Consider the following 50,465-nt stretch of genomic DNA (forward strand, 5'->3'; position numbering starts at 1 on the left):
CGCGTGACGGTGCGGGACCGTACGAACGTCCGGGAGCTGACGCCGGATCAGGTGGGGGAACCGGCGGGGCTGGTGGTCGGCGACCTGTCGTTCATCTCGCTGGGCCTGGTGCTGCCGGCGCTGGTGCGCTGCTCGGCGCCGGACGCGGACCTGGTGCTGATGGTCAAGCCGCAGTTCGAGGTCGGCCGGGAGCGGCTCGGCGCGGGCGGGGTGGTCCGTGACCCCGCGTTGCGCGCGGAGGCGGTGCGCACGGTCGCCGCACAGGCCGCGGCCCTGGGCCTGGGCGCGCTCGGCGTGGTCGCCAGCCCCCTGCCTGGCCCCTCGGGCAACGTCGAGTACTTCCTGTGGATGCGCCGGGGCGCGCCGGACCTGGACCCGGCGGAAGTCGACCGCGCCGTCGCCGAGGGCCCCCGGTAGCCCCGATGCCCCGACCGCGCCGTCTCTCGCAGCCCGCGTCGGCAGAGCCCGACGCCGGCCGACCCTCTGGACCCCACCCTGCGCGCCCCGCCCCGGGCGGTGCGCCGCGCCTCGTGCGCCGGAGTGCGTCCCAGGGCGCCCGGCCGCCGCGGGATGACGGGGGTACGCGATACGGTCGGCCGATGCGGGTGTTCAGGGCAGCCGGGCCTCGACGGCCCTCCCAAACTCCTGGGGCGTGCCTGGTGGCGCTTCGGGAGGCCGTTCATATTGGGGTAGACGACATTCGGGAACACGGGCACGCGGGCGGTCGGAGAGCCGGTCGGCGGGACGGGCGGGCGATGGCATGACCGGGCGTACTGTCCTTGTGGTCGCGCATACCGGGCGGCCCGCCGCGCTCCGCAGCGCGCGCCTGGTGGTCGACCGGCTGGTCGACGCCGGGGTCGTCGTGCGCGTGCTGGAGTCCGAGGCCGAGGAGCTGGCGCTGCCCGGCATCGAGGTGGTGCCCGCGGAGCCGGGCGCCGCGAAGGGCTGCGAGCTGGCGATCGTGCTGGGCGGCGACGGGACTCTGCTGCGCGGCGCCGAGCTGGTGCGGGACGCGGGTGTGCCGATGCTCGGGGTGAACCTGGGCCGGGTCGGCTTCCTGGCGGAGGCGGAGCGCGAGGACCTGGGCGAGGTGGTCGAGCGGGTGGTGCGCCAGGACTACGACGTCGAGGAGCGCATGACGCTGGACGTCGTGGTGCGCACCAACGGCGATGTGGTGCACACGAACTGGGCGCTGAACGAGGCCGCGGTGGAGAAGGCCTCGCGGGAGCGCATGCTGGAACTGGTCACCGAGGTCGACGGGCGTCCGCTGTCCCGGTGGGGCGGCGACGGGGTGGTGTACGCGACGCCGACCGGTTCGACGGCGTACGCGTTCTCGGCCGGCGGCCCCGTGGTGTGGCCGGAGGTCGAGGCGCTGCTGATGGTGCCGATCAGCGCGCACGCGCTGTTCGCGAAGCCGCTGGTGGTGTCGCCGCGGTCGGTGCTCGCGGTGGAGGTGCTGCCGGAGACGCCGAACGGCGTGCTGTGGTGCGACGGGCGCCGCACGGTGGACCTGCCGCCGGGGGCGCGTGTTGAGGTGCGCAGGGGCGCGGTGCCGGTGCGGTTGGCGCGCCTGCACGAGGCGCCGTTCACGAACCGGCTGGTGGCGAAGTTCGCGCTGCCGGTGCGCGGGTGGCGCGGGGGGCCGCACGATACCCCCGACGCCGCGGATGTGTCGGAGAGCCCGGATGTTTCCCCGGACGTCGCCGTCCGGGGGGCCGAGAACCCGTAGGGTCGTCGCCGTGCTGGAAGAGATGCGCATACAGGGCCTCGGCGTGATCGAGGACGCCGTCGTCGAACTGGCCTCGGGTTTCACTGTCGTGACCGGTGAGACCGGGGCCGGCAAGACCATGGTCGTCACCGGTCTCGGGCTGCTGTTCGGCGGCCGCGCCGACGCGGGGCTGGTCCGTACCGGCCGGGGGCGTGCCGTGGTGGAGGGCCGGGTGCGGCTGGCGCCGGACGCGCCCGCCGCGGTGCGGGCCGCCGATGCCGGGGCGGAGCTGGACGAGGACGCGCTGCTGCTGAGCCGCACGGTCTCGGCCGAGGGCCGCAGCAGGGCGCACGTGGGCGGCCGTTCGGCCCCGGTGGGGCTGTTGTCCGACCTGGCCGAGGAACTGATCGCGGTGCACGGCCAGACCGATCAGCAGCGGCTGCTGCGCCCGTCCCGGCAGCGCGCGTCGCTGGACCGGTACGCGGGGGAGTCGGTGGCGAAGCCGCTGGCGTCGTATGCCCGGGTGCACAAGCGGCTGCGGGCGGTCGGCGCCGAGTTGGAGACGATCACGACGCGGGCGCGCGAGCGGGCGCAGGAGGCGGACCTGCTGCGGTTCGGCCTGGGCGAGATCGAGCAGTTGGCGCCGCAGCCGGGTGAGGACGCGGCGCTGGCGGCCGAGACGGAGCGTCTGGGGCACGCGGACGCGCTGCGTACCGCGGCGACGACGGCGCACCAGGCGTTGCTGGGCGATCCGGAGTCGGTGGTCGAGGGCGCCGACGCGGGTGCCCTGATCGGTGCGGCGCGCCGCGCGGTCGAGGCGGTCGCGGAGCACGATCCGGCGCTGGCGGCGCTCGCGGAGCGGTTGAACGAGGTCGGCTACCTGGTGGCGGACGTCGCGACCGAGCTGGCGTCGTATGCGGCCGGGGTGGACGCCGACCCGGTGCGCCTGGCGGTGGCCGAGGAGCGGCGGGCCGCGCTGACCGGGCTGACCCGCAAGTACGGTGCGGACGTCGCCGAGGTGCTGGCGTGGGCCGAGCGGTCCGCGGTGCGGCTCGCGGAGCTGGACGGCGACGACGACCGGGTGGACGAGCTGGCGGCCGAGCGGGACGCGCTGCGCGCCGAGCTGGCCGAGTTGGCGGCGGAGGTGTCGCAGGCCCGCACGGCGGCCGCGGACCGGTTCGCGGAGGCGGTGACGGGCGAGCTGGCGGCGCTGGCGATGCCGCACGCGCGGGTGACGGTCGCGGTCACCGGGGTCGACGACCCGGAGGGGCTGCCGGTGGGCGGGCGGACGCTCGCGTACGGGCCGACCGGCGTGGACGAGGTGGAGTTGCAGTTGGCCCCGCACCCGGGGGCGCCGCCGCGGGCGCTGAACAAGGGCGCGTCGGGCGGTGAGCTGAGCCGCGTGATGCTGGCGGTCGAGGTGGTGTTCGCGGGGGCCGACCCGGTGCCGACGTTCGTCTTCGACGAGGTGGACGCGGGGGTCGGCGGCAAGGCGGCGGTCGAGGTCGGTCGGCGCCTGGCGATGCTGGCGCGCAATGCGCAGGTGATCGTGGTGACGCACCTGCCGCAGGTGGCGGCGTTCGCGGACCGGCACCTGGTGGTGGAGAAGTCGAACGACGGCACCGTGACGCGGTCGGGTGTGGTGGCGTTGGACGACGAGGCGCGCGTCCGCGAGCTGTCGCGGATGCTGGCCGGCCTGGAGGACTCCGAGCTGGGCCGGGCGCACGCCGAGGAGTTGTTGGAGACCGCCGAGTCGGCGAAGCGGCGGCCGGCGAAGCAGGCGGGCGGCAAGGGGCGGCGCGCGTAGCGCGGGCGTCCCGCGGATTCCGGCGTGCCTCCCGGCTTTTTCCCGGGCCCTGGTGGGTCGGGCGTTTTGTCGGGGTTGCCGCACTCGGGGTCGGCGGTTCCCTCCGGGCGGTCACGAGGCCATAACGGCTTGGGTACGGCCGTGCACCGGGCGTTCGCGCACCGTGTGAAGGCCGCCATAGGTGCGGTCGGTACCCGCCTGACCAGGACACTTCGCATGGCAGGATGACCGCGATGAGGATTCCCGTGCTGCGCCGACGCCGCGAGCCCGATTACGAGGGCATCGCGGGTCCCGCACGGCTGGACCGCCGTACCAAGAACCTCACCAAGCGGCTGCACCCGGGCGACATCGCGGTCATCGACCACGTGGACCTGGACCGGGTGGCGGCGGAGGCGCTGATCGCCTGCCGCCCGTCGGCGGTGGTGAACGCGTCGGCGTCCATCAGCGGGCGCTACCCCAACCTCGGCCCCGAGCTGATCGTCGAGGCGGGCATCCCGCTGTTGGACGCGGTCGGGACCGGCGTCATCGGGCGGCTGCCCGAGGGCGAGTGGGTGCACATCGAGGACGACATCCTCTACCGCGGCGACAAGCCGATAGCGGTCGGCACGATGCTCGACAAGGAGTCGGTGCGCGCCGCGATGGAGGAGGCCCGGGCCGGGCTGTCCGAGCAGATCGAGGCGTTCGCGGCGAACACGCTGGAGTACATCCGCGAGGAGCGCGACCTGCTGCTCGACGGCGTGGGCGTGCCGCCGATCCGGACGCGGATGGACGGGCGGCAGGTCCTGATCGTGGTGCGCGGCTACCACTACCGCGAGGACATCGCGGCGCTGCGGCCGTACATCCGCGAGTACCGGCCGGTGATGATAGGCGTCGACGGCGGCGCGGACGCGCTGCTGGAGGCGGGGTACCGGCCGCACATCATCATCGGCGACCTGGACTCGGTGTCCGACGAGGCGCTGCGGTCGGGGGCGGAGATCGTGGTGCACGCGTACCGCGACGGGCGCGCCCCGGGCATGGAGCGGCTGCGCGAACTGGGGCTGGACGGCGTGCCGTTCCCGGCGACCGGCACGAGCGAGGACATCGCGATGCTGCTCGCCGACGACAAGGGGGCCAACCTGATCGTCGCGGTCGGCACGCACGCGACACTGGTGGAGTTCCTGGACAAGGGCCGTGCGGGCATGGCCAGTACGTTCCTGACCCGCCTGCGGGTCGGCGGCAAGCTCGTGGACGCCAAGGGCGTCAGCCGTCTGTACCGCAGCCGCATCTCGACGACGTCCCTGCTCCTGATGACGCTCGCCGCGTTGACCACGATCGCGGTGACCATCCGGGTCAGTCCGCTGGGACAGGCGTACTACCACGTCTACCAGGCGTACTGGGACTCGTTTGTCTTCTGGCTGCAAGGAATCTTCGGTTGATCGACTTTCGGTACCACGTCGTTTCCATCATCGCGGTGTTCCTGGCGCTGTCGGTGGGCCTCGTGCTGGGCAGTTCGTTCCTCGCGGACTTCGCGAAGGAGGACCTGAACAGCAAGATCGACGGCATCGCGGACGAGCGGGACGCGGAACGCGCGGAGAACAAGGCGCTGGCCGCGGAGATCGGCAAGCTCGACTCCTACATCGCCACGACCAAGCCCGAGCTGGTCGCCGACAAGCTCAAGGGCCGGTCGGTCGTGCTGGTGAACCTGCCGGACGCGGACACCGACGTCACCAGCGCGACCGCGAAGACGCTGGAGGAGTCCGGCGCGACGGTCACCGGCACGGTGTCGCTCAGGTCGAACTGGGTCGACCCGACCAAGGAGGCCGCGCTCGGCGACGCGGTCGACTCGGCCGTCACCGGCGCCACGGCCCACGACCGCGCGGCGGCGGCGCTGGCGTCCGCGCTGGTGAAGAAGACGAACGGGTCCACCTCGCCGACGAATCCGGGCGGCGCGACGCCGACCCCCGGGGCGACCGCCACGCCTCCCGCCGACCCGGGGTCGAGCCCGCCGCCGTCCGGCAGCGCGCCGACCGACGGGGCCACGACGCCGAACCCGGGCGCGACCTCGTCCCCGTCGCCGTCCGGCGGCGCCACCACCACGCCCGGCACCTCCGGCTCGTCCGGCGGCCGGGAGTCCGCGCTGGCCACGCTGAACCGCCTCAAGAGCGCCGGGTTCATCGAGATCAAGGGCAACCCCGAGAAGGGCGCCACGCTCGCGGTGGTGGTGGCGGCGTCCGGCCCGGTCAAGGCGACCGATCCGGCGCGCGCCAACTCCGTGTACCTCGGACTGTCGCGCACCCTGGACGCCGCCGACGACGGTACGGTCTTGGCCGGGGACGCCGCGTCCGCGCAGGACGGCGGCACCGTCTTCGCCCTGCGTCGTGACGAGCGGGCGATCAAGTCGGTGTCGACGGTCGACGCCGCCGACACGAACGCGGGCCAGGTCTCTGTCGACTGGGCCCTCGTGATGGAGGCGGAGACCGGGCGTGCCGGGCAGTACGGCCTGACCGGCCCGGACGGCTGGCTCCCCGAACTGCCGGAGAAGAAGCCCGAGAAGACCGGGGACCCGGGGAAGACGGAGAACACGTCGTGAGTTCGGCTCGGCGCGCGGTGCGGACCGCGCTGGTCGCGGGTACCGCGGCCCGCTTCGCGTACACCATGCTCAACCGCTTCACGCCCGGCGAGGCCGCGCTGTGGGAGCGGCGCAACCACCGCGGCGAGGTCGTGACGCTGGTCGAGGGCCCGGCGTGCGCACTGGGTGCCGCGCTGGCCGCGGCGACCGCGCCGGGGGTGCCGTCGCGGCACCGTGCGGCGGCCGCGCTGGCGACGGTGGGCGCGGCCGGTTTCGGGACGTACGACGACATGCTCGGCGCGACGGACAAGCGCGGCTTCAAGGGGCACATCGGTGCACTCGCCAAGGGCGAGGTCACCAGCGGCATGGTCAAGGTGCTGGGTATCGGCGCGACCGGCCTGGCGGCCGGGGCGCTGGTGCAGCGCAAACCGGTCGACAAAGTGCTGGCCGGGCTGGTGATCGCGGGCGGGGCGAACGTCGTCAACCTGTTCGACCTGCGGCCGGGCCGGGCCGCGAAGGTGACGCTGATGGCGGGTGCGCTCCCGGTGCTGCGCGGGTCGCGGCTGGCCGCGGCCCCGGTCGGGGCGGCAGCGGCGCTGCTGCCGGAGGACCTGGACGAGAAGGCGATGCTGGGCGACGCGGGCGCGAACGCGCTCGGCGCGGCCCTCGGCGTCGCCGCGGCGGCGGGCGCCTCGCGGCGCGGCCTGGTGGTGCGGGCCGCGGTGCTGGCCGGGCTGACGCTGGCGAGCGAGAAGGTCAGCTTCACCAAGGTCATCGCGAAGACGCCGTGGCTGCACAAGGTCGACATGCTGGGCCGCCGCCCGGTGGCGCCGCCGCGCCCGGCCCCGGTCGCCGCCGATCCGGCCGAACAGCCGGTGGCGTCGTAGGCCCCATGCCGGCAAGTCCGATCACCGGGCGGCACCTGCGGACGGCCGAGTCCACCGAACGCCCCTTGTGTGTCCCCGCGGTGGCCACGAACCCTCACCGGTTCCCACAGCCTGGCACCCCGCCTCGCGGCGTTGCAGGACCCCGCGAGTACGACCGGGTACGAGCTCGCCGGGCGATGCATTGCAGCGAACGACGAGAACCGGCGAACCTCTGCGGCCAAGGCACCGAACCCCTGGACCCGGGGCCGCGTGCCTGCGATGAAAGTCGCGCCGTGGCGGTCACTTCGGACCGGGCACCATGCCGAGTGCGCGTGCCCGGCGGCTCCGCCGGGTGGCCCTGGTGACGCCGGGAACGGGGCGACCCGACTCGGACGGCCACGGCACCCCGTCCCTCTCCCACACGACCCCGGCACCGCACCCCCGCAAGCGGCGGCTCGCCCGCGGGCTCGCCGGGGCCGCCGTGCTCATCGCGGTCCTGACCGTGCTGGCCCGGCTGGCCGGGTTCGGGCGGCAGATCGTCTTCAACGCGGCTGTCGGGCAGACGGCCGTGGGCGACGCGTACACGACCGCCAACTACGTCCCGAACATCGTCTTCGACATCGTCGCGGGCGGCGCGCTCGCGAGCCTGGTCGTGCCGCTGCTCGCGGGGCCCATCGCGCGCGGGCACGCCGACGAGACGCGGCGCACCGCGTCCGCGCTGCTGACCTGGACCGTCCTGATCCTGGTCCCGGTCACGGCCGCCGGGATGGCGCTCGCCCGGCCGCTGATGGAACTCCTGCTGCGCGACAAGGCCGACGACCCCGGCACGCTCGACCTCGCGAGCGGGCTGCTGCTGGCGTTCATGCCGCAGATCCTGCTGTACGGCCTGGCAGTCGTGTCCGCGGGCATCCTCCAGGCGCACCGGCGCTTCACCGCCGCCGCCGTCGCCCCGCTCGTGTCGAGCCTCGTCGTGGCCGCCGCCTACGTCGTCTTCGCGGCCGGGTACGACGGCGACGGCCAGGACCCGGGCGGCGTCCCGCGCGGCAGCGAACTCGTCCTCGGGCTCGGCACCACCGCGGGCGTCCTCGCGCTGGCACTGTGCACACTGGTCCCGCTGCGCGGCACCGGCGTCCGGCTGCGGCCGACGCTGCGCTTCCCGGACGGCGTCGCGCGCCGTGCCCGGCTCCTCGCGCTCGCCGGGGTCGCGACGCTCGTCGCGCAGCAACTCGCCACCGTCACCGTGCTGATGCTCGTCAACGCGCACGGGCCGGACGGCGGCGCGGTGACGTACCAGAACGCGTGGATGCTCTACTCGCTGCCGTACGCGATCCTCGCCGTGCCGATCGCCACCAGCGCCTTCCCGCGCCTGAGCGCCGCCGCGCACTCCGGCGACCACGGCTCGTTCGCGGCCACCGCCGCCGCGACGACGCGCGCGGTGCTGCTCGTGTCGTTCGCAGGCGCGGCGGTGCTGGCCGCCGCGGCCTATCCGATCGGTGCGTTCTTCGCCCGGCTGGGCGACGGCGGGACGGACCCGGTCGTCCTGGCCCGCGCGCTGGTCGCGTTCGCGCCCGGGCTCGCGGGGTACGGCCTCGTCGCGCACCTCGGCCGCGCCCTGTACGCGCGCGGCCACGGACGCGCCTCTGCGGGAGCCGTGGTGCTGGGCTGGGCCGCGGTCATCGCCGCCGACCTGGCGCTCGTGCCCAACGTCCCCGCCGACTGGACGGTGGCGGCGCTGGGCCTGGGCAACACGGTCGGCATGACCGTGGCGGGCCTGCTGCTGGTGGCCGCGACCGCGCGCACCGCCGGACGCGCCGCCCTGCACGGCGTGCCGCGCGCCGCCTGCGCCGGACTGCTCGCGGCGGCCGCGGGCGGGGCCGCCGGGGCGGCGCTCGCGGCCGCGGCGGGAACGGGCGGTACCGCACGGACGTTGATCATGGGGACCGCGGCCGCAATAGTGGGCCTGGCGGTTTTCGCCGCGTCGGCGTACGCGTCGGCGGGGGAGGACTTCCGCGCGCTGCTCCGGCGCCGGGGCGGGCGCGCGGGCGCCTCCGGCACGGACGTCCGAGACACGAAGGAGAACCGTGGCTGACGGTACGCCGCAGGAACGCGCCAGCAAGCCCGCACGCCTGCGGGCCGTCCTGGTCCTGGCCACCGCCGTGGGCGGGGCGGGGGCGCACGTGCGTTCGCTGGCCGAGGGCCTCGTCGCGCGCGGCGTCGCGGTCACCGTCGCCGGGCCCGCCTCGGTCGAGGAGCACTTCGGCTTCACCGCGACCGGTGCGCGTTTCGCGGAGGTGGCGATCTCCACGGCGCCGCGGCCGGCCGACGTGGCCGCCGTGCGGGCGCTGCGTGAGGCGTGCGCGGGGGCGCACGTCGTGCACGCCCACGGGCTGCGCGCCGGGCTGGTCGCCGGTGCGGCGGTGGGGCGGCAGCGCCCGGGCCGCCGCCCGCTCGTCCTCACGCTGCACAACGCGGTCCTCGCGACGGGGCCCAAGGGGGCGCTGACCCGGATGATGGAGGGCCGCGCGGTGCGGGCCGCCGACGTCGTCCTCGGCGCGTCCGCGGACCTGGTCGACCGCGCCCGCAAGGTCGGTGCCGCGGACGCGCGCCTCGGCCCGGTCGGCGCGCCGCAGTTGCCGCCGCCGGGCCGCGAGCGTGCCGCCGTCCGGGCCGAACTCACCAGCGCCGACCGGCCGATCGTCCTCACCGTCGGCCGCCTCGCCCCGCAGAAGGCCTACCCGGTCCTCCTCGACGCCGCGCGGGACTGGAAGCGCCTCGACCCCGTGCCGCTGCTCGTGGTCGCGGGCGACGGCCCGCTGCTGGACGAGCTCCGGACGCGCATCGACGCCGACCACCTGCCGGTACGCCTGCTCGGCCACCGCTCCGACGTGGCCGACCTGTTCACCGCCGCGGACATCGCGGTGCTGGCCAGCGAGTGGGAGGCGCGCTCGCTCTTCGCCCAGGAGGCGCTGCGCGTCGGCGTCCCGCTCGTCGCCACCTCCGTCGGCGGCACCCCCGAACTCGTCGGCGACGCCGCGGTCCTGGTGCCGTACGGCGACGCTCCCGCACTCGCCGCCGCCGTCGCCGACCTCCTCGACGACCACCGCAAGCGCGAACTCCTCACCGAACTGGGCCGCCAGCAGGCCGAGACCTGGCCCGACGAACGCGCCACCGTCGAACAGGTCCTCAGCATCTACGAGGAACTCGGGCCCCTCTGACGGGTTTTGCGCCTGTTCCTGCCGCGTATTCGTGCCAGAGGGGCCCGATAAGCGAAACGATCTCCTACACCTGGCGCGGGCCCGCCGCCGACGCCGAGATGCCGGACCTGGTCCGGTCGCACGGCGGCAACGCCGTCCCCGGCTGGCGGGACCGGACCCGCCCCCACGGCCTCGGATGGGTGGCGGCCCGCGCGGCGGCATGGCTGCACGTCGAATTCGAGCCCGGACTACGCGACTTCCGCTTCGCGGCCTGCGGCCTCCGACGGACGCGGGCTGATCCGCCATCCACCGGAAGGGTGACGCCGCCACCGTGGTGTCCGCCGTCCGGCCGCCTGCCGTCGGGGACGCGTCCGGCCGCACCGCCAGTAGCATGCCGCGCCATGGACTCGCGTAATTCCGGGCGCTTCGTCGTCGCAGGTGTGGCGGCGGCCCTGCTGCTGGTCGTCGCCTTCGGCAACCAGTGGCTGTGGGAAGACCTGTTGGGCAAGGACCTCGCGGACGACGACTCCGCCTCGCACGTGCTCATGTGGCTGAACACGCCGCACTGGATCGTGGACCGGAGCGGCCCGTTCGCGAGGTTCGAGGCGGCGGACGTCACCGGCTGCCTGGTCGGCGTCGCGGCGCTGCTGGGCACCGTCGCCGTAGTCCTCCTCTCGGCCACGCGGCGTCGGGATTTCAACCCGCTGATCTCGGGGTGGTTCTCGCTCGTGGCGGGCGGCGCGGCGTACTGCGTGTCGAACTACCTGGTGTCCGGAATGCCCGGTGGTACAGGGGCCGGTGCGTCCTCGGACGACCGAACCCTCGCGGCGGGCCTGGACGTCATCGCCGCGGGCGCCGGATACGGCCTGCTCGCGGGCTGGTTCGTCGGCATCGTCGCCGCCTTCGCCGCGGCGGGCGGCGGCCTGCGCACCCTTTTCGCGGCCACCCCGGCCCCGGACGGGGCCGCCTGGGCGGCCGCGCAGCCGACGTACGCACCTGCGCAGCCGCCCCACACGCCCGCGCCCCACACGCCCGCGCCGTACGCCTCCCCTCGGCTGCCCGTCCAGGCACCCCCGCCCGCCGCCCAGCCCTCCGCGCCGCCTGCGGCGCCGCCGAGCCCGCCCGCGCCGCCTCGGGCCCCCTGACCGTCGGCCCGAACTCCTCCAACCCGGGACGTCGCCCTCAACCGATCCCCTGCCGGTCCGGCTGGAGTGCGAACGCGCGGTCCTCGGGCGCGTCCGGATACGCGGCCCCGACGGCCGCCCGCAGCTCCGCCCGCTGCCGTTCCAGGGGCGCCCTGCGGTGCTCCGGCGCGATCGCCAGAAGGTCGTCCAGCGACGCCGCCAGGCGCCGCGTCACCTGCGGCGACCCGGCGCCGAACAGCCGCGTCTCGGTGTATGCGAGGTCCACCACGTCCGACCACTCCGGCACCGCCTCGATCACCCGCACGGCCCCCTTCCGGTCGCAGTGCGCCCGTGTGCCCAGCGGCAGCCGCACCGCCGCGACCAACAGCATGTGGATGCGGTCGAACGCGTGCACCGCCGTCGTCGGGTCGTTCACCGCCGACGACAGGGCCCGCGCCGCGATGTCCGACAACTGCCGGAAGCCGAAGGCGAAGTCCTGGTGCATCGTGCGCTCGGTGCCCATGTGCAGCGTCCTGGCCAGCTCGTACGGCGGCGGAACGCGGCCGCCGCCGTACACCTCGACCAGCGGCGTGCCGTTCACGAGGAAGTCGCCCACCCGGGGGACGAGCTTGACGACGCAGTCGTGCCGCCGGGCGACCCGCGCGAGGCGGTCGACGTCCGCGTACCGCAGCACGCCGCCCGACCCCCAGTAGTCCACGACGGCGACCGGCGGGCCGTCCAGCCGGTACTCCGCGCCGCGTTCGAGGTACCAGAGCTCGCGCGAGGTCTCGCCGGCCACCGTGGCGATCACGTGCGTGACGCGCATCATGCGCAGCGTCGAGTCGACGTACACGACGAACAGCACCAGGCACGCGATGACCAGCCCCATGGCGATGAACGACGAGATGAACGGCTTGGCCTCCTCCGCCGTGAAGCGGCCCTTCTGCACCCGCAGCGCGAACAGGAAGGTGCACAGGAACAGCGCGAAGGTGGTCTTGGTGACGCGGTTGCGCACGTACAGCCGGATGACGCGCGGCGTGAAGCCGGACGCCATCTGGAGCGCCACCAGCGTGATCGAGAAGACGACGCCGATGAACGTCAGCATCGCCGAACTGATCGTGCCGATCACCGTCGCGCCCGCGCCGCCGACGTTGTCGATGTACTCCAGCAGGCTGCTGTCGTCGGAGTCCACGGCATGGTCGTGGATCTCCGCGTCGATCGTCAGCGTGACGGTGGCCAGGAAGAACCCGCACACCAGCCCGACCACCGGGCCGAGCAGGAACGAGTCCCGCAGCCGCTCCCGCAACGTCGGAAACGCCATCCGCCGCGGCGCCCGGGGCATCACCCCCCACTGCGGCGCCGGCACCCGGACAACCCCCGCCCCACCCGCCGCCCCGTCACCCACCCCGTCGCCGACCCCGTCACCCATGCCCCCATTAGGACACGCCCCGCCCGCCCGAGCCCCACGCAACTACTCCACCGGAGCCCCCACCTACGACAAATGAGTGAGAGGGCCGGCACGGCCGCCGCGCGGGCGGGTGCTCGCGTCCGCCGCCGGGTGTTCCGACGCCAACCCGTTCACCGCGGGGTGGTTCTCGCTGCTTGCCGGCGGCGCTCCGCACAGCCTCACGAGCCACCTGATCTCGGGCATGCCCGGCGGACCCGAGCCCGGTTCGGCGACCGACGAGCGGTCTCCGGCCCGGGCACCGGACGTTCCCGCGGCCGGTGGCGGATACGGCCTGCCGGCAGGGTGGTTCGCCGGCATCGTCGGCGCCCGCGTGGAGATGGCGGCGGCGCGGGCGGTGGAGTCCCGGTTATGACCGTTCGCGGGCTCGGGCCTCCGGGTGTTCGGTGCCCGCTGCCTCGGGTGCGGCCGTCGTGGTGGCCGCCGCCGGTGCGTGTTCGGTCTCTGCCTGCTTCTCGGCCGTCGCGCCCGGGGACTCCAGGTGGCGGCGGGTGTTGCGGTGGGTGTTGGGGATGTCGGGGTTCTGCTGGTCCTGCTGCCAAAGGGTGGTGAGGCGCAGGGCGGTGTCGATGAGGGGGACGTGGCTGAAGGCCTGGGGGAAGTTGCCGACCTGGCGCTGGAGGCGGGGGTCCCATTCCTCGGCGAGGAGGCCGAGGTCGTTGCGCAGGGCGAGGAGGCGTTCGAACAGTTCGCGGGCCTCGTCGACGCGGCCGATCATGGCCAGGTCGTCGGCGAGCCAGAAGGAGCAGGCCAGGAAGGCGCCCTCGTCGCCGGGGAGGCCGTCGAGGCCGATGCCGTCGCCGTGGGTGGGGTAGCGGCGGACGAAGCCGTCCTCGGTCAGTTCGTGCTGGATGGCCTCGATGGTGCCGACGACGCGCTTGTCGTCGGCGGGCAGGAAGCCGACCTGGGGTATGAGCAGGAGGGCCGCGTCCAGTTCGCGGGAGCCGTAGTACTGCGTGAAGGTGTTGCGCTCGGCGTCGTAGCCGTACTCGCACACCTCGTGGTGGATCTCGTCGCGGACGGTGCGCAGGTGGTCCAGGGTGGCCTCGGTGGCGCCGGTGCCGTCGAGGCTGTCGGTCTCCAGCATGCGGATGGTGCGGTCGACCGCGACCCAGGCCATGACCTTGGAGTGCACGAAGTGGCGGCGCGGGCCGCGGACTTCCCAGATGCCCTCGTCGGGGGTGCGCCAGTGGTCCTCGACGAAGTCCATCAGGCGCAACTGGAGCTGGTGCGCGTTGTCGTGGCCCTCCATGCCGGCCAGGCGGCCGTGGTGGAGGGCGTCGACCACCTCGCCGTAGACGTCGAGCTGGAACTGCTCGGCGGCGGCGTTGCCGATGCGGACCGGGCTGGAGTTCTCGTAGCCGGGCAGCCAGGTGGCCTCGTACTCGGTCAGGCGCCGTTCGCCGCCGACGCCGTACATGATCTGGAGGTTCTCCGGGTCGCCGGCGACCGCGCGCAGCAGCCACTCGCGCCAGGCCTTGGCCTCCTCCAGGAAGCCGGTGCGGACGAGGGCGGAGAGGGTCATGGCGGCGTCGCGCAGCCAGGTGTAGCGGTAGTCCCAGTTGCGGACGCCGCCCATGTCCTCGGGGAGGGAGGTGGTCGGGGCGGCGACGATGCCGCCGGTGGGGGCGTACGTGAGCGCCTTGAGGGTGATCAGCGACCGCACCACGGCGTCCCGCCAGGGGCCGCGGTAGGTGCAGCGGTCCACCCAGTCCTGCCAGAACCGCTCGGTGTCGTCGAGGACTTCCTCGGCGTCGGTGGTGAGCGGGGCGTCGACGTGCGAGGGCCACCAGTTGAGGATGAACGCGTGGCGCTCGCCAGGGCCGACGGTGACGTCCGCGTACGTGGTCATGCCGCGGCCGTACGCCTCGGCCTTGCTCTGGAGCCACACCGAGTCGGGGCCGGCGACGGCGACGGTTCGCCCGTCCGGGTGGCGCCGCACCCAGGGGACGACCTTGCCGTAGTGGAAACGCATGCGTATCTCGGAGCGGACCGGCACGTGCCCGGAGATGCCCTCGACGATCCGCACGATGGTGGGCGCGCCGATCAGCTCGTCGGAGGGCGGCATGAAGTCGATGACGCGGACGGAGCCGCGCGGGGTGTCCCACTCGGACTCCAGGATCAGCGAGTCGCCCCGGTAGCGGCGCCGGGTGGCCTGTCCGCCGGAGAGGGGCGCGATGCGCCAGTAGCCGTTCTCCTCGGTGCCCAGGAGGCCCGCGAAGACGGCGGGGGAGTCGAACCGGGGGAGGCAGAGCCAGTCCACGGAGCCGTCGCGGGCCACCAGGGCCGCGGTCTGCATGTCCCCGATGAGGGCGTAGTCCTCGATGCGATTGCTCACGCGGAATCCGTCCTGCCGACGTACGGCCGTCGCGCTGTTCAGAGGCGGGTGTGCTGTTCAGGAGGGGTGTTCGGCGGATGCCGCTCATATGACCTGGCGAACGGGTGCCGAAGAAGTGCCGAAGGGTGGTGAAGAAGCGGTGCCGGGGGTGTGTTGTTGCGTGGGGGTGCTGTTCACCGGGTGAAAAGCGAAAGGCCGTGCGTATGAGATATTTCGGGGTCGTCCGCCGGGCGCTCCGCCGGCCCCGGCGGTCGCTGCGGACCCTTGATCAGGGTAGTCCACGCGCGTCGGTGATGAGACCCGCTCCGTGACTCTGCGTGGCCTCCGTGAGGGACTTCACCCTCAACTGTCAGGTTTTCCCGCTATTTGTGAGTGCGTTGGGAGTGCTCCTGGGCTGCTCCGGTCACGCTCCGAATATGCCGGATCGTCCTGCGTGGTGGTGGCCTCGCCTACGGGACGTTGTCGCCGCTCGCTGTTACTCTGGTCTCCCGTGGACTTCTAGGGACTCTCCAAACCTCTTTGTCGAGGTGGCCTCGTTGTGTGGCCTCTTTGTGGAGGTGGAGCCTCCCCGTCGAATTCCCTCCTCGAATCACGACCCACGGGAGCCCCTCCTTGGCAGTGCCCCAGACGCCCGGCAGTCCGACGCACGGCGCGCGTTCGTCGATCCGCACCCGGCCGACCAAGCACCTTTTCGTCACCGGGGGTGTCGCCTCCTCGCTCGGCAAGGGGCTCACGGCATCCAGCCTCGGCTCGCTGCTGAAGGCCCGAGGCCTGCGGGTGACGATGCAGAAGCTCGACCCGTACCTGAACGTGGACCCGGGCACGATGAACCCGTTCCAGCACGGCGAGGTCTTCGTCACCAACGACGGCGCCGAGACCGACCTGGACATCGGCCACTACGAGCGCTTCCTCGACGAGGACCTGCACGGCTCCGCCAACGTGACCACCGGCCAGGTGTACTCCTCGGTGATCGCCAAGGAGCGCCGCGGCGAGTACCTCGGCGACACGGTGCAGGTCATCCCGCACATCACCAACGAGATCAAGTCGCGGATCCGGCAGATGGCGACCGAGGACGTCGACATCGTCATCACCGAGGTCGGCGGCACGGTCGGCGACATCGAGTCGCTGCCGTTCCTGGAGTCGGTGCGGCAGATCCGGCACGAGGTCGGCCGCGACAACGTGTTCTTCCTGCACGTCTCGCTGCTGCCGTACATCGGCCCGTCCGGCGAGCTCAAGACCAAGCCGACCCAGCACTCGGTGGCCGCGCTGCGCTCGATCGGCATCCAGCCGGACGCGATCGTGCTGCGCGCCGACCGCACGGTCCCGGCGGACATCAAGCGCAAGATCTCGCTGATGTGCGACGTCGACGAGGAGGCCGTGGCCACGGCGATCGACGCGCCGTCGATCTACGACATCCCCAAGGTGCTGCACGCCGAGGGGCTGGACGCGTACGTCGTGCGCCGGCTCGGGCTCAACTTCCGCGACGTCGACTGGTCCACGTGGGACGACCTGCTGCGCCGGGTGCACCAGCCGGAGCGCGAGGTCACGGTCGCGCTGGTCGGCAAGTACATCGACCTGCCGGACGCGTACCTCTCGGTCACCGAGGCGATCCGCGCGGGCGGGTTCGCGAACAACGTGCGCGCCAAGATCAAGTGGGTCACCTCGGACGACACCGCGACCCCCGAGGACGCGGCGCGCGAACTGGCCGACGCCGACGCGATCTTGGTCCCCGGCGGCTTCGGCGACCGCGGCGTCGAGGGCAAGGTGCAGGCGCTCAAGTACGCGCGCGAGCACCGCGTCCCGACGCTGGGCATCTGCCTCGGCCTCCAGTGCATGGTCATCGAGTCGGCCCGCTCGCTCGCGGGGCTCGACGGCGCCAACTCGCTGGAGTTCGACGAGAAGACCCCGCACCCGGTCGTGTCGACGATGGCCGACCAGCTCGACATCGTGGCGGGCCAGGGCGACCTGGGCGGCACGATGCGGCTCGGCGAGTACGAGGCGAAGTTCGCCGAGGGCTCGATCGCGGCCGAGGTGTACGGCGCGGACCACAGCTTCGAGCGGCACCGCCACCGCTACGAGGTGAACAACGCGTACCGCAAGCAGTTGGAGGCCACCGGCATGGTGTTCTCGGGGCTGTCGCCGGACGGGCGCCTGGTCGAGTACGTCGAGCTGCCGCGCGACGTGCACCCGTACTTCATCGCCACGCAGGCGCACCCGGAGCTCAAGTCGCGCCCGACGCGCGCGCACCCGCTGTTCGCGGGGCTGGTCGCGGCGGCGGTGCGCCGGGTCACCGGCGCGGACGGCGTCCTGGACGCGGACGGCGGCACGGGGCGCGAGGCGGCGGAGGTCGCGGGCTGACGCGGCGGGGCCCCTTACCGGGGCACCCCCTCGCGGAGGCACCCCCTAGCCGAGGCATCCCTCGCAGGGGCGCCCGAAGCGCTCGTGCGGATCCGATACCGGGCGCAATGTGCACCCGGAGCGGGGGGGGGGGGGGGGGGGGNCTGACGCGGCGGGGCCCCTTACCGGGGCACCCCCTCGCGGAGGCACCCCCTAGCCGAGGCATCCCTCGCAGGGGCGCCCGAAGCGCTCGTGCGGATCCGATACCGGGCGCAATGTGCACCCGGAGCGGGGCGGGACCGGAAAGCCGGTCCCGCCCCCGCTCCGCGTTCCACTACGTTGGGCGCCATGAACGCCGACGCACGCCCAGAGCCCGGATCCGCGGGCCGCTTCACGGACAGCCCCGAGGAATGGCCGGTCATCGAGGGGAAGACCCCGTACCAGGGCCGCATCACCGCGATGCGGAGCGACGTCGTCGCCATGCCGGACGGGACGACCGCGCGGCGCGACTACCTCGTACACCCCGGCGCCGTGGGCGTGTTGGCACTCGACGAGGACGACCGCGTGCTGGTGCTGCGGCAGTACCGGCACCCCGTGCGGCACAAGCTGTGGGAGGTGCCGGCGGGGCTGCTCGACGTTCCCGGCGAGCCGCCGCTGCTCGCGGCCCAGCGCGAGCTGTACGAGGAAGCGCACCACAAGGCGGACGACTGGCGCGTCCTCGTCGACTTCTACAACACCCCCGGCTCGTCGAGCGAGGCGATCCGGGTCTTCCTCGCCCGCGGCCTGAGCGAGGCCGTGGGTGACCGCTACGAAGCCCACGCGGAGGAGGCCGACCTGGAAATCGCCTGGGCCCCCTTGGAGGACCTGGTGGCCCTGGCCCTGTCCGGCGAACTCCACAACCCCACCCTGGTCACCGGCGCCCTCGCCACCGTCGCCGCCCGAGCAAGAGGCGGATTCGACGCCCTCCGCCCCGCCGAAACCCCCTGGCCGGCCCGCCCGTTCTGAGGGGGTGGACCGGGAGCGCCGCAGGAGGCTCCGGCCCGCAGCGTCGGTTCGCCTCCCTGTCGAGGCCCCCTCCGGCGCGCACGGCGGGCCGCGCCGTTTTGTCGGCTGAGCGCCGACGCCGGGAGCATGCGAGCGGGCGCCGACGGGTTGACGGGTGCCGCCGCCACGACGTCGCCTGCCCTTGCCGGTGCCCCGTGAGTTGGCGGGCGGCTGCGCGATGTCGCCGCAGGGCGGACGGGGCGTTGCGCCGGTTGCCACCTGACTCCGCGCGGCCTTCGGCGCGGCAGGCGCGGAAATGGGGGAGGCACCCGGTCGGCCGAACTCTCTCTGCGGCCAAGGCGCCTCCCATTCGGGCCCCAGCGCGTCGGGGCCCGGCTTCGGCTCCGGACGGCTCGGGGGTCTGTCCCCGGGGTCGGGGCCGCGTGCGATCAGGGTCCGCGCTGTCCTGGGGCGTGGCTCGGCCCTCGGGCGCCTCCGTCCCGCCGCCGATCCGCGGTCGGCATTCCTGCTCGGTGGTCCTGCCGGGTTCGGCGGATGCCGTGCCGTGCGTCGGCGGGCGTTGGGCGTGTGCCGTTCGCTACCCTGCGCAGCAGGACTGTCGGGGGGCTGGGAACAGGGGGTCGTCGGCGGTGTTCAAGGCTGGTGAGTCCGCGACCGCTACGGACGCGGTGGCCGCCGCCGTCCCCGCGCCCCGGGTCGCCGACGACGGGTCGGTGCCGACCGTCCGCCTCGGGCCCGCGCAACTGCCCGCCGCCCCGACGGAGTTCGTGGGGCGCGTCGACGAGTTGCAGACGCTGTACGGCTGGGTCACCGGTCCCGGAGCCGCCGTCCCCGCGCAGGGTGTCGCCGCGCGCGCCTCGCTGCTTCCGCCGGACCGGGTGGTGGCGATCTCCGGGCCGCCCGGCATCGGCCGCAGCAGCCTCGCGGTGATGCTCGCCCACCGCCTTGCCCCGCACTTCCCCGACGGTGTCCTGTACGCCCGCCTCACCGGCCCCCGCGGTGAGACCACCCCGCCCGCAGACGTCCTCGAATCGTTCCTGCACGTGCTGGGCGACCGCGACGTGCCCGCCGGGGCCGAGGACCGCTCCCGGCGCTTCCGCGAGCTGCTGGTCGACCGCCGCATACTCGTCCTGCTCGAAGACCTCGCCGGCACCCCGCAGTTGCGGCCCTTACTGCCGGAGAGCCCCACGGCGCTGCTCGTCGTCACCACGGTCGGCCCGCTGACCGGCCTCGGCCGCGCGGCCGTCGTCCGCGCGTGCGCGCTCGACGTGCTCGAACCGGCCGCCGCGTCGGAGCTGCTGGGGGACCTCGCCGGGCACACGCGCGTGGCCTGCGACCCGCGCGCCGCCGAGGAGTTGCTGTCGCTGTGCGACTTCCATCCGGCGGCGCTCAAGCTCGCCGGGGCCTGGCTGCGCGCCCGCCAGCGGTACGCGCTCGCCGACGTCGCCCGCCGCATCCGCGCCGAACGCCTCCGCCTCCAGGGCACCTGCGACGACGGCGAACTCGCGCTGCGCGCCTGCTTCACTCTCGTCCACCGCGAACTGGTGCCGTCCGCGGCGCGGCTGCTGCGCCTGCTCGCGCTGGTGCCCGGCCGCGAGTTCGGCCCCGACGCCGCGGCCGCGCTCGCCGACTGCGGCCCCGACGCCGCCGCGCGCTCGCTCGCCGAGCTGTGCGAGCTGCACCTGCTGGAGCCCGGCTCGACGCCCGGCCGGTTTCGCTTCCACGAGCTGCTGCGCGGCTACGTGCAGGAGTGCCTGGACGCCGAGGAGCGCCCCGGCGAACGGCGCACCGCACGCGTACGGCTGCTGGAGCGGTACGTCCGGCTCGCCCGCGCCGCCGAGCACACCATCACCGGCCGGGGCGACCGGGTGCCCGCCGACGTCCGCTTCGAGTCCCCGGCCCAGGCACGGGCGTGGCTGCGCGAGGAGCGGCCGGAACTGCTGGCCGCCGCCCGGGTGGCCGCCGCGGCGGGGCTGGACGGCCCGACGCGCCGCCTCGTCGCCGTACTGACGCGCCTGCTGGACCGCCGCGCGCACTGGCGCGACGTACGCGAGCTGCACGAGCTGGCGCTGTCGACCGCGCGGCGGCACGGCTCGGGGCGGCAGGAGGCGGTGGCGCTGCTGAACCTCGGCAACCTGCACGTCGCCCGTGCGGAGCTGGAACAGGCGCTGGCGTGCTACCGCGCGGCCCTGGAGGTGTCGAGGTCGATCGCGGACCCGGCGGGGGAGGGCCGCGCGATGGTCAACCTCGGGAACGCGTACGCCGACCTCGGCGACCTCCAGCGCGCCGCCGACTGGTACGACCGGGCGCTGCTGCTGCGCCGCACCACCGGCGACAACGTCGGGCAGGCGCGCGTCTTGTCGCATCTGGGACGTCTGCACGCGCGCATGGGCCGCTTCGAGCAGGCGCTGCGCGACCACCGCGCGGCGCTCGGGGTGCGGCGCAGGCTGGGCGACCACGCCGAGGTCGGCCGGGTGCTGGCGGACATCGGCGCGTGCCTCGGCGACGCGGGGCGCACGCGGGAGGCGCTGACGGTGTACCGGGACGCGATCGAGGCGTTCCGGGCCGCGGGGGACGAGCGCCTGGAGGCGCTGGCGCTGCTGCGTACCGCGGACCTGAACGAGGACACCGGGGACCTGCGCGAGGCCAGGTCGCGGCGCCGCCAGGCGCTCGCGCTGCTGGCGGACGTGCCGCAGGCGGAGGCGGTCCGGCGCATGCTCGACGACGGGCCCGCCGAGGGCGCCGCGGGGGCGTGACGCGGGACGGCGCGGACCGTCGCGTGGGACGGCACGGGCCGTCGCGTCGGGCGGTGGCGGGCCGTGTCGTGAGGCGTCGTTCAGGGCGCGACTCAGCGCGACTCAGCGCGGCTCAAGCGCGACCCGGGCTCGGCTCAAGGCGTGGCTCAAGTGCGGCTCAAGGCGTGGTTGAGGGCGTGGTTGAGGGCGTGAGGCGGGTGCCGCGCGGGCGCCGTGCCACCCGCGCGGGTGGACTGCCAGACGGCTCCGACGGGTATTTCTCAAGTACGGGTCCGGCAGTGCTGGCCTGGGAAAGCTAAACAACATGCTGGGGTCACTGGCACTTTGTAAGGTTGTCAGGGCGTTGGAGCCGCATTAACCTAGGTTTGCCGTGGAGGGCGCGGTGGAATGCGCCCGCCTGCCCGTTCCGGGTCCGCCGACGGCGTCTCAACCCTCTGTACGTAAGGACGTGGATAGCCGTGAAGGTCGGCATTCCCAGCGAGGTCAAGAACCACGAATACCGTGTGGCGATCACGCCCGCCGGCGTGCACGAGCTCGTGCGCAACGGCCACGAGGTCTTCATCCAGAAGGACGCCGGGCTCGGCTCCTCCATCCCCGACGAGGAGTACGTCGCCGCCGGTGCGGCCATCCTCGACACCGCCGACGCGGTGTGGGAGACGGGCGAGCTGATCCTCAAGGTCAAGGAGCCGATCGCCGAGGAGTACGGGCGCCTCCGCAAGGACCAGACCCTCTTCACCTACCTGCACCTCGCCGCGTCGCGCGAGTGCACCGACGCCCTGCTCGCCGCGGGGACCACGTCGATCGCGTACGAGACCGTCCAGCTCCCCAGCGGTGCGCTGCCCCTCCTCGCGCCGATGTCGGAGGTCGCGGGCCGTCTGGCGCCGCAGGTCGGCTCGTACCACCTGATGCGCCAGGGCGGCGGCCGCGGCACCCTCATGGGCGGGGTGTCGGGCGTGTACGCCGCCAAGGTCGTCGTCATCGGGGCGGGCGTCTCCGGCCTCAACTCGGCGGCGATCGCGCTCGGCATGCAGGCGGAGGTGCTGCTGCTCGACCGCAACATCGAGACGCTGCGCCAGGCCGACCGCATCTACCAGGGGCACCTTCAGACCGTCACCTCGAACGCGTACGAGATCGAGCGCGCGGTGCTGGACGCCGACCTCGTCATCGGCGCGGTGCTGGTGCCGGGCGCGAAGGCCCCGAAGCTCGTCACGAACGAGCTGGTGTCGCGCATGAAGCCCGGCTCGGTGCTGGTCGACATCGCGATCGATCAGGGCGGGTGCTTCGAGGACTCGCGTCCGACGACGCACGACAACCCGGTCTACAAGGTGCACGACTCGATCTTCTACTGCGTCGCCAACATGCCGGGCGCGGTGCCGCACACCTCGACGTTCGCGCTGACGAACGCGACGATGCCGTACATCGTCGCGCTCGCCAATAAGGGCTGGCGCAAGGCGTGCCAGGACGACGCGACCCTCGCGCTCGGCCTCAGCACGCACGAGGGCCACCTGACGAACGCCGCCGTCGCCGAGGCCCACGGCCTCGGCCACGTCGAGACCGCCCAGCTGCTCGCCTGAGCGGGGGCGTGACCACGGCCTGACCCCGTCGGTCCACAGGAACACCCGACGGGCCCCGACGGCCCCGTCCGACGCCGATGGCGCCGCCGGACGGGCACGCGGGCACCCGGGACCGTACGCAGGCCGCCCAGCGTGATGCCGGGCCCCACAACGCCGTGGGGCCCGGCATCACGCGTTTGCGGGCGCCGCGGCGGGGAGACTGGTGCGGTGAGCACCGATCCCGCCGACGTCTCCTCGCCCGCGTCCGCAGACGGGCTGCCCGATGCCGTGGCGCCCGATGCCGCGCCGGATGCCGCGTCTGACGCCGTGGCGCCCGAGGCGTCGGTGCGGGCGGTGCGGGCGTATCTGGACCACCTCTCCGTCGAACGCGGGCTGGCTGCCAATACTTTGGCGGCTTATCGGCGGGACCTGGGGCGATATCTGGCCGTTCTGGCGGATGCGGGGCGCGGCGGGGTCGGGGAGGTGTCGACCGCGGACGTCACGGCGTACGTGGGGTCGTTGCGGACCGGTGACGCGCACGGGCCCGCGTTGTCGGATGCCTCGGCGGCGCGGGCTGTCGTCGCGGTGCGGGGGTTTCACCGGTTCTGCCTGCGTGAGGGCCTGGTGGCGCACGATGTGGCGCGTGAAGTGGCGCCGCCGGCGCCCCCGATGCGGTTGCCGAAGGCCGTACCGCTGGACCGCGTCGAGGCGTTGCTCGCCGCGGCCGGCGGGGGAGACCCGCCGTACGGTCCGCGCGACCGTGCGCTGCTCGAAGTTCTCTACGGTACGGGCGCCCGTATTTCGGAGGCGTTGGGTCTGGATATCGACGATGTCGATCTCACCGCCCGTACGGTGGTGCTCGCGGGCAAGGGCGGCAAACAGCGTGTGGTGCCTCTCGGTTCGTACGCCGCGGAAGCGGTCGGCGCCTACCTCGCCGGACCCCGGTCGGAACTGATCGGAACCGGTCGCGGCGGGCCCGCGCTCTTCCTCAACGCGCGCGGCGGCCGGCTGTCCCGGCAGAGCGGTTGGACCGTGTTGCGTTCGGCCGCGCTGCGTGCCGGGCTGACGGAGGAGATGTCGCCGCACACGCTGCGGCACTCGTTCGCGACGCACCTTCTCGACGGCGGAGCGGATGTCCGAGTTGTCCAAGAACTGTTGGGACATGCGTCGGTGACGACCACTCAGGTCTACACGCTGGTCACCATTGATCGACTTCGTGAGGTCTACGCAGCTTCCCACCCCCGGGCTCTTGACTGAACCGGTGCGATGTTGCATGGGTCGGGCGGTTCGCCTTGCTGCGACCATGCGACACGCCATAGAGTCGCGAACCGTCAGTAAGGATCGTCACGCTGACGAAGCAAGAAATGGCCTGGTCGGCAAGGAGGTAAGACGACTTGTGAATGAGTCGACATTTGCTCCCGGGGGTGCCCAGCCAGCGTCGGCCCAGGCCCCCCGTGGGTCGGTTCAGGGCGGGGGGACGGGAATTCCCGCCCCGGGCCCTGCCGCGGAGCAGCAGGGGACGCGCGACGCCGCGCTCCCGTCGACGGCCGACCAAGCGGGTGCACCGGGTACTTCAGCGGGTTCAGCGGCGGAGGGGACCCCCACGGGGTCCGAGGCGGACGAGTACGCGTACGACATGTACTACTACGACGACGAGCTGCGCTACGCCGAGGAACTGCGCGGGGGCCCGTTCGATCCGGACGCCGATTACGAGCCGGATCCGGAGTACGCCGCGACCCTCGCCCCCGACGCCGCGACCCAGCGCCGCGAGCGCGTCGGCCCCACCGGCCGTCCCCTGCCCTATTTCCCGGTCCCCGGACCGGTGTCCGAGCACGGCCCCGCGAAGATCATCGCGATGTGCAACCAGAAGGGCGGCGTCGGCAAGACCACGTCGACCATCAACCTGGGTGCCGCCCTCGCGGAGTACGGACGCCGTGTGCTGCTCGTGGACTTCGACCCGCAGGGCGCCCTCTCGGTGGGCCTCGGGGTCAACCCCATGGAGCTCGAACTCACCGTCTACAACCTGCTGATGGAGTCGCACCTCAGCGCGGACGACGTCCTGCTGAAGACCATCATCCCGGGCATGGACCTGCTGCCGAGCAACATCGACCTGTCCGCGGCCGAGGTGCAGTTGGTCACCGAGGTGGCCCGCGAGACCACGCTCGCCCGCGCGATCCGGCCGCTGGTGCAGGACTACGACTACATCATCATCGACTGCCAGCCGTCCCTGGGCCTGCTGACGGTCAACGCCCTGACCGCCGCCGACAGCGTCATCGTGCCGCTGGAGTGCGAGTTCTTCGCGCTGCGCGGTGTCGCGCTGCTGACCGAGACCATCGAGAAGGTGCACGAGCGCCTCAATCCGAACCTGGTCCTGGACGGCATCCTCGCGACGATGTACGACGTACGCACCGTGCACGGCCGCGAGGTCCTGGCGCGCGTCGTCGAGGCGTTCGGGGAGCAGGTGTTCCACACGGTGATCGGGCGCACGGTCCGCTTCCCGGAGACCACGGTCGCGGGCGAACCCATCACCACGTACGCGTCGAACTCCGTCGGGGCCGCCGCGTATCGCCAGCTTGCGAGGGAGGTGCTCGCCCGGTGCCGCGCCGAGTGAGTCTGCCGGGCGCCGACGAGTTGTTCCGCACCACCGGGGGAGCCGCACTGACGACCCGTCAGTCCGCTGCCGACGCGGCGGGGACGACCGGTCAGGCGCCCACCGGTGCGGGGGCCTCGGGCCCGTCCGCGGCGGCGGCCGGGTCGGCCGCCGCCTCCGGCAACGGCCACGCCCGCGCCGTACCGGCGCCGTCCGCCGGGCAGGACGCCGAGCCGGAGCACGCCGGCGCGCAGAACTCCGCGTCCGGTCAGGGCGGTTCGCAGGGTGAACCGGGACCGGCGCAGCCGCACCAGGAGGCGCGGCCCGAGCAGCGGACCGTACCGCCGTCACGCGAACCCGCCCGCGAGGCACCGGCGCGCGAGGCCGGGCAGCCGCCCGCCCCGCGGGCCGCCGCGCCCCGGCGCGGACGCGTGCAGCGCCGCCCGAGCGGCCGGGAGCGGCACGACGAGAAGATCACGGTGTACGTCTCCGCCGAGGAGTTGATGGACCTCGAACACGCGCGACTCACACTGCGCGGCGACTTCGGGCTCGCGGTGGACCGCGGCCGGATAGTGCGCGAGGCCATCGCGGTCGTGCTGGCCGACCTGGAGGCACGCGGCGAAGCGAGCATCCTGGTACGGCGGTTGCGCGGCGGCCCGGGCCCGGGGCACTGACGCACCGCGGGAGCGGCGAGCCCGGAGCGGGGACGCGGTACGCCGGAACGCGCTGAGCCGAGGCGGCGCCGTGCAGGGCGTCGTGCCGACAATCGCATCATCGGTTCAGGTGGCGACTGTGCAGGAGTAGGCGTCGGCTTTTGGCCCCGGTGAATGCCGGTGACCGGGGGCGGAACACGGCCAAGTCCCGGGACTTGGCGGGTGATCCGCCCCCGAACGGCGTGTCGGGGGACGTCTCCGGCGGTACGGCGGGGATCCTGGCGGGCGGCCGATCGGGCACAGCCTCTTGCGCAACGACCGGTCAAACCGTGAAAATCCGGCATCTACCGGCGGGGCAACCCGCCGCCGTCGTCCCCGCCCAGCACCATGGAACCCGATGTCCACTGCCAGCCCGGTCCCCTCCGCCCGCCGCCCCCTCGGCCGCGGCGGTGCGGGCGCGTTGCCCGCGCAGGGGGGCGGGGACGACGGGGCGGTCCGGGAGTTGGGCGCGTCGGATGTGACGGACGCATCGGATGCGTTGAATGCGTCGGACACTTCGGATGCTTCGGACCTGTCGGATGCGCCGGACGCGTCGGACGCGTCGGAAATGCCGGAGGTACCGGACAGCGCGGTGGATGTGCCGGATGCGGAGGCGGACGGCCCGTCCGAGGTGGCCGGAAATGCCGTGTCGGGAGTGGCGGGGGACGGGTCCGGCGACGATGCCGAGGGCGGCGAGGACGCCGCCGACGCGCCCGGCGAGGGCGACCGGCCCGCCGAGGAGCACAAGGGATTCGCGGTCCACCTCGACAACTTCGAGGGGCCGTTCGACCTGCTGCTCGGACTGATCGCGAAGCACAAGCTCGACGTCACCGAGGTGGCGCTGTCGAAGGTCACCGACGAGTTCATCGCGTACATCCGTGCGCAGGGCCCCGATTGGGACCTCGGCGTCGCGACCGAGTTCCTGGTCGTCGCGGCGACATTGCTCGACCTCAAGGCCGCGCGGCTGCTGCCCGCCGCGGAGATCGAGGACGAAGAGGACCTGGCGCTGCTGGAGGCGCGCGACCTGCTGTTCGCGCGGCTGTTGCAGTACCGGGCGTACAAGCAGATCGCCGCGATCTTCGACGAACGCTGGGCGGTCGAGGCCCGCCGCTACCCGCGCGACGTTCCGCTTGAGGACCGCTACACGGGCATGTTGCCCGAGCTGGTCATCAAGATGGACCTGGAGAAGTTCGCGAGGCTGGCGGCGCGGGCGATGACCCCCAAGGGGCCCAAGGTCGTCTCGATCGAGCACATCCACGTCCAGCGGGTCAGCGTGCGGGAGCAGTCGGCGATTGTGGTCGAACGCCTGCGCAGGCACGGCGCGCTGACCTTCCGCGCGCTGACCGCCGACTGTCCGGACAACCTGCACGTCATCGCGCGCTTCCTGTGCCTGCTGGAGCTGTTCCGCGAGGCGGCGGTGGGGTTCGACCAGGTCGAGGCGCTGGGCGAGCTGCACGTCCGGTGGACCGGCGGCGACGAGGACGCGCCGCAGGTGGGCGCGCAGTTCGACGAGCAGGACGAGGACGAGGACGAGGGTGCGGTCGAGGACGCGGACGGCGCCGAGGCCGGGCGCGGGGACGCGGCGGTGCGGGAAGCGGAGCCGGAAGCGGTGGACGTGGAGGAACCGGCATGAGTGACGACGGGTTCTGGATCGAGCCGCCCGACGAGCCTTCGGGTACGCCCGACTCCGCCGCGACGGAGACCGCCGCACTGCCGATACAGCGCGAGTCGGCGCCGGAGATCGCTCCCGAGTCCGAGCTTGCGCAGGAACAGGAGCAGCAGCAGGAGCAGGCGCCCGCAGCGGCACCCGGGTCGCAGCCCGAGCCGGGGCCTGCGTCGGAACGTGCGCCGGAACCTGACCTGGAACGTGTGCCGGAGCCCGAGGCGCAGCGTGTGCCGGAGTTTGAGGCGCAGCGCGTGCCCGAGCACGCGCCCGAGCCCACCCCGGCGCCCGGGCCCACCCCGGCACCCGTGCCCGCATCCGACCCCGCGCTGCTCAAGCCGCAGCTTGAGGCCGTGTTGATGGTCGTCGAGAACCCCGTCCCCGACGTCGTTCTCGCGCAGGTCCTCGAACAGCCCACCGAGGCCGTGGTCACCGCGCTGCGCGAGCTCTCCGAGGAGTACACCGCGCAGAACCGCGGGTTCGACCTGCGCCAGGTGGCCGGCGGCTGGCGGTTCTACACGCGGCCGGAGCACGCCGAGGCGGTGGAGAAGTTCGTCCTCGACGGGCAGCAGTCCAAGCTCACCCAGGCGGCGCTGGAGACGCTGGCCGTGGTGGCGTACCGGCAGCCGGTCAGTCGCAGCCGCATTTCGGCGGTCCGGGGAGTGAACTGCGACGGCGTCATGCGCACGCTGCTCGCCCGCGGCCTGGTCGAGGAGTACGGCGTCGAGCCCGAGACCGGCGCGTTCCTCTACCGCACGACGGACTTCTTCATGGAGCGCATGGGCCTGGTGAGCCTGGACGAGCTGCCGGAACTGGCGCCGTTCCTGCCCGAGGTGGAGGCACTGGAGGCGGAGACCGAGGGCGGCCTGGAGGGCTTCCCGCTGGGCGCCGGGAAGCCCGGGGGCACCGCGGCGGGTGCTGCGTCGTCGGGCGAGCCCGGGAACGAGCCTGATGTCGCCCGTGAAGCCGAGGCGGACGCGGGGACGGAAGCCGAGCCTGAGGCGGAGGCCGACACGGGTGCCGAGGCGGGGGCGGAAGTCGACGCCAAGACCGAAGCCGAAGCCGACACCGACCCCGAAGCCGAAGGTGACACCGAGGCGGACTCCGACCCCGTCGACACGCACCCCGCGGAATCACCGGAACACCCCGTCCCCACCCCCTCCGACGCTCCCTCCGCCACCGACCCCGGCCCGGTGTCGTCCGAGCCCGGGGAAACCGGGGATACTGGTGGGGAAGACCCCGCGGCGGCGGATGCCGAGGACAGCGCACACGGCGCTCCCGCAGACCCCGTCCCCGCGGCCGACGACCCCACCGACACCGGGAGCGGGTCCGCGTCCGCCGTAGAGCCGGACGCGGCCGACGCGACCGACCCGACGACTACGGACGATTGATGGCTGGCACAGGCAGGCAGGGCTCCGGCCGCGGCAACTACCGCGGCGCGGGCAACAACCGCGACGAGCGGTCCGGCGCACCGCGGGGCGGCGCCGCCGGGCGCGGCGGCTCGGGACGGGGCGACGCCGGCCGGGGTGGCGGAGTCCGCGGCGGCGGGAGCGGGAGCGGGGGCGGTGGCGGCGCAGGCGGCGGCCGCGGCGACGCGGGGCGTTCCGGCGGTGCCGGACGCGGCACGAGCCGGCCGGACCGGCGTCCGACCACCGTGCGCGAGGGCGAGCGGAGCCCGCGCGAGGCCCAGGAGGGCGTACGCCTCCAGAAGGTTATGGCGCAGGCGGGCATCGGCAGCCGCCGGGCCTGTGAGGAACTGATCGACATGGGCCGGGTCGAGGTCGACGGCGAGGTCGTGCGCGAGCAGGGCCTGCGGGTGGACCCGGCGAAGGTCGAGATCAAGGTCGACGGGCTGCGGATCCCGACGTCCAGCGGCGAGGTCTACATAGCGCTGAACAAGCCGTCGGGCGTGGTATCGACGATGTACGACCCGGAGGGGCGCCCGACGCTCGCCGAGTACATCACGGACCACGAGCAGCGGCTGTTCCACGTCGGCCGCCTCGACACCGAGACCGAGGGTCTGATCCTCCTCACCAACCACGGCGAGCTGTCGAACCGGCTGACGCATCCGCGGTACGAGGTGCGCAAGACGTACCTCGCGCAGATCCAGGGCCCGATCCCGCGCGACCTCGGCAAGCGGCTCAAGGAGGGCGTCGAGCTGGAGGACGGCCTGGCGCGCGCGGACAGCTTCCGGATCATCGACCAGCTCGGCAAGACGTACATGGTCGAGGTCGTGCTGCACGAGGGTCGCAAGCACATCGTGCGGCGCATGCTGGCCGAACTGGGCTTCCCGGTGGAGCGGCTGGTGCGCACGAAGTTCGGCCCGATCCAGCTCGGCGACCAGCGGCCCGGCCGCACCCGGCGCCTGTCGAACGAGGAGATCGGCCTTCTGTTCCGCGAGGTGGGCCTGTAGACCCAGGTCGACTGGGCCAAATGGGTGATTGGGTTGTGACTCCCTGACATGGTGGACCGACGCGACGAGACTGACGGCGCCGAGGACAACCGAATGGAGGGGGCCATGAGCCTTGCGCATGTCGAGGGGTATGGGCGGGGGCACGTCGGCCCGTGGACGGTCGAGCAGGTCTTGGCGCCGCCCGAGGATCCCAGCCACCGCACCGAGCTCATCGGGGGCTCGCTCCTCATGTCGCCCAACCCCGCTCCGCCGCATCAGATGGCCGTACGGCGCCTGGCCAACGCCTTGGAAGCGGCCGCGGCGGAGGCGGACGCAGCGCTCGTCGTTTTCGACGCCGTCAACGTGGTCATGCCCTCCGGGATGCTGATCCCGGACGTGGTCGCCGTCGATCTTGCGGCCGCGGAGGAGATCATGGACAGCGGTGTGGCGACCGTATCGTCCGAAGCGGTCGTGATCGCTGTAGACGTTGCTTCGCCCCATGACCGCCGCTCCGACGTGGTCATGAAGAGCAAGTTGTACGCCGAGGCGGGCACCCCGTGGTACTGGCGCCTCGACCTGCGCCCGGTCCCGAGCCTGATCATCGCCGAGCTGGTGACCGGCGCCTACATCGAACGCGAAATCGCCCTCGCGGGTCGCGAAACGAGTTGGGAGCAGCCCTTCCCGATGGCTCTGGATCCTGGACGGCTGACGCGACTGCGCTGAGGTATTGCGGGCGCCGCTGCACGATTGTGTGGCGGCGCCCTTTGCTGTTCCCGCACGGCCGTTCGGGTACGCAACCGGTCCTCGGCCGCCGTCAGTTCGTTGTGGTGGTTTGGGGCCGGGGTCGGGATGACCGGTGTGAGGGACTGCGACACGCCGGGTGAGGGGGATTTCAGGGGCGTCGGACGATCCGTGCCGGGGCGAACTCCCCGTGATCAACCGGTCGAACGGGGGGGCGAACGCTGTGGTTGTGGTTCGGAGCCGGCGGTTGTCGGGGCTCCGGTTCGCGCGGCGTGGCGCGCGCGTGGCTGCGGCGCCGGGCGGGGGCTGCTAGAACGTTGCCCAGGGCGTTGCCCCGCGACGAGGCGCGGCAGGCCGACCGGGGTGTGGGGGTGGCGTGGGGGCGAAGACGGGCGGTGCGGTCCTCGACAGGATCGTCTACCGCTGGCAGGAAAGGGACTTGCTGGGCGGGCGCGGGCTCGGGCCGGTGGCGACCTCGCTGGCGCCGGACCGGTTGCCGGGGTGGGCGGGGGACTTGCGGACGTACGTCGGCATGCGCGTCGACGTCGAGACCGGCCCGTACACCAGTGTCTGCTGGGCGCGCACGACCGCCGGGCCGGCGCTGATCCACCGGGAGTTCGCCCTGCACGGGCAGGAGGCCACTCCGGGCAACGTGGCGCACGTCGTGCTGGATCCCGGACGCGTGCTCGGGCCGCATGTGGTCCTCGCGCTCGGGGTGTTCGACTGGGCGGCGGGCGGTCCGCCGCTCGACGACATGCCGCCGGGGTACCACCTGGAGGGCATCGGCTCCGAAGGGCTCATCGCCCTTGCGCACGAGCGCGCCGCCGGGTTGCGGGCCGCCGCGCGGCACCGGCGGGGTGCGTTGGAGCGCATCGCCGAGACGCTGTTCGCCCGGCCCCGCGCCGCGCTGTCCCTGCTGCAACGCGACGCCGGACCGGACCCCGCGCCGCTGCTGTGGGGCGTGTTCGACCTGGTGAGCCATCTCGTGCGCGGGAGTTGGAGCTTTTCCACGTACGAGTCGGACGACGACGCGAGCAGGCCCCGCTTCGTGGTCGTGCCGGAGTGGCCCGGTGCGGACTTCCCCGGGCGCCTGCGGCTCGACGTCACCTCGGCCCCGGGCACGGGGCTGTACGCGGAGGCGGCGCGCAGGCTCGTGGCGTGCTACACCGAACGCCCGTGGGAGGAGACCCGCACCCTCCTGCGCCAACTGCGGCCGGTGGCCGAACTGGAGCCCGAGCCCAAGGCGATCGCGATCCTGGACGCCATCGACCGCCTGTTCCCGCCCAAGGTCTCCCTGGTCAAGGCACGGGGCCCGGTCGAGCCGCCGCCCGCCCGCCACGCCGCCGCCCGGCCAAGGGGCTGGGACACACTGGTCCGGGCGGCGGGTCCCGGGCCGGACGCGACGCCTGCTGCGTCGGGGCAGGGGCTCGCCGATTTCCTGGGCGTCCCGGCGGAGTTGGACGTGACGGGGGAGTACCTGCCCGAGCGGCCGCACAGTGGGCGCCATGCGCGGCCGGAACCCGTGTTCGAGGCTGAGGCCGAAGACGCTGCCCGCGACGTCGAGTCGGTGCTGTCGGACGAGGATCCGTACACGGATGTCCCGGTCGCGGTGGACCCGGGGTTCGCAGTTGACGGCGGGAACGGAGCTCTGCCGCCGGAACCTCGGTCGGCGCTTCCTTCGGGGCACGAGGCCGGGAACGAGTTCGGAGGCCGGCCGGGGCATGGATCAGGACATCGACCGGACGGTCCGGCGATGCCCCCGTCCGTGCCCCCGTCCGTGCCTCCGCCCGCGCCGCCCGCCGACGGGCGTGCCGCGCGGGCCGAGCGAACGCCCGTACTGCCGCCGCATATCGAACGCCCGTCCGGTCCGAAGCCCACGCAGCCCGAGACGCGCTACCTGCCCGTGGCCTTTCCGGTGCCCGAGCGCCCGGATCGGCCCGAACGGCCCGACAGGCCCGAACGACCGGTCGTCGGCGGGCCGGGGGCGGGACGCGCGGCGGCGTACGGCGCGGGTCACCCGGGTCAGCCGGCACATCCGGCCCACCCGGCCCACGCGCCCGGTCCGCCGCGAGTCCCGGCGCCGCCGGGAGCCGGGGCGCGGGGTGCGGTTCCGCCGCCCGCCGCGCCCGTACCGCCGCCTCCGCCCCCGACCGCCCCGCCGCCCAGGTCCGGTGCCGGTGCCGCAGCTGCGGCCCAGGCCGCCGCAAACGCGCTGACCGCGCCGCCCGTTCAGCCGTCCGTACCGCCGCCGGTCGTCGCGCCCGCGCCGCCGCCCGAACGCACCCCGCGCGACTGGGATCTCGCGGGCTGGGCCGAGGACGGCGTCGCCGAATGGGCGCTCCAGCCGCTGTTGGACGCCGCGCGCTGGCTCGACGGCGGCGGCGCCACCGGCGACCGGGAGTTCCGTGAACTCGTCGGGCAGGCCGGGCTGGTGGCGGTGGCGGTCGGCCTGGAGCGGGCCGACGAGGCGTTGTTGCCCGCGCTCGTCGAACGGCTGGCCGAACTCGTGGTCCCGTCACCGCGGTTGCCCTCGGCGCGCGAGCAGGCCGCACTCGAACGCGTGCTCGCGGGCCTCGACGGGCCGATGCGGGCCCTGGACCGCTGCGGTGTGCCGCGCCATCAGATAGCGTCAATCATCGGACAGTTCGCCGCATATGTCCTGGACGGCTGCCACACTGACAGCACCGCGGACCATCTCGCCGCGGTGGTTCGCAACCTCGACACCGTCCCCGGCACATATCGTCCCTATCAGCAGGAACTCATCGGGGCCGCCGTCGCGCAGGGCCTCGGTGCGCGGTTCTTCGAGGAGATCGGCCGGCTCTGGGCGGCCAGCCGGTCCCTCCTCCCCGACCCGGCGGACCCCTTGGAGGGGTAGTCATGGAGGGCACCACCCGACCGACGGCGAGTCGCCAGCCGCTGCACCAGATCGTGTACCGGTGGCAGCGCCAGGACCTGTTCGGACGCAAGGGCCTCGGCCCGGCGGCCACTTCGCTGCCGGTCGCCGATCTCGCGCGACTGGTGCCGGACCTGTCGGAGGCGGTGGCCGCCGAGTTCGGCGGCGACGGCGCGCCGCTGACCAGTACCTCGCTGATCCACGTCGACTCGCTCGCGGCCGTCGTGCACCGCGTCGCCTCGGAGTTCGAGCAGGGGCGCCTCGGCAACCACGCCCACGTGTTGCTCGGCACCCGCGCCGCGCTGACCCCGCACGCGGTCCTGGCGCTGGACGGCTGGGGGTGGCGCACCGGGCAGCCGCAACTGGCGGAGATACCCGTCGGCCGCCGGCTCGCGCGAATACCGGACACCATCCTCGACGACGCCCTGGCCGAACGGGCGTTCCAGCTCCGCGACGCGGCGCGCACCCAGCCGGAGCCGCTGACCGTGGTGCTCGCCGCGGTGCTGCGCCGCCCGACGATGGGCTTCTCGGTCCGGCTCGCGGACGCCGGCGATCCGGTCGCGCTGCTGTGGGGGCTGTTCGACCTCATCACCGTGCCGCTGCCGGGGCCGCTCACGTTCTCGACGTACGAGACGGCGGACGGTACGACGCGGCCCCGCTTCGTGGTGGTGCCGCGCTGGCCCTCGCAACTGTGGAGCGGTCGGCACCGCGTCGACCCGGACGCGGAGGCGCGCACCGACGTGTTCCGCGAGGCGGCCGAACTGATGGTGGCGCGGTACGTCGAGGACGACTGGGACACGATGTACCCGCTGCTGCGCGGCCTCCAGGGGCTGCGGCGGCATCAGCCGTACGACCGGGCGGTGGAGATCCGCGACCGCTTCGCCGCGGACGCGGGGCGTGGCGCGGGGGGCGGTTCGGGCGGCGCGGCGCCGCTGCGGCTGCCGAACGAGGAGGTGGTCCCGGGCGAGTCGGCGGAGGCGCTGTCGCGGGCGGCGGCGTGGCAGGAGGCGCGGCTCGCGGGGGAGGCCGCGGCCGGGGCCGGTACCGAGTCGGGTGCCGCGGCCGGGGCCGAATCTGACGCAGAGTCTGGTGCTGAATCTGGTGCAAAGATGTTTGCCGAGTCGTTTGCCGACTCCGCGGTCGAGTCCGTTGCCGGGTCGGCTGCCGAGCCGGTCGCGGTGCCGGTGCGCGACGTACCGCCGGACGGGCCGGGGGCGTCGCTGGACCAGTTGTTCGCGGCACCTGCGGCGGTGCGGGCCGAGGCCCCGGAGACGGCCGTGGTGGAGGACGAGGCGTCGCCGGCCGCGCGCCCCGGCGTTGCGGCGCCTTTGCCGCGTCGTACACCCAACTCCGGTCACCCGGCCATTCCGACCATCCGGGAGGCGGCACATCGCACCGAGCCCTCGACCCGTCCTGCGCGGCGGGGCGAGGCGGCCTCGGACGAGGCGGCTGCGCTCGACACCGGACCGTCCGAGGACGCTGTCGCGACGACCGCACCCGAGACGACCGCACCCGAGACGACCGCACCCGCGACGCGGTCCGTGCTGCCCAGGCGTCCGTCGCGGGGTGTGCGGTCCGCGCGCACGAAGCCGCCCGGGCCCATACCCGTACCCGCGTCCGCGCCGGAGGAGGACAGGGGTGGTGCGGATGCGGCGGTGGAAAACCCTGGTTCCGTCTGTCCGCAGACTGCCGAGCCGCCTCCGGGCCGCGTCTCCGAGCCGGAACGAGCGGAGCTGGCCGGTGCCCCCGAGCCCGCGTCCGACCGACACCGGACCCAAGGCCGTGCTCAAGACCAGCCCTCCGACCCCGCCGCCGACCCCGTCCTCGCCGAGCCCGAGGCGTTCCCCCTGCGGGCGCCCGCGGGCGTGCCGCTGCGTCCCGAGGACCCGCCGCCCAGTGCGGGCAACGCCGAGCGGGAGCGGTGGAAGCGGCGCGGGGTCTACGACGAGGACATCGACGCCCTGGAGTTCGCCGCCGACCAGGTGGCGGACGGCGGCGCGGACCGCGCGGTGGCGTTCGTCGAGGACGTCGTCGCCCTCGCCGTCGCGCTGGAACTCGCCGACTTGCGCCTGCTGCCGTACGTCGCGGAGCACTTCCCGCGCCGCCTCGACGACGCGCCGAAGTGGACGCAGCGTGAGCGCCAGGCCGTACGCGACGTCCTGCTCCACCCTGTGCGCTACGGCGACCGCCTTGTGGAGGCGGGTGTCGAGACGAAGGTCGTGCGGCGCATGTTCGAGCGGCTGGTACGCGTCGTCCTGACGTTGGAGAAGGACCCCTCTCGTCCGCTGCGCGCGCTCGCCCTCGACCTGATGAGCGACCGCCGCCGCCTCGCGCCGTATCCGGTGCTGGACGACGTGCTGCGCCGGTCGTCCTGGGAGCCCGCCTACTACCAGGAACTCGGCCGCCGCTGGGCCGAACTGAACCCCCCGGCGGACACCGAGGCCCCGCCGGACCCGCCCGAAGGCGCGCGGCCGACCGGCTGAGCGGGCCGCATCGCGGTCGCCATCGCCACGAGGACCGCTACCCCGCACATTCCGGCTGGTGGCCCGGCGACCGGTCGCTGTGGCACCCTGCCGCGGGCACCGCTGTCGCGTTTTTGCCCGACGGGACGGCGCGTCCCGGACCGTCGCCGATCACGCCGACGAGGACGACCACGGCGACCAGGATCGGCACGAGTTGCGCGACGCCGGTCGCGTGGTGCCGCGTACCGAACAGCACGGCGGCGACCGCGGCGAGCAGCGCGAGGGCGATCGCCAGGACCACGATGTTGTGCCGGTGGCGGTCGTGGAGCTCGGCGTCGTCGTACCGCGCGCCGGCGAGGGCGAGGTTGCCGAGCATGAGCCGCGATCCGCAGGTGAGGCCGACGAGTGTGTCGACGACCAGCGCGCTCACGAAGGCCGCGAATCCCCGGGCCGTTCGCTCTGCCCGGGAGTCGAGGGAGCCGCACGAGTCGTCGGAGCTCCCGGAGCGGCCGCCGGAGGCCGCCGTGGCGTGTCCCATTTGGTCAGTGTGGTCGGCGGCGGGCGGACGGTGCGGGCGATGTCACCGAACCGTTGCCGGTGGGGGAGGGGCTGTCCGGCCGCGTGTGGGCGTGCTGCCGCTCGCGGCCGGGGGGTGCCCGGATAATCTTGGGAGGCGGCCCCGGGTGTTCCCGCGGGGTCTTCTCCCCGACACCAGCCAGCAACGGAGCTTCCTGATGCGTACCGCCGCCGTCGTCGGCACCGGCCTGATCGGGACCTCCGTGGCGCTCGCGCTCTCCGCGCGCGGGATCACGGTGTACCTGCACGACGCGGACCCGACCGCCGTGCGTACCGCCGCCGCCCTCGGCGCGGGGCTGGACGAGGCGCCGCCCGCCGCGGTCGACCTGGCCGTCCTCGCGGTGCCCCCGGCGCGCATCGCCGCCGCGCTCAAGGAGTGCCAGGGCAAGGGCCTCGCGCACAGTTACACGGACGTGGGCAGCGTCAAGGAGCAGCCGCTGGTCGACATCGAGGCGCTGGGGTGCGACGTGTCGCGCTACATCGGCGGGCACCCGCTGGCCGGCCGGGAGCGCTCCGGGCCGTTCGCGGCGCGCGCGGACCTGTTCGACGGGCGGCCGTGGGTGCTGACGCCGTCGAAGGAGACCGACACCGAGACGCTGAACCGCGCCCTGGAGATGGTGGCGCTGTGCCGGGCCGTCCCGGTGGTCATGGAGCCGCGCGCGCACGACCACGCGGTGGCGCTCGTGTCGCACGCCCCGCACCTGGTGTCCGCGCTGATGGCGGCCCGGCTGGAGGGGGCGGACGACACGGCGACGCGGCTCGCGGGGCAGGGCGTACGCGATGTCACGCGCATCGCCGGGTCCGACCCGCGCCTGTGGGTCGAGATCCTCGGGGCCAACGCCGACGCCGTGGCCGACGTGCTCACCGGGTTCGCGGACGACCTCAACGAGACCATCACGGCCCTGCGCGCGCTCGCCGCCGAGGACGAGGCCAAGCGCCGCGGCGGCGCGGACGGCATCGGCGCCATCCTGCGCCTCGGCAACGCCGGGCACGCCCGCATCCCGGGCAAGCACGGCGCGCCCGCCGCGCGGTACGAGTCGGTGCCCGTCGTGGTCGGCGACCAACCGGGCGAGCTGGCACGCCTGTTCGGGGACGTCGGCAACGCGGGTGTGAACATCGAGGACATGTCCATCGACCACTCGCCCGGCCGTCCGGCCGGTCTCGTCGAGTTGATGGTGGACCCCGCGACGGCCGAGGGACTGGTGGTGGAACTGCGCCGCAAGGGGTGGAACGTGCAGAGGTAGTCGCCGTCCGGTCGCGGTGGCGGCGCGGTGCGGTCCCGTCCGGGCATCGCCACCCCCGCGCCACCCCAAGGGAGTGGTCCTCCCGTCCCGGCCATCTGGCAGTCTGGATGCGTGACGCTGTCCACCACAGACTCGCTCGCGGTGTACCTCGCCTCGCTCTCCGCACCGGACCTCGCGCGCATCGTCACCATGACCCCGACTGTGCCCGAAGAGCCCAGGCCGACGACGCTGCGCCACGTGGCGGTCTGCCTGGCGGATCCGGAAACGGCGCTGCTGGGCTGCTCGTTCCTCAGCCGGGGCGAACTCCAACTGCTCGAAGTGCTGTGGGCGGTCGCCGAGGAGCGGCCGCCCGGCGGCGCCGCGCGCCTGGGCGGGGACGCCGGGCCGCGGCTGGACGACGACCCGGTCGTGGTGGTCGACCCGGAGGCGCTGATCGGGCTCGTCTGCGGTCCGGACCGCAGCGAGGCGCGCGACCTGGGTCCCGCCCTCGACGCGCTGACCGGGCGCGTGCTGGCCTGGCCGGAGGACGGGCGGATACGCCTGCACCCGGGCGCCGCCTCGGTGTTCCCGCTGCCGCTCGGGCTAGGCGCGCCGGCGTACGGCCTGCTGCTCGGCCAGCGGCCCGAGGATCTCCAGGCGATCGTCCGGGAGTTGGGCGGTCTGCCCGCGGGGCGCAAGGACGAAAACGCGGTGCTGGCGGCGCGGCTGCTCGGCGACCCGGAGGTGGTACGCCGGATCGCCGCCCGGCTCGACCCGTCCGCGCGGGCCGCGCTCGACGAGCTCGCCGAGGTGGGCATACGGCGTGACCCGACCGCGGCGTGGGGCTACTTCGGGCCGACGACGCGTCGCGCGGGGGCGGCCGACGGCCGGAGCGACGGGTTCGCCAGGCTGCGCCGCCGCGGGCTGTTGCTGCCGACCGGCGACGGCTGGGAGATGATGCCGCGCGAAGTCGCCCTCGCGCTGCGCGGGGACGACTACCGCGTGCCGTTCGAGTCGCGCCCGCCGCGGGTCGCCACGGAGGACGCGGACCGGGCGGCGGTGCTGCGGTCCTCGGCGGCCTCGGCGTCCGCGGCCCTCGACGTCGCGGCCCGGCTGCTGCACGCCTGCGCGGTCGGCCCGCCGGTGCTGCTCAAGAGCGGCGGTGTGGGAGTACGCGAGATGCGCCGCCTGGCCCGCGAACTCGGGTGCGACGAGGGCACGGTGCGGTTGTGGCTGCACGTCGCCGAGTCGGCGGGGCTGGTGGTCGCCGACGCGGAACGGGGACGGGTGCTGCCGACGTCCGCGTACGACGCCTGGCTCGACGGCGAACCCGCCGCCAGGCTGATGGTGTTGGTGCGGGGCTGGGTCACGATGCCGGACGTCCCGACGCTGGACGTGCTCGACGCCGCCGCGCGCCCGGGGGCCCGGCCGCCCGCGCCGCTGTCCGGGGCGTCGGCGCGGGGCGGTCTCGCGCTGGTGGCGCGCGGCACGCTGCTGCGGACGCTGGGCGCGATGGGCCTGGACCGCGCGGTGGCCGACCCGGCTTCGTTGGCGCGGTGCGTGGCGTGGGTGTGCCCTACGCCGTTCCGCCAGGGGATCGACGAGATGGTGGCCGGGTTCGAGGTGGGGGGCGGGGGCGTCGTCGTCGGTGATGCCGCGGGTGACGGTGGGGCGGAACACGGGGTCAAGGCCGGGGTCGACGCCGGGGTCGAATTGGGGGTCGAACTCGAGGGCGTTGGCGGTGAGTTCGAGGTCGATGTCAACGGCGGTTTCGACCGCGGCTTCGGGGGGCCGTTCGGGGGCGGGTGCGACCACGACACGCTGGTCGACGCCGTGGGCGATTCCGCCGCCGACCTCGTCGTGGACGCGAACTGCCTTGTGGCATCGGATGCGGGGACCGTGCGCCCTGCCGAGTTCCCGTTGTCGACGCCGTGCGGGTGTGCGGACTGCCGGGATGTCGCCGACGAGTTGGAGACGGCGTACCGCGGACGCTTCGACGCCGTCGCGTTCACCGTCACGGCGCTGCACGAGGCGGCGGCGCTCGGCCTCGTCGCACACGGCGCACTGACCGCCCTCGGCGGCGGGCTGGCCGTTCAACACAGTGCCGCCGCATTGCTGGCAGTGGCCGAGGAGTTGGTGCCGCCCGCGACGCGACGGGCCCGGTTCCGCGCCGACCTGACGGCCGCGGTCGCGGGCACTCCGGCGGTGGAGCTCGTACGTCTGCTCGGTCGCTGCGCCGAGGTCGAAAGCCCGGGCCGCGTATGGCGGTTCTCCGAGATCTCGGTGCGTCGCCACCTCGACGCCGGCGGCACCGCGGCGGGCCTGCTCGCCGACCTGGCCGAGGCCGCGATCGGCGAACTCCCCAAGCCGCTGGAGGACTTGATCCACGATGTCGGACGCCGGTACGGCCAGGTCCGTGTCGCGCCGGCGGCCGGCGTCGTCTACTCCGACGACGAGACGCTGGTGACCGAACTCCTGCACCACCGGGGCCTGTCCGACCTGCGCCTGCGGCGCATCGCGCCGACGGTGCTGCTCTGCGCCGAGCCGCTGGACGAAGCGGTGCGGCGTCTGCGCAAGGCGGGTTACGCGCCCGCCGCGGAGTCGGAGACCGGCAGCGCGCTGGTCGAACGCCCGGCGGAGTTCCGGGCCGAGGGGGCCGACCCCGATCCGGGGCGCGGCGGCCGTACCGTGGTCCTGACGATGGCGGACGACGCGGCCGAGGACCGGCGTTGCTGGGCCGCGGACCTGCTCGACAAGGCGCTGCGCCCGCCTCCGCCGCTCACCGCGAAGGCGGCCCGCCTGCACGAGGCGGCACCGCTGCTCGGACCGGAGGACTGCCTTGTGCTGGCGCAGGCACTCGACCGGGGGAGCGCGGTGCGCGTGGCCGCGACGGCGTACAACGGCGAGCCGATGACGAGCACCGTCGCGCACCTGGCCATGGCGGGTGACAGCCTCTACATGCGTCCCCCCAACGGCCGCCCGGCACTTCTGCCGTTCCGCCTGGAGACCCTGTGGTTGGTGCTCCCGGCCGAAGACTGAGCAGGTTCATGACGGCGCGTTTCGTGCCCGGGTTCCGTGGTGGGCTCTCTCAGGTGTCCTGCCAGACGAAGACCGCGCGGTCGAAGCGGCGGGCGTCGAGGTCCTGGCGGCGGATGTACCAGTACAGGTACCCGGTGTCGGCGCACCACAGCGCGGACTGGCGGTCCGGTGGGAATTGGGCGAGAGTCAGCCACTCCCGGCATTCGGCCCTCCAAGCGGCGAGTTCGCCGGGGCCGGACTCCAGCGGCTCGTCCCCGACGATGTCCCACAGCGAAGGGTTCTGCGGTGAGAAGGGGTAGCCGCCAAGTTGGTGATCCATGTGGGCCCACAGGTCCAGGGCGTCGTCGAAGTCCTCGTCGTACAGCGCCTCGGCGACCCTCGCGTCGGTGGTGTCGAAGTGGTCCTCCAGGACGTGCGAGGCGATGGACGGCGCGGTGAACTCCACGGACACCGCCATGGGTTCCGCCGCGCAGTCGCGCAGCACCTCGGGCGGCGACCGGCGCTCCACGTGTGTGCCCGCGGGGATGTGGACGACGCGGTGCGCCTGGGGTTCGTTGTCCAAGGACGGCATGGTGCTTTCGCACAGTTGGCCGTCGAACAGGAAGAAGTACAACAGACCGGAGTCCGGCAGGTTCACGTTCCCGCGCGGCAGAGCACCGAGATCGAACCCCGCGATCAGGGACAGTGGCCCCTCGCCCTCCCAGACCGGCCACGGCATATCGGGCGGCAGCAGCGGCCGCCCGCCCCGGTGCGCGACAGCGGGGTCGGCCGCAGCGGAATGCCGGAACTTCACGGTGGGCCGCAGCAGACGCACCCACGCCTCCGACAGGTCGGGAGGCAGGTGGCGCCGTGCGGCGCCGATCAGGCGGGCGGACTCGTCCGGCAACGTCTCGTGGTCCATCGGGCCAGCCTAGGACCGTGGGCCTGGTGCAATGCGCGCGACCACACATGAGCGACCGGCGCCGTGGCCGCACGGTCGGGGAACGCAGCATCACCGAAGGTGATCACCGCCGCAGTTCCCCGGTCCGTGTGGAGACGCCGGGTCCGGTGCTCCGGGCGGAGGACCGACGTCGGTCGGGGGACGGCGGGGTCAGGCGGGGCGGATGTTCTGGTTCAGATGGAAGACGTTGTCGGGGTCGTACTCGGCCTTGATCGCGGCGAGCCTGCGGTAGTTGTCGGGGCCGTAGGCGTCGATGACGCGCGAGTGGCCTTCGTCGCCGATGAAGTTGAGGTAGACGGAGCCGGTGGCCCACGGCCGCATGTCCGCGCAGACGTCGTGCGCCCACTGGACGGCGCGGGCGTCGTCGGCGGGGTCCTCCCACATGGCGAACGGGTGGACGGCGTACGGCGATTCGCGCCACGGCAGGGGGTACCGCCCGTTGTCGCGGGCGAGGGCGCCGCCCTGCGGGAAGAACACGTGCAGCGACGGTGACGGAATCACCATCTCGGGCGAGCGGGCGCAGAACACGTCGACCGCCTCGTCCGGGAACGCGGTCAGGTAGTCGGCGGACCAGTAATTGCGCAGGCCGGGCGGGTCGTCCAGCATGCACTGGAACGCGGGGTAGGGGAGTTCGGCGATCATCGCGCCCTCGGGGGCGAGGCCGAGGAACGGGCTTGCCGCATCGCGGCATTCGGCCTCCGAGCCGGTGTATGTCACCAATACCGCCGCCGCGAGCCGACCGACGAGGTGCTCCGGTACGAACTCCTCGGGCGGGCCGACCAGATAGATGAACCCGCCGCCCACCTGGTCCGGAGCGGTGTCGCAGAAGTCGCGGTAGGTGCGGAGTACGTCGGGGCCGTACTCGGCGGACCACAAGAGCAACGCCGCACTGAAGACCGGGAGCTCGTGGAGCCGGAAGGTGAAGTCGGTGACCACGCCGAAGTTTCCGCCGCCACCGTGCAGGGCCCAGAACAGGTCCGGGTGCGAATCGGCGCTCACGTGCAGCGTCCTGCCTTCGGCGGTGACCAGTTCGGCGGCGAGCAGGTTGTCGCAGGCGAGTCCGAACCGGCGTTCCAGCCAACCGGATCCGCCGTTGAGGGTGAAGCCGCCGATGCCGGTGGTGGAGGCCCGGCCGCCGGTCGTCGCCAGACCGTGGGGCACCGTCGCGTGGTCCATGTCGCCGATCGTCGCGCCACCGCCGACCCGGACGGTGCGGGCGTCGGGGTCGACGGTGACGGCGTTCATGCGGCGCAGGTCGATGGTGAGGCCGCCTTCGGTGAGCGCCTTGCCGGTCACGCCGTGGCCGCCGCCGCGTACCGACACCTCCAGTTCGGCGTCGCGGGCCGCCGCGAGGGCGAGGGCGACGTCCTCGGTGGTGGTGCACTGCGCGATGGCGCCGGGATGGCGGTCGATGGCGCCGTTGAAGACGGCGCGGGCGTCGTCGTACCCGGGCGAGCCGGGAAGCAGGACGTCGCCGCCGAATGTACCGCGCAAACTGCTGCCGAGCCGCGCGGCGTCCGAGCCGAGGGTGGTCATGGTCATCCCCGCTTTCGCGTGGTCTCCCCGAGCCGATGAGCTCCCCGAGCAAACGCACGGCGGCACGAGGGAGGCGGCCCGGGGCAGGACGCACCGGGCGCACGGTGGGTCAAGGCACCGTGCTCCAGAGGGGCAACGTGCTGCAAGGCAGGACGGCCGCGGGGACGCGCCGCTTCCCTCCACGGTAAACCGAGACGCCCCGCCCGAATACCCCAATCCGTACCTTTGATTGCTATTTATGCAGATTGTCGCCGTCGCCGTCTCCCGCGCCGTCGCCGTCTCCCGCGCCTTCGCCCTCGCCGCCGTCGTCTCCCACGCCGACTATCCCGTCGTCGACTCCCGCACGACCAGTTCCGGTTGGAAGATCACCTGCTGGTGGGCGTGGGCCTCCGGGTTCTCGTACTCGTCCAACAGCAACTCCGCAGCAGTCTGGCCGAGTTGGTAGGTGGGTTGGCGGACGGACGTGATCGGGATCGCGGCGGCGCCGGCGAATTCGATGTCGTCGTAGCCGACCAGGGCGATGTCCTCGGGGATGCGCACGCCCGCGCGGAGCATTTCGCGCATGAAGCCCATGGCCAGGAGGTCGTTGGCGCACAGTACGGCGCGCGGGAGGTCGCCCCCGGCCAGCAGACGCCGGGCGGCTTCCGCGCCGGAGCGGGCGTTCATCGCGGGGACCAGGACGTCCCGGACCGCCGTGCCCAGGCGCAGGCCCGCGCCGCGCAGGGCCCGGCGCATGCCGCGTCGCCGCTCCTCGCACTGACGGATCGTCAGAGGGCCGCTGACGAAGGCGAAATCGTCGTGTCCGGCGGCGAGCAGGTGGTCGGTCGCCAGTTGACCGCCCGCCTCGTCGTCGACCGCGACCGAGCACAGGTCCGGGCGGTCGCCGCTGCGGTCGAGGAGGACGACGGCCATGCCGCGGCTGCGCAACCCGTCGATCGGCAGCGCCGATTCGTGGGCCGGGGTCACCAACACCCCGCGTACGCGCTGCTCTTGCAGCACCTGGAGGTACGTCTCCTGCTTGTCCACCGAGTCGTCGGAGTTGCACAGGATCACCACCGACCCGTTGCGGCTGGAGACGTCTTCGACGCCGCGCGCGACGTCGGTGAAGAACGGGTTGGCGACGTCCAGCACGATCAGCCCGAGGGCGTTGGTGCGCCCCGAACGCAGCGACCGCGCCGAGTCGTTGCGCACGAACCCCAGGTGCTCTATCGCGTCCAGGACGCGCTTGCGCGTGGCCTCGGAAACGCGGTCGGGGCGGTTCAGCACGTTCGACACCGTGCCGATCGACACCCCGGCGTGCCGCGCCACTTCCTTGATACCCGTCGTCGCCATGCCGCCCAACTGTGGTGAGAAGTATTGAAACGTGTCAATAGTCGGAGGGTGTGATCAGCGGTACTCGACCGCCCGTCGACCCCGCCGGTCACCGGGACGAGACCCCGTCGATCCCGCAAAATCCGAGGTCAACCCCAGGTGGCCTGCACGTACGGCCGTTCACCGATGGTCACCATACGCCAGCGCGCCGAGTTCGCGCAGCCCAAACTCTTGACGCGCGGCTCAACCCGGACCTAACTTCCTCGCAACCTCTCTGAAACGTTTCACGACGAAGCGGCAACGAGGCGACGAGGAGCTGAACCCCATGACCGCTGTACCCACCACCCCCGGAGGCGACCCCCCGGTGCCCGTGCTGGCGCTGCGCGGCGTCGAGAAGTCCTTCGGCGCGGTGCGGGCGCTGCACGGTGTCTCGCTGGAGCTGTACGCGGGGGAGGCCCACGCCCTCGCCGGCGAGAACGGGGCCGGCAAGTCGACGCTCATCAAGACCCTCGCGGGCGTGCACCGCCCCGACGCCGGCGAGGTGCTGCTCGACGGCAAGCCGGTGGCCTTCGGCAACCCCGCCACCGCCCGGGACGCGGGCGTCGCGGTCATCTACCAGGAGCCCACCCTGTTCCCCGACCTCTCGGTCGCGGAGAACATCTACATGGGCCGCCAGCCGCGCGGCGCCCTGGGCCGCATCGACCGCCGCACGATGCACCGCGCCACCGCCGATCTGTTCCGCCGCCTCGGCGTCGCGCTCGACCCCGAGCAGCCCGCCCGCGGCCTGTCGATCGCCGACCAGCAGATCGTGGAGATCGCCAAGGCGCTGTCCTTCGACGCCCGCGTGCTGATCATGGACGAGCCGACCGCCGCCCTCACCGGCAGCGAGGTCAACCGCCTCTTCACCGTGGTGCGCACGCTGCTCGACCAGAACGCCGCCGTGCTGTTCATCTCGCACCGCCTTGAGGAGATCTTCGCGCTCTGCCGCCGGGTCACCACGCTGCGGGACGGCCGCTGGATCTCCTCCGAGCCGGTCGCCGGGCTCACCGAGGACGACCTGGTCCGCCGCATGGTCGGCCGCGACCTCGACTCGCTGTACCCCAAGCAGGACACCGTCATCGGCGGCACCGCGCTGCGCGTCGACCGCCTGACCCGTGAAGGCGTCTTCCGCGACGTCTCCTTCGAGGTGCGCGGCGGCGAGATCGTCGCCCTCGCGGGCCTGGTCGGCGCCGGCCGCAGCGAGGTGGCCCGGGCGGTCTTCGGTGTGGACCGGTACGACGCGGGCCACGTCGAGGTGGCGGGGCGCGCGTACAAGCCCGCCTCGCCCACCTCCGCGATGGCCGCCGGGCTGGCCCTGGTCCCCGAGGACCGCCGCCAGCAGGGCCTGGTCATGGACCTGTCCATCGAGCGCAACATGGGCCTGACCCGCCTGCGCTCGCTCGGCAGGGCCGGGCTGATCGACCGCCGCGCCGAGCACGGCACCGCCCGCGACTGGGCCCTGCGCCTCCAGCTCAAGTACGCCCGCCTCTCGGACGCCGTCGGCGTCCTGTCCGGCGGCAACCAGCAGAAGGTCGTGCTGGCCAAATGGCTGGCCACCGACCCCCAGGTGCTGATCGTCGACGAGCCCACCCGCGGCATCGACGTCGGCACCAAGGCCGAGGTGCACCGCCTGCTCTCCGGTCTGGCCGCCGAAGGGCTGGCCATCCTCATGATCTCCTCCGACCTCCCGGAGGTCCTCGGCATGGCCGATCGGGTGCTGGTGATGCACGAGGGCCGCATCACCGCCGAGATCCCCCGGGCGGACGCCTCCGAGGAGACCGTCATGGCGGCGGCGACCGGACGTACCGGCGCCGGAAAGGCCCCGGTCGGACCCGGCCCGACCGGACCCGCCCCGAACGGAAGGGACGCCGCCGCATGACGGCCACACTCATCTCGCCGCCGACGGCCGACCCGGAGGCCGCCAAGTCGTCGCGCGGACTGGTCGACAAGGTCTTCCGCGCCCGCGAACTCACGCTGCTGGTCGCCCTGGTGGCCCTCGTGGTCGGCACCCAGCTCAGCAACTCCCGCTTCCTGTCCGAACAGGGCGTCAAGGACCTCTTCCTCAACGCCTCGATCCTGGTGCTGCTCGCCGTCGGCCAGTCGGTCGTCGTGGTCACCCGCAACATCGACCTGTCGGTCGGCTCGGTCGTCGGCCTGGCCGCCTTCGCGTGCGGCAAGTTCGCGTCCGGGTCGAGCCATTCGGCGGCCACCGTGGTGCTCGTCGGCGTGCTGGTCGGCGTCGCCTGCGGTGTCGTCAACGGCCTGCTGGTCAGCCTCGGCCGGGTGCCGTCGCTGGTCGTCACCCTCGGCACGCTCTACATCATCCAGGGCGTCGACTACTACTGGGCGCAGGGCGAGCAGATCAACGCCGAGACGCTGCCCGGCGGCGTCCTCGACCTGGGCACCGGCAGCGTGCTGGGCATCCCGTACCTCCCGCTGATCGCCGCCGTCGTGCTGGTGGTGACCGGCTGGTACCTGCGCAGCTACCGCACCGGCCGCGAGCTGTACGCGATCGGGTCCAACCCCGAGGCCGCCCGGCTCGCCGGAGTGCCGTCCGGGCAGCGGGTGTTCGCGGCGTACGTCTTCTCCGGAGCGATCGCGGGCCTGGCCGGCGCCCTGTGGCTGTCCCGCTTCGGCACCGTCGTCGCGGACGCCGCCAACGGCTGGGAACTCCAGGTCGTCAGCGCGGTCGTGGTCGGCGGCGTGGCGATCACCGGCGGTGTCGGCACGGTGTGGGGCGCGGCGCTCGGCGCCCTGCTGCTGACCACCATCGGCAGCGCGCTCGTGGTGCTCAAGGTCGACTCGTTCTGGCAGAAGGCCATCAACGGCGCCCTGCTGCTCGCCGCCATCAGCATCGACCGGATCGTCCAGGTGCGGGTGACCCGCGCGCTGCGGAGGAGGAACGCCCGCCATGGCTGACACCCTGACCAAGCCGGAGCTCCCGCCGGTGCGCACCGAGGGCGCGGGGTCCGCGGGCTGGGCCCGGTTCCTGCGCTGGGACCTCGCGGTCACCATCATCCTGATCGCGGTGTTCGGCTTCGGCAGCGCCGACAACGCCTCCTTCGCCACCACCGGCAACCTGTCCTTCGCGCTCAACGACATCGCCGAGGTCGCGATCATCGCGCTGCCGATGACGCTGCTGGTGGTGTGCGGCGAGGTGGACCTGTCGGTCGCCTCGATGCTCGGCCTGTCCAGCGCGCTGGCCGGATCGTTGTGGGACGCGGGCTACACGTTCGAGATGATCGTCCCGATCGTGCTGCTCGTCGGCCTGGCCGGCGGTCTGGTCAACGGCCTGCTGGTGACGAAGGTCGGACTCCCGTCCCTGGCGGTCACCATCGGCACGATGACGCTCTACCGCGGCCTCGCCTCGGTGGTGCTCGGCACCAAGGCGGTCGCCGAGTTCCCGCAGGAGTACGCCGACCTGACGCAGCGCACCGTCCTCGGCTTCATCCCGTTCCCCATCGCGCTGTTCGGCGTCCTCGCGGTGATCACCGCCGTCGTGCTGCACGCCACCGGTCTCGGCCGCGCGATGTTCGCGATCGGCGCGCAGCAGGAGGCGGCGTTCTTCGCCGGGATCCGGGTCAAGCGCATCAAGCTCGCGCTGTTCGCGCTGACCGGCGTCGTCGCGGCGTTCGCCGGGATCGTCTTCACCCTGCGGTACGGCAGCGCCCGCGCCGACAACGGCATGGGCTTCGAGATGACCGTCATCGCGGCGGTGCTGCTCGGCGGCGTCGACTTCGACGGCGGCCGCGGCACCCTCGGCGGCGTCGTCTCCGGACTGCTGCTCATCGCCCTGCTCCGCAACCTGCTCACCCTCAACGACGTGGCCAACGAGGTCCAGTCGATCGTCACCGGCGTGCTGCTGGTGGTGTCGGTGCTGGCCCCGCGCGTCATCCAGGCCGTCGGCCGACGGCGCCGCCCCCTCCCCCTCGAAGGATGACCATGAACGCGAGACTCCGCACCCACGGCCGCCGCACCACGGCCGCGGTCGCCGCCGCGACCGCCCTCGGCCTCGCCCTCGCGGGCTGCNTCGGCCGACGGCGCCGCCCCCTCCCCCTCGAAGGATGACCATGAACGCGAGACTCCGCACCCACGGCCGCCGCACCACGGCCGCGGTCGCCGCCGCGACCGCCCTCGGCCTCGCCCTCGCGGGCTGCTCGGGTACCAGCAAGGACGACGACAAGAACTCCTCCGGCGGTGCCGCCCCCGCGGCCGGTGCCGGGGCGAGCGCGGACCCGAACGCAGAGCTCAAGACCGGCCTCAAGCTGGCGTTCCTGCCCAAGCAGATCAACAACCCGTACGAGACCATCACCGGCGAGGCCGGGCTGGCCGCCGCCAAGGAGATCGGCAGCGAGGGCAAGCGCGTCGGCCCGTCCGACGCCAACGCCTCCTCGCAGGTGTCGTACATCAACACGCTGATCCAGCAGAACCAGGACGCGATCATGATCGCGGCCAACGACGCCAACGCGGTGTGCGGCCCGCTCAAGCAGGCGATGTCCAAGGGCATCAAGGTCGTCGCGTACGACTCGGACACCGCCAAGGACTGCCGCCAGCTCTTCATCAACCAGGCCAGGTCCGAGGACGTCGGCCGCTCGCTGGTGCAGAACGTCGCCAAGCAGGTCGGCTACAAGGGCAAGATCGCGATCCTGTCCGCGACCCAGAACGCGACGAACCAGAACACCTGGATCGAATACATGAAGCAGGAGCTGGCCAAGCCCGAGTACAAGGACATGCAGCTCGTCAAGGTCGCGTACGGCGACGACGACGACCAGAAGTCCTTCCAGGAGACGCAGGGCCTGCTTCAGGCGAACCCCGACCTCAAGGCGATCATCGCGCCCACCACGGTCGGCATCTCCGCGGCCGCCCGCTACATCGACGGTTCGCAGTACAAGGGCAAGGTCGTCGTCAACGGCCTCGGCACCCCGAACCAGATGCGGCAGTTCGTGAAGAACGGCACCGTCGAGCAGTTCTCCCTGTGGGACCCGAAGAAGCTCGGCAAGCTCGCCGTCTACTCGGCCGCGGCGCTGGCCTCCGGCCAGATCACCGGAGCCGAGGGCGAGAAGTTCACGGCCGGCGACCTGGGCGAGTACACCATCGGCAAGGACGGCGAGATCATCCTCGGCCCGCCGACGGTGTTCAACAAGGACAACGTCGACCAGTACGACTTCTGAGCCGGCCGCCGTGGAACGCGTCTGCTTCGTGCTCCGGGTCCGCCCCGAGCGCATCGCCGAGTACCGCGAACGGCACGCGGCCGTATGGCCCGAGATGCGCGCCGCACTGACCGAGGCCGGGTGGCGCAACTACTCGCTCTTCCTGCGCCCGGACGGCCTGCTCGTCGGCTACCTGGAAACCGACGACTTCGCCGCCGCCCAGGCCGCGATGGACGCCACCGAGGTCAACGCCCGCTGGCAGCGCGAAATGGGCGACCTCTTCGAGGCCGAGGCACTCGACGGGCGGCGCCCGGACGAGGCCATGGCACCGCTGGACGAGGTCTTCCACCTCGCCTGAGCGGGTCGTTCACCCCTTCAAGCAGCAAGAAATCCGCACCTCAGCACCAGGAGTGTCGAACCTCATGACCGAGCAGGACGTCAAGGCCGCTCTGCGGGCCCAGCGCATCGAGACGCCGTCATGGGCGTACGGCAACTCCGGTACGCGGTTCAAGGTGTT

Annotated in this window: 34 protein-coding genes and 2 pseudogenes; 30 read left to right on the forward strand and 6 right to left on the reverse strand. The window is 73.3% G+C overall.

All coding sequences use genetic code 11. The annotated features are described in order from the left end of the window. From ACRX5S_RS39395 to ACRX5S_RS39435, 9 genes are all read left to right on the forward strand, one after another. Positions 1–417 (forward strand): SAM-dependent methyltransferase (locus ACRX5S_RS39395; RefSeq protein ID WP_436778098.1); only part of this gene is annotated, 417 nt, incomplete at its 5' end. A gap of 343 nt (positions 418–760) precedes the next feature. Then, positions 761–1,729, forward strand: a complete 969-nt coding sequence (locus tag ACRX5S_RS39400) for an NAD kinase (protein WP_436778099.1) — start codon at positions 761–763, stop codon at positions 1,727–1,729. A 22-nt stretch (positions 1,730–1,751) separates the two neighbouring features. Beyond that, the gene (recN, locus tag ACRX5S_RS39405; RefSeq protein ID WP_436778130.1) at positions 1,752–3,515 is read left to right on the forward strand and encodes a DNA repair protein RecN; all 1,764 of its coding nucleotides are present in this window, start codon (positions 1,752–1,754) and stop codon (positions 3,513–3,515) included. Positions 3,516–3,748: 233 nt separating this feature from the next. After that, complete coding sequence (steA, locus tag ACRX5S_RS39410; protein WP_436778100.1) at positions 3,749–4,930, forward strand: putative cytokinetic ring protein SteA; 1,182 nt, start codon at positions 3,749–3,751, stop codon at positions 4,928–4,930. Further along, the gene (locus ACRX5S_RS39415; protein WP_436778101.1) at positions 4,927–6,084 is read left to right on the forward strand and encodes a copper transporter; all 1,158 of its coding nucleotides are present in this window, start codon (positions 4,927–4,929) and stop codon (positions 6,082–6,084) included. Before steA ends, ACRX5S_RS39415 begins: the two co-directional genes overlap by 4 nt. Next, positions 6,081–6,950 (forward strand): hypothetical protein, encoded by an 870-nt coding sequence (locus tag ACRX5S_RS39420; protein ID WP_436778102.1) that lies wholly within the window; start codon positions 6,081–6,083, stop codon positions 6,948–6,950. The genes ACRX5S_RS39415 and ACRX5S_RS39420 overlap by 4 nt, the downstream gene beginning before the upstream one ends. Positions 6,951–7,248: 298 nt before the next feature. Then, positions 7,249–9,018: a murein biosynthesis integral membrane protein MurJ gene (murJ, locus tag ACRX5S_RS39425; protein ID WP_436778103.1), complete on the forward strand. Its 1,770-nt coding sequence runs from the start codon at positions 7,249–7,251 to the stop codon at positions 9,016–9,018. Then, the gene (locus tag ACRX5S_RS39430) at positions 9,011–10,144 is read left to right on the forward strand and encodes a glycosyltransferase family 4 protein (RefSeq protein WP_436778104.1); all 1,134 of its coding nucleotides are present in this window, start codon (positions 9,011–9,013) and stop codon (positions 10,142–10,144) included. The genes murJ and ACRX5S_RS39430 overlap by 8 nt, the downstream gene beginning before the upstream one ends. A 380-nt stretch (positions 10,145–10,524) precedes the next feature. Beyond that, a complete protein-coding gene (locus ACRX5S_RS39435; RefSeq protein WP_436778105.1) occupies positions 10,525–11,268 on the forward strand; it encodes a hypothetical protein in 744 nt (247 codons plus the stop codon). A gap of 37 nt (positions 11,269–11,305) precedes the next feature. Here the strand turns inward: ACRX5S_RS39435 and ACRX5S_RS39440 are convergent, their stop codons facing one another. Further along, positions 11,306–12,568 carry a DUF2254 domain-containing protein gene (locus tag ACRX5S_RS39440; protein WP_436778106.1) on the reverse strand — a complete coding sequence of 421 codons (1,263 nt, stop codon included), beginning with the start codon at positions 12,566–12,568 and terminating at the stop codon, positions 11,306–11,308. 184 nt (positions 12,569–12,752) lie between these two features. Between ACRX5S_RS39440 and ACRX5S_RS39445 the strand changes: the two genes are divergently transcribed. Beyond that, positions 12,753–13,067 carry a hypothetical protein gene (locus ACRX5S_RS39445; protein WP_436778107.1) on the forward strand — a complete coding sequence of 105 codons (315 nt, stop codon included), beginning with the start codon at positions 12,753–12,755 and terminating at the stop codon, positions 13,065–13,067. A gap of 192 nt (positions 13,068–13,259) precedes the next feature. On the opposite strand, the pseudogene ACRX5S_RS39450 reads toward ACRX5S_RS39445, so the two are convergent. Then, positions 13,260–15,050: pseudogene (locus ACRX5S_RS39450) on the reverse strand (glycoside hydrolase family 15 protein); the annotation flags it as partial. 618 nt (positions 15,051–15,668) lie between these two features. On the opposite strand from ACRX5S_RS39450, the gene ACRX5S_RS39455 reads away from it, so the two are divergent. The 13 genes and pseudogenes from ACRX5S_RS39455 to ACRX5S_RS39515 all read left to right on the forward strand — a co-directional run bounded on the left by ACRX5S_RS39455 (position 15,669) and on the right by ACRX5S_RS39515 (position 36,155). Continuing rightward, positions 15,669–17,408: a CTP synthase gene (locus ACRX5S_RS39455; RefSeq protein ID WP_436778131.1), complete on the forward strand. Its 1,740-nt coding sequence runs from the start codon at positions 15,669–15,671 to the stop codon at positions 17,406–17,408. Positions 17,409–17,735: 327 nt separating this feature from the next. After that, entirely contained in the window at positions 17,736–18,392 is a 657-nt protein-coding gene (locus tag ACRX5S_RS39460; protein WP_436778108.1) for an NUDIX domain-containing protein, read from the forward strand. A gap of 629 nt (positions 18,393–19,021) precedes the next feature. Further along, positions 19,022–21,148: a tetratricopeptide repeat protein gene (locus ACRX5S_RS39465; RefSeq protein ID WP_436778109.1), complete on the forward strand. Its 2,127-nt coding sequence runs from the start codon at positions 19,022–19,024 to the stop codon at positions 21,146–21,148. Between the two features lie 458 nt (positions 21,149–21,606). Further along, on the forward strand, positions 21,607–22,722 hold the full coding sequence (gene ald, locus ACRX5S_RS39470; protein ID WP_436778110.1) for an alanine dehydrogenase: 1,116 nt from the start codon (positions 21,607–21,609) through the stop codon (positions 22,720–22,722). Between the two features lie 267 nt (positions 22,723–22,989). Continuing rightward, entirely contained in the window at positions 22,990–23,958 is a 969-nt protein-coding gene (locus tag ACRX5S_RS39475; RefSeq protein ID WP_436778111.1) for a site-specific tyrosine recombinase XerD, read from the forward strand. A 379-nt stretch (positions 23,959–24,337) separates the two neighbouring features. Then, positions 24,338–25,312, forward strand: coding sequence for a ParA family protein (locus ACRX5S_RS39480; RefSeq protein WP_231779721.1), 975 nt, complete (start codon positions 24,338–24,340; stop codon positions 25,310–25,312). Further along, entirely contained in the window at positions 25,309–25,965 is a 657-nt protein-coding gene (locus tag ACRX5S_RS39485) for a hypothetical protein (RefSeq protein WP_436778132.1), read from the forward strand. The genes ACRX5S_RS39480 and ACRX5S_RS39485 overlap by 4 nt, the downstream gene beginning before the upstream one ends. Positions 25,966–26,341: 376 nt before the next feature. Then, a complete protein-coding gene (locus ACRX5S_RS39490) occupies positions 26,342–27,616 on the forward strand; it encodes a segregation/condensation protein A (protein WP_436778112.1) in 1,275 nt (424 codons plus the stop codon). A gap of 338 nt (positions 27,617–27,954) precedes the next feature. Beyond that, positions 27,955–28,524 (forward strand): annotated as a pseudogene (gene scpB / locus ACRX5S_RS39495) (SMC-Scp complex subunit ScpB); the annotation flags it as partial. A 512-nt stretch (positions 28,525–29,036) separates the two neighbouring features. Continuing rightward, entirely contained in the window at positions 29,037–30,059 is a 1,023-nt protein-coding gene (locus ACRX5S_RS39500; RefSeq protein ID WP_436778113.1) for a pseudouridine synthase, read from the forward strand. A gap of 105 nt (positions 30,060–30,164) precedes the next feature. Further along, complete coding sequence (locus ACRX5S_RS39505) at positions 30,165–30,761, forward strand: Uma2 family endonuclease (RefSeq protein WP_436778114.1); 597 nt, start codon at positions 30,165–30,167, stop codon at positions 30,759–30,761. Between the two features lie 394 nt (positions 30,762–31,155). Further along, a complete protein-coding gene (locus ACRX5S_RS39510; protein WP_436778115.1) occupies positions 31,156–33,654 on the forward strand; it encodes a hypothetical protein in 2,499 nt (832 codons plus the stop codon). 2 nt (positions 33,655–33,656) lie between these two features. Then, positions 33,657–36,155 (forward strand): hypothetical protein, encoded by a 2,499-nt coding sequence (locus tag ACRX5S_RS39515; RefSeq protein ID WP_436778116.1) that lies wholly within the window; start codon positions 33,657–33,659, stop codon positions 36,153–36,155. Between the two features lie 37 nt (positions 36,156–36,192). On the opposite strand, the gene ACRX5S_RS39520 is transcribed toward ACRX5S_RS39515, so the two are convergent. Beyond that, positions 36,193–36,672 carry a hypothetical protein gene (locus ACRX5S_RS39520; protein ID WP_436778117.1) on the reverse strand — a complete coding sequence of 160 codons (480 nt, stop codon included), beginning with the start codon at positions 36,670–36,672 and terminating at the stop codon, positions 36,193–36,195. Between the two features lie 145 nt (positions 36,673–36,817). On the opposite strand from ACRX5S_RS39520, the gene ACRX5S_RS39525 reads away from it, so the two are divergent. Together ACRX5S_RS39525 and ACRX5S_RS39530 are read left to right on the forward strand one after the other, a co-directional pair. Further along, positions 36,818–37,954, forward strand: coding sequence for a prephenate dehydrogenase (locus ACRX5S_RS39525; protein WP_436778118.1), 1,137 nt, complete (start codon positions 36,818–36,820; stop codon positions 37,952–37,954). A 111-nt stretch (positions 37,955–38,065) separates the two neighbouring features. After that, positions 38,066–40,972, forward strand: a complete 2,907-nt coding sequence (locus ACRX5S_RS39530) for a helicase-associated domain-containing protein (RefSeq protein WP_436778119.1) — start codon at positions 38,066–38,068, stop codon at positions 40,970–40,972. 49 nt (positions 40,973–41,021) lie between these two features. Here the strand turns inward: ACRX5S_RS39530 and ACRX5S_RS39535 are convergent, their stop codons facing one another. The 3 genes from ACRX5S_RS39535 to ACRX5S_RS39545 all read right to left on the reverse strand — a co-directional run bounded on the left by ACRX5S_RS39535 (position 41,022) and on the right by ACRX5S_RS39545 (position 44,780). Next, on the reverse strand, positions 41,022–41,873 hold the full coding sequence (locus ACRX5S_RS39535) for a DUF1963 domain-containing protein (protein ID WP_436778120.1): 852 nt from the start codon (positions 41,871–41,873) through the stop codon (positions 41,022–41,024). A gap of 189 nt (positions 41,874–42,062) precedes the next feature. Continuing rightward, positions 42,063–43,454, reverse strand: coding sequence for an FAD-binding oxidoreductase (locus tag ACRX5S_RS39540; RefSeq protein WP_436778121.1), 1,392 nt, complete (start codon positions 43,452–43,454; stop codon positions 42,063–42,065). Positions 43,455–43,769: 315 nt separating this feature from the next. Next, positions 43,770–44,780 (reverse strand): LacI family DNA-binding transcriptional regulator, encoded by a 1,011-nt coding sequence (locus tag ACRX5S_RS39545; RefSeq protein WP_436778122.1) that lies wholly within the window; start codon positions 44,778–44,780, stop codon positions 43,770–43,772. Positions 44,781–45,084: 304 nt separating this feature from the next. Here ACRX5S_RS39545 and ACRX5S_RS39550 point away from each other — a divergent pair, with 304 nt between their 5' ends. The 5 genes from ACRX5S_RS39550 to ACRX5S_RS39570 all read left to right on the forward strand — a co-directional run bounded on the left by ACRX5S_RS39550 (position 45,085) and on the right by ACRX5S_RS39570 (position 50,306). Then, on the forward strand, positions 45,085–46,677 hold the full coding sequence (locus ACRX5S_RS39550) for a sugar ABC transporter ATP-binding protein (RefSeq protein WP_436778123.1): 1,593 nt from the start codon (positions 45,085–45,087) through the stop codon (positions 46,675–46,677). Beyond that, positions 46,674–47,717, forward strand: a complete 1,044-nt coding sequence (locus ACRX5S_RS39555) for an ABC transporter permease (RefSeq protein ID WP_436778124.1) — start codon at positions 46,674–46,676, stop codon at positions 47,715–47,717. Before ACRX5S_RS39550 ends, ACRX5S_RS39555 begins: the two co-directional genes overlap by 4 nt. Then, entirely contained in the window at positions 47,710–48,738 is a 1,029-nt protein-coding gene (locus tag ACRX5S_RS39560; protein WP_436778125.1) for an ABC transporter permease, read from the forward strand. The genes ACRX5S_RS39555 and ACRX5S_RS39560 overlap by 8 nt, the downstream gene beginning before the upstream one ends. A gap of 130 nt (positions 48,739–48,868) precedes the next feature. Beyond that, positions 48,869–49,969, forward strand: coding sequence for a rhamnose ABC transporter substrate-binding protein (rhaS, locus tag ACRX5S_RS39565; protein ID WP_436778126.1), 1,101 nt, complete (start codon positions 48,869–48,871; stop codon positions 49,967–49,969). Between the two features lie 10 nt (positions 49,970–49,979). After that, positions 49,980–50,306, forward strand: a complete 327-nt coding sequence (locus ACRX5S_RS39570) for an L-rhamnose mutarotase (protein ID WP_436778127.1) — start codon at positions 49,980–49,982, stop codon at positions 50,304–50,306. The last annotated feature ends 159 nt before the right edge of the window (positions 50,307–50,465 follow it).

The sequence above is a fragment of the Yinghuangia sp. YIM S09857 genome, assembly GCF_051388915.1.
Taxonomy (GTDB): domain Bacteria; phylum Actinomycetota; class Actinomycetes; order Streptomycetales; family Streptomycetaceae; genus Yinghuangia.

Coding starts and splice junctions, on each gene's coding strand:
- ACRX5S_RS39400 (WP_436778099.1), top strand. CDS start 761: ATGACCGGGCGTACTGTCCTTGTGGTCGCGCATACCGGGCGGCCCGCC.
- recN (WP_436778130.1), top strand. CDS start 1,752: ATGCGCATACAGGGCCTCGGCGTGATCGAGGACGCCGTCGTCGAACTG.
- steA (WP_436778100.1), top strand. CDS start 3,749: ATGAGGATTCCCGTGCTGCGCCGACGCCGCGAGCCCGATTACGAGGGC.
- murJ (WP_436778103.1), top strand. CDS start 7,249: ATGCCGAGTGCGCGTGCCCGGCGGCTCCGCCGGGTGGCCCTGGTGACG.
- ACRX5S_RS39435 (WP_436778105.1), top strand. CDS start 10,525: ATGGACTCGCGTAATTCCGGGCGCTTCGTCGTCGCAGGTGTGGCGGCG.
- ACRX5S_RS39440 (WP_436778106.1), bottom strand. CDS start 12,568: ATGGCGTTTCCGACGTTGCGGGAGCGGCTGCGGGACTCGTTCCTGCTC.
- ACRX5S_RS39460 (WP_436778108.1), top strand. CDS start 17,736: ATGAACGCCGACGCACGCCCAGAGCCCGGATCCGCGGGCCGCTTCACG.
- ACRX5S_RS39480 (WP_231779721.1), top strand. CDS start 24,338: ATGTACTACTACGACGACGAGCTGCGCTACGCCGAGGAACTGCGCGGG.
- ACRX5S_RS39490 (WP_436778112.1), top strand. CDS start 26,342: ATGTCCACTGCCAGCCCGGTCCCCTCCGCCCGCCGCCCCCTCGGCCGC.
- ACRX5S_RS39500 (WP_436778113.1), top strand. CDS start 29,037: ATGGCTGGCACAGGCAGGCAGGGCTCCGGCCGCGGCAACTACCGCGGC.
- ACRX5S_RS39505 (WP_436778114.1), top strand. CDS start 30,165: ATGAGCCTTGCGCATGTCGAGGGGTATGGGCGGGGGCACGTCGGCCCG.
- ACRX5S_RS39515 (WP_436778116.1), top strand. CDS start 33,657: ATGGAGGGCACCACCCGACCGACGGCGAGTCGCCAGCCGCTGCACCAG.
- ACRX5S_RS39520 (WP_436778117.1), bottom strand. CDS start 36,672: ATGGGACACGCCACGGCGGCCTCCGGCGGCCGCTCCGGGAGCTCCGAC.
- ACRX5S_RS39535 (WP_436778120.1), bottom strand. CDS start 41,873: ATGGACCACGAGACGTTGCCGGACGAGTCCGCCCGCCTGATCGGCGCC.
- ACRX5S_RS39540 (WP_436778121.1), bottom strand. CDS start 43,454: ATGACCATGACCACCCTCGGCTCGGACGCCGCGCGGCTCGGCAGCAGT.
- ACRX5S_RS39545 (WP_436778122.1), bottom strand. CDS start 44,780: ATGGCGACGACGGGTATCAAGGAAGTGGCGCGGCACGCCGGGGTGTCG.
- ACRX5S_RS39550 (WP_436778123.1), top strand. CDS start 45,085: ATGACCGCTGTACCCACCACCCCCGGAGGCGACCCCCCGGTGCCCGTG.
- ACRX5S_RS39555 (WP_436778124.1), top strand. CDS start 46,674: ATGACGGCCACACTCATCTCGCCGCCGACGGCCGACCCGGAGGCCGCC.
- ACRX5S_RS39560 (WP_436778125.1), top strand. CDS start 47,710: ATGGCTGACACCCTGACCAAGCCGGAGCTCCCGCCGGTGCGCACCGAG.
- rhaS (WP_436778126.1), top strand. CDS start 48,869: ATGAACGCGAGACTCCGCACCCACGGCCGCCGCACCACGGCCGCGGTC.